The organism is Streptomyces sp. MK37H, from assembly GCF_018035285.1.
GTDB classification, from domain to species: domain Bacteria; phylum Actinomycetota; class Actinomycetes; order Streptomycetales; family Streptomycetaceae; genus Streptomyces; species Streptomyces endocoffeicus.
Genome location: NZ_JAAAYH010000015.1, coordinates 1 through 53,328, shown reverse-complemented (window position 1 = coordinate 53,328; position 53,328 = coordinate 1). Strand labels below are relative to the sequence as shown.

Annotated in this window: 45 protein-coding genes, 4 pseudogenes and 1 riboswitch; of the genes and pseudogenes, 24 read left to right on the top strand and 25 right to left on the bottom strand. The window is 71.0% G+C overall.

Annotation, left to right across the window (positions count from 1 at the left end):
- Window positions 1–44: 44 nt before the first annotated feature.
- The 4 genes and pseudogenes from GWI24_RS04310 to GWI24_RS04290 form a co-directional block, all read right to left on the bottom strand.
- Window positions 45–695 carry a hypothetical protein gene (locus GWI24_RS04310; RefSeq protein ID WP_210944564.1) on the bottom strand — a complete coding sequence of 217 codons (651 nt, stop codon included), beginning with the start codon at window positions 693–695 and terminating at the stop codon, window positions 45–47.
- A gap of 222 nt (window positions 696–917) precedes the next feature.
- Window positions 918–2,147: a glycoside hydrolase family 88 protein gene (locus tag GWI24_RS04300; protein WP_210944563.1), complete on the bottom strand. Its 1,230-nt coding sequence runs from the start codon at window positions 2,145–2,147 to the stop codon at window positions 918–920.
- Window positions 2,148–2,286: 139 nt separating this feature from the next.
- Window positions 2,287–4,155, bottom strand: coding sequence for a coagulation factor 5/8 type domain-containing protein (locus GWI24_RS04295; protein ID WP_247615856.1), 1,869 nt, complete (start codon window positions 4,153–4,155; stop codon window positions 2,287–2,289).
- Window positions 4,156–4,169: 14 nt separating this feature from the next.
- Window positions 4,170–5,045: pseudogene (locus GWI24_RS04290) on the bottom strand (chitinase); the annotation flags it as partial.
- A gap of 591 nt (window positions 5,046–5,636) precedes the next feature.
- On the opposite strand from GWI24_RS04290, the gene GWI24_RS04285 reads away from it, so the two are divergent.
- From GWI24_RS04285 to GWI24_RS04255, 7 genes are all read left to right on the top strand, one after another.
- The gene (locus tag GWI24_RS04285) at window positions 5,637–6,917 is read left to right on the top strand and encodes a glycoside hydrolase family 16 protein (protein ID WP_210944561.1); all 1,281 of its coding nucleotides are present in this window, start codon (window positions 5,637–5,639) and stop codon (window positions 6,915–6,917) included.
- Window positions 6,914–8,299: a chitinase gene (locus tag GWI24_RS04280; RefSeq protein WP_210944560.1), complete on the top strand. Its 1,386-nt coding sequence runs from the start codon at window positions 6,914–6,916 to the stop codon at window positions 8,297–8,299. Before GWI24_RS04285 ends, GWI24_RS04280 begins: the two co-directional genes overlap by 4 nt.
- Window positions 8,300–8,530: 231 nt before the next feature.
- Window positions 8,531–9,583 (top strand): substrate-binding domain-containing protein, encoded by a 1,053-nt coding sequence (locus GWI24_RS04275; protein ID WP_308343447.1) that lies wholly within the window; start codon window positions 8,531–8,533, stop codon window positions 9,581–9,583.
- A 76-nt stretch (window positions 9,584–9,659) separates the two neighbouring features.
- Window positions 9,660–10,748: a mandelate racemase/muconate lactonizing enzyme family protein gene (locus GWI24_RS04270; RefSeq protein ID WP_210944558.1), complete on the top strand. Its 1,089-nt coding sequence runs from the start codon at window positions 9,660–9,662 to the stop codon at window positions 10,746–10,748.
- Window positions 10,745–11,824 (top strand): ABC transporter permease, encoded by a 1,080-nt coding sequence (locus GWI24_RS04265; protein ID WP_210944557.1) that lies wholly within the window; start codon window positions 10,745–10,747, stop codon window positions 11,822–11,824. Before GWI24_RS04270 ends, GWI24_RS04265 begins: the two co-directional genes overlap by 4 nt.
- Entirely contained in the window at window positions 11,821–12,888 is a 1,068-nt protein-coding gene (locus GWI24_RS04260; RefSeq protein WP_210944556.1) for an ABC transporter permease, read from the top strand. The genes GWI24_RS04265 and GWI24_RS04260 overlap by 4 nt, the downstream gene beginning before the upstream one ends.
- A complete protein-coding gene (locus GWI24_RS04255; protein WP_210944555.1) occupies window positions 12,885–14,429 on the top strand; it encodes a sugar ABC transporter ATP-binding protein in 1,545 nt (514 codons plus the stop codon). Before GWI24_RS04260 ends, GWI24_RS04255 begins: the two co-directional genes overlap by 4 nt.
- A 79-nt stretch (window positions 14,430–14,508) precedes the next feature.
- Here the strand turns inward: GWI24_RS04255 and GWI24_RS04250 are convergent, their stop codons facing one another.
- The 5 genes from GWI24_RS04250 to GWI24_RS04230 all read right to left on the bottom strand — a co-directional run bounded on the left by GWI24_RS04250 (window position 14,509) and on the right by GWI24_RS04230 (window position 20,107).
- Entirely contained in the window at window positions 14,509–15,228 is a 720-nt protein-coding gene (locus GWI24_RS04250) for a GntR family transcriptional regulator (protein ID WP_210944554.1), read from the bottom strand.
- Window positions 15,229–15,294: 66 nt separating this feature from the next.
- A complete protein-coding gene (locus tag GWI24_RS04245) occupies window positions 15,295–16,389 on the bottom strand; it encodes a 2-hydroxyacid dehydrogenase (RefSeq protein ID WP_210944553.1) in 1,095 nt (364 codons plus the stop codon).
- A 22-nt stretch (window positions 16,390–16,411) separates the two neighbouring features.
- On the bottom strand, window positions 16,412–17,026 hold the full coding sequence (locus tag GWI24_RS04240; RefSeq protein ID WP_210944552.1) for a histidine phosphatase family protein: 615 nt from the start codon (window positions 17,024–17,026) through the stop codon (window positions 16,412–16,414).
- Window positions 17,023–18,510, bottom strand: coding sequence for an FGGY-family carbohydrate kinase (locus GWI24_RS04235; RefSeq protein WP_210944551.1), 1,488 nt, complete (start codon window positions 18,508–18,510; stop codon window positions 17,023–17,025). Before GWI24_RS04235 ends, GWI24_RS04240 begins: the two co-directional genes overlap by 4 nt.
- Complete coding sequence (locus GWI24_RS04230) at window positions 18,503–20,107, bottom strand: FGGY-family carbohydrate kinase (protein WP_210944550.1); 1,605 nt, start codon at window positions 20,105–20,107, stop codon at window positions 18,503–18,505. Before GWI24_RS04230 ends, GWI24_RS04235 begins: the two co-directional genes overlap by 8 nt.
- Before the next feature lie 314 nt (window positions 20,108–20,421).
- Here GWI24_RS04230 and GWI24_RS04225 point away from each other — a divergent pair, with 314 nt between their 5' ends.
- The 3 genes from GWI24_RS04225 to GWI24_RS44870 all read left to right on the top strand — a co-directional run bounded on the left by GWI24_RS04225 (window position 20,422) and on the right by GWI24_RS44870 (window position 22,281).
- The gene (locus GWI24_RS04225) at window positions 20,422–21,198 is read left to right on the top strand and encodes a DeoR/GlpR family DNA-binding transcription regulator (protein ID WP_210944549.1); all 777 of its coding nucleotides are present in this window, start codon (window positions 20,422–20,424) and stop codon (window positions 21,196–21,198) included.
- A 250-nt stretch (window positions 21,199–21,448) separates the two neighbouring features.
- Window positions 21,449–21,985 carry a hypothetical protein gene (locus GWI24_RS44875; protein WP_247615855.1) on the top strand — a complete coding sequence of 179 codons (537 nt, stop codon included), beginning with the start codon at window positions 21,449–21,451 and terminating at the stop codon, window positions 21,983–21,985.
- On the top strand, window positions 21,925–22,281 hold the full coding sequence (locus GWI24_RS44870; RefSeq protein WP_247615854.1) for an MFS transporter: 357 nt from the start codon (window positions 21,925–21,927) through the stop codon (window positions 22,279–22,281). The genes GWI24_RS44875 and GWI24_RS44870 overlap by 61 nt, the downstream gene beginning before the upstream one ends.
- A gap of 10 nt (window positions 22,282–22,291) precedes the next feature.
- Here GWI24_RS44870 and GWI24_RS04215 read toward each other — a convergent pair whose 3' ends face one another.
- The 6 genes and pseudogenes from GWI24_RS04215 to GWI24_RS04190 all read right to left on the bottom strand — a co-directional run bounded on the left by GWI24_RS04215 (window position 22,292) and on the right by GWI24_RS04190 (window position 30,935).
- Window positions 22,292–23,560, bottom strand: a complete 1,269-nt coding sequence (locus GWI24_RS04215) for an alpha-L-fucosidase (protein WP_210944548.1) — start codon at window positions 23,558–23,560, stop codon at window positions 22,292–22,294.
- Window positions 23,561–23,581: 21 nt separating this feature from the next.
- Window positions 23,582–26,598, bottom strand: a pseudogene (locus tag GWI24_RS04210) (glycoside hydrolase family 2 TIM barrel-domain containing protein).
- Complete coding sequence (locus GWI24_RS04205) at window positions 26,598–27,434, bottom strand: carbohydrate ABC transporter permease (RefSeq protein WP_210944547.1); 837 nt, start codon at window positions 27,432–27,434, stop codon at window positions 26,598–26,600. Before GWI24_RS04205 ends, GWI24_RS04210 begins: the two are co-directional and overlap by 1 nt.
- A 9-nt stretch (window positions 27,435–27,443) precedes the next feature.
- A complete protein-coding gene (locus GWI24_RS04200) occupies window positions 27,444–28,427 on the bottom strand; it encodes a carbohydrate ABC transporter permease (RefSeq protein ID WP_210944565.1) in 984 nt (327 codons plus the stop codon).
- 12 nt (window positions 28,428–28,439) lie between these two features.
- Window positions 28,440–29,720 carry an extracellular solute-binding protein gene (locus GWI24_RS04195; protein WP_210944546.1) on the bottom strand — a complete coding sequence of 427 codons (1,281 nt, stop codon included), beginning with the start codon at window positions 29,718–29,720 and terminating at the stop codon, window positions 28,440–28,442.
- A 165-nt stretch (window positions 29,721–29,885) separates the two neighbouring features.
- Window positions 29,886–30,935 (bottom strand): PfkB family carbohydrate kinase, encoded by a 1,050-nt coding sequence (locus GWI24_RS04190; protein ID WP_210944545.1) that lies wholly within the window; start codon window positions 30,933–30,935, stop codon window positions 29,886–29,888.
- 126 nt (window positions 30,936–31,061) lie between these two features.
- Between GWI24_RS04190 and GWI24_RS04185 the strand changes: the two genes are divergently transcribed.
- The 3 genes from GWI24_RS04185 to GWI24_RS04175 all read left to right on the top strand — a co-directional run bounded on the left by GWI24_RS04185 (window position 31,062) and on the right by GWI24_RS04175 (window position 36,442).
- The gene (locus tag GWI24_RS04185; RefSeq protein ID WP_210944544.1) at window positions 31,062–31,811 is read left to right on the top strand and encodes a DeoR/GlpR family DNA-binding transcription regulator; all 750 of its coding nucleotides are present in this window, start codon (window positions 31,062–31,064) and stop codon (window positions 31,809–31,811) included.
- Between the two features lie 47 nt (window positions 31,812–31,858).
- Window positions 31,859–33,205 (top strand): 6-phospho-beta-glucosidase, encoded by a 1,347-nt coding sequence (locus tag GWI24_RS04180; RefSeq protein WP_210944543.1) that lies wholly within the window; start codon window positions 31,859–31,861, stop codon window positions 33,203–33,205.
- A gap of 96 nt (window positions 33,206–33,301) precedes the next feature.
- Complete coding sequence (locus GWI24_RS04175; protein WP_210944542.1) at window positions 33,302–36,442, top strand: glycoside hydrolase family 38 C-terminal domain-containing protein; 3,141 nt, start codon at window positions 33,302–33,304, stop codon at window positions 36,440–36,442.
- Here the strand turns inward: GWI24_RS04175 and GWI24_RS04170 are convergent.
- From GWI24_RS04170 to GWI24_RS04155, 4 genes are all read right to left on the bottom strand, one after another.
- Window positions 36,437–37,384: a cobalamin-binding protein gene (locus GWI24_RS04170; RefSeq protein ID WP_210944541.1), complete on the bottom strand. Its 948-nt coding sequence runs from the start codon at window positions 37,382–37,384 to the stop codon at window positions 36,437–36,439. The two genes, GWI24_RS04175 and GWI24_RS04170, sit on opposite strands and share 6 nt — an antisense overlap.
- A 79-nt stretch (window positions 37,385–37,463) precedes the next feature.
- Window positions 37,464–37,676 carry a hypothetical protein gene (locus GWI24_RS04165; protein WP_210944540.1) on the bottom strand — a complete coding sequence of 71 codons (213 nt, stop codon included), beginning with the start codon at window positions 37,674–37,676 and terminating at the stop codon, window positions 37,464–37,466.
- A complete protein-coding gene (locus GWI24_RS04160) occupies window positions 37,673–38,260 on the bottom strand; it encodes a polysaccharide deacetylase family protein (protein WP_210944539.1) in 588 nt (195 codons plus the stop codon). The genes GWI24_RS04165 and GWI24_RS04160 overlap by 4 nt, the downstream gene beginning before the upstream one ends.
- Entirely contained in the window at window positions 38,257–38,571 is a 315-nt protein-coding gene (locus tag GWI24_RS04155) for a hypothetical protein (protein WP_210944538.1), read from the bottom strand. Before GWI24_RS04155 ends, GWI24_RS04160 begins: the two co-directional genes overlap by 4 nt.
- 72 nt (window positions 38,572–38,643) lie before the next feature.
- Window positions 38,644–38,795, top strand: a riboswitch (cobalamin riboswitch).
- A gap of 39 nt (window positions 38,796–38,834) precedes the next feature.
- Here GWI24_RS04155 and GWI24_RS04150 point away from each other — a divergent pair.
- From GWI24_RS04150 to prpB, 4 genes are all read left to right on the top strand, one after another.
- A complete protein-coding gene (locus tag GWI24_RS04150) occupies window positions 38,835–39,056 on the top strand; it encodes a CbtB-domain containing protein (RefSeq protein ID WP_210944537.1) in 222 nt (73 codons plus the stop codon).
- Window positions 39,057–39,077: 21 nt separating this feature from the next.
- On the top strand, window positions 39,078–39,845 hold the full coding sequence (locus tag GWI24_RS04145) for a CbtA family protein (RefSeq protein ID WP_210944536.1): 768 nt from the start codon (window positions 39,078–39,080) through the stop codon (window positions 39,843–39,845).
- Window positions 39,846–40,091: 246 nt separating this feature from the next.
- The gene (locus GWI24_RS04140; RefSeq protein ID WP_210944535.1) at window positions 40,092–41,600 is read left to right on the top strand and encodes an MmgE/PrpD family protein; all 1,509 of its coding nucleotides are present in this window, start codon (window positions 40,092–40,094) and stop codon (window positions 41,598–41,600) included.
- Window positions 41,600–42,505: a methylisocitrate lyase gene (prpB, locus tag GWI24_RS04135; RefSeq protein ID WP_210944534.1), complete on the top strand. Its 906-nt coding sequence runs from the start codon at window positions 41,600–41,602 to the stop codon at window positions 42,503–42,505. Before GWI24_RS04140 ends, prpB begins: the two co-directional genes overlap by 1 nt.
- A 41-nt stretch (window positions 42,506–42,546) precedes the next feature.
- Here prpB and GWI24_RS04130 read toward each other — a convergent pair whose 3' ends face one another.
- Entirely contained in the window at window positions 42,547–43,188 is a 642-nt protein-coding gene (locus GWI24_RS04130; protein WP_210944533.1) for a TetR/AcrR family transcriptional regulator, read from the bottom strand.
- Window positions 43,189–43,284: 96 nt separating this feature from the next.
- Between GWI24_RS04130 and GWI24_RS04125 the strand changes: the two genes are divergently transcribed.
- Window positions 43,285–44,793 carry an FAD-dependent monooxygenase gene (locus tag GWI24_RS04125; protein ID WP_210944532.1) on the top strand — a complete coding sequence of 503 codons (1,509 nt, stop codon included), beginning with the start codon at window positions 43,285–43,287 and terminating at the stop codon, window positions 44,791–44,793.
- A gap of 154 nt (window positions 44,794–44,947) precedes the next feature.
- Here GWI24_RS04125 and GWI24_RS04120 read toward each other — a convergent pair.
- Window positions 44,948–45,325: pseudogene (locus GWI24_RS04120) on the bottom strand (sensor histidine kinase); the annotation flags it as partial.
- A gap of 333 nt (window positions 45,326–45,658) precedes the next feature.
- Between GWI24_RS04120 and GWI24_RS04115 the strand changes: the two are divergent.
- The gene (locus tag GWI24_RS04115; RefSeq protein ID WP_210944531.1) at window positions 45,659–47,182 is read left to right on the top strand and encodes an FAD-binding oxidoreductase; all 1,524 of its coding nucleotides are present in this window, start codon (window positions 45,659–45,661) and stop codon (window positions 47,180–47,182) included.
- On the opposite strand, the gene GWI24_RS46480 is transcribed toward GWI24_RS04115, so the two are convergent.
- The gene (locus GWI24_RS46480) at window positions 47,112–47,447 is read right to left on the bottom strand and encodes an aldehyde dehydrogenase family protein (protein ID WP_308343442.1); all 336 of its coding nucleotides are present in this window, start codon (window positions 47,445–47,447) and stop codon (window positions 47,112–47,114) included. The two genes, GWI24_RS04115 and GWI24_RS46480, sit on opposite strands and share 71 nt — an antisense overlap.
- Between GWI24_RS46480 and GWI24_RS46060 the strand changes: the two are divergent.
- Window positions 47,377–47,574 (top strand): annotated as a pseudogene (locus GWI24_RS46060) (helix-turn-helix domain-containing protein); the annotation flags it as partial. The gene GWI24_RS46480 and the pseudogene GWI24_RS46060 sit on opposite strands and share 71 nt — an antisense overlap.
- A gap of 180 nt (window positions 47,575–47,754) precedes the next feature.
- Window positions 47,755–48,153 carry a RidA family protein gene (locus tag GWI24_RS44855; protein WP_247615858.1) on the top strand — a complete coding sequence of 133 codons (399 nt, stop codon included), beginning with the start codon at window positions 47,755–47,757 and terminating at the stop codon, window positions 48,151–48,153.
- Between the two features lie 25 nt (window positions 48,154–48,178).
- Here the strand turns inward: GWI24_RS44855 and GWI24_RS04100 are convergent, their stop codons facing one another.
- Entirely contained in the window at window positions 48,179–49,060 is an 882-nt protein-coding gene (locus tag GWI24_RS04100; protein ID WP_210944528.1) for an NAD(P)H-binding protein, read from the bottom strand.
- Between the two features lie 119 nt (window positions 49,061–49,179).
- Between GWI24_RS04100 and GWI24_RS04095 the strand changes: the two genes are divergently transcribed.
- Entirely contained in the window at window positions 49,180–49,863 is a 684-nt protein-coding gene (locus tag GWI24_RS04095; RefSeq protein ID WP_247615857.1) for a YafY family protein, read from the top strand.
- On the opposite strand, the gene GWI24_RS04090 is transcribed toward GWI24_RS04095, so the two are convergent.
- Window positions 49,848–50,819, bottom strand: a complete 972-nt coding sequence (locus GWI24_RS04090) for a GlxA family transcriptional regulator (RefSeq protein ID WP_210944526.1) — start codon at window positions 50,817–50,819, stop codon at window positions 49,848–49,850. The genes GWI24_RS04095 and GWI24_RS04090 overlap by 16 nt on opposite strands.
- Before the next feature lie 149 nt (window positions 50,820–50,968).
- On the opposite strand from GWI24_RS04090, the gene GWI24_RS04085 reads away from it, so the two are divergent.
- On the top strand, window positions 50,969–51,838 hold the full coding sequence (locus tag GWI24_RS04085; RefSeq protein ID WP_210944525.1) for an alpha/beta fold hydrolase: 870 nt from the start codon (window positions 50,969–50,971) through the stop codon (window positions 51,836–51,838).
- Window positions 51,839–51,990: 152 nt separating this feature from the next.
- Complete coding sequence (locus tag GWI24_RS04080) at window positions 51,991–52,992, top strand: threonine/serine dehydratase (protein WP_247615852.1); 1,002 nt, start codon at window positions 51,991–51,993, stop codon at window positions 52,990–52,992.
- 132 nt (window positions 52,993–53,124) lie between these two features.
- Here GWI24_RS04080 and GWI24_RS04075 read toward each other — a convergent pair.
- Window positions 53,125–53,328, bottom strand: a 204-nt coding sequence (locus GWI24_RS04075) for a DUF5133 domain-containing protein (RefSeq protein ID WP_210944524.1), incomplete at its 5' end; no start/stop codon positions are given.

Here is a 53,328-nt window from a genome sequence, read left to right as displayed (position 1 = left end):
TGCGTTGCCGTGGCGTTTGCTCCACGGCTGGTCGGCCGTATGTGTTATGAGCGGGCGGTGGCCGCGGCCGGATGTGACGCGGGTGGGATCGGCGGTCGGCCGAACACCTCGGTGAGCACGTCGAGTTGGGCGTCGATCGCGGCAAGAGCCCCCGAGGTCACGGCCGCCTCCGGCCCGGTGGGGCGGGCCTTCGCCGGTGGAGCCGGGGCGGGGGCACCGGGCGGTGCCGGGCGGCGGCCGATGGCGCGGCGTACGGCGAGTGTGTGCGCCGCCACCTCACCGCGCCGCCCGCGCAGGCTCGGGTCACCAGCGAGCGCGTCCGGCGCGGACGTGACGGCGGTGGCGAGGTCACCGACCGGTTCGACGCAGTGCCGCAAGGCCGCCACGGCACGCAGCGCGTCGACGCTCCGCCGTCGCCGCACGGACAGCGCGCGGGGGAGGGGCAGCGCGGCCAGGGTCCGCAGCGGTGCGGTGGTCACACCCAGTTGCTCGACGCGGTGGCAGAAGCGGGCTCGGGCCATGCGGACGGCCCGGTGGTCGCACCAGTCGGCTTCCAGCAGTCCGGTCAGGGCGGCCAGCGCGGCGGCGGTGCGGGCCCGCACCGCCGAGGAGGTGCGGATCGGCAGCACCAGCCACGACGCCGCGATGCCGAGGACCGCGCCGACCGCGATTCCCGCCAGCCGCGTGTGCAGCAAGCCCCCGGCCGTTCTGCCCGACCGCGGAGAATGACCTCCCGGGTGCCCCTGACCTCCCGGGAGGCGGCGGTGGCTCGCGACGCCGGCACCGCGGCCGGGGTACTGACCCAGCACCTGCCCCAGACCGCGGCCGCCCTGACCGGCTCTCCCTCCAACGATCCCGCGAGGGAGGGCTGATACGCCGCGCCGTCCCGGCCGGACGGGTGCCGCGAGGTGTGAGCGTCAGACCGTGGACAGGTCGATGGCCCGGTCGATGTCATCGGGGCGCAGAACCCGCAGAATGCCTTCGAGCAGGTAGTAGTCGGCGTAGGGGAGTGAGATCTCGACGCCGTCCTCGCTCGGGCGGTTGCGGGTGCAGCGCGCCACGATCGCCTCGGCGCGGGTCGACTTCGTGGTCAGGCAGGTCTGCGAGAGCGCGGTGAGCAGCCGCAGCGCCGCCTCGTGGTAGCGCGGTTCGCCGGTGACCCTGGACAGGTCGAGCAGGCCGCAGGCCATGACCGCGCCCGCGGAGGCGTCCTTGATGTCGTGGGGTGCTTGTGGCGCGAGGTAGTCCCACACGGGGACGTTGTCCGGGGTGAGCGCGCCCAGGGCGAAGTCGGCGAGCTTCCGCGCGGTGGTGAGGAATTCCCGGTGGCCGGTCCGGCGGTAGACGGTGGTGAATCCGTAGATCCCCCATGCCTGTCCGCGTGACCAGCAGGAGGCCGGGCTGTAGCCCTGCACGGTGGCCGGGCCGAGGGGAGCGCCGGAGGAGGGGTCGAAGTCGTAGACGTGCGGGGTGGATCCGTCCGGGCGGGGGAAGTGCCGCTGGGTGGTTCTCGCGTGCTCCACGGCGATGTCGAGGTATTTGCTGTCCCCGCTCTGGCTGCTCGCGAACGCCAGCAGATCGAGGTTCATCATCGTGTCCATGATGACCCGGCCCGCGTTCGCCTGCTCGTCCAGCGCTCCCCAGGCCCGGATGAAGCGGCCGCGCGGGTTGTACCGCCGGATCAGCGAGGAGGCCGCCCGCAGTGCGCCCGCCCGCCAGGTGTCCTCACCGGTGAGCCGCCACGCGGTGACCCACGAGGGGGAGAAGAGGAATCCGAGGTCGTGGGTGCCGGTGTCGTTCTGGCGGGGGGCGAGCTTCTCCGCGGAGGCGAGGGCCAGGGTGCGGAACCGTTCCTCGCCGCTGTGCAGCCACGCCATCCACAGGGTGCCGGGCCAGAACCCGCCGACCCAGTCGCCGTTCTGGGAGTACGTCCACTTCTCGAACTTCGTACCGACCGGAAAGCCACTCACCCCCGGTGCGACCGTGCGCAGCTTCGCCACCGCGTAGTCCGCCGTCTCGCGGAAGGTGCGGAGCGTGGCGGCATGGCCGGGGGCCTCCTCCGCCGCCTGGGCCGGGGGAGCGATCGAAGTGGCCGCCACCGCGGTACCGGCCGCGGTGGTCAGCAGTGCTCGCCGGGAAACGCTCATCAGTGTCCGCCCTTCACGAGGGTGAATCCGACAACGACATGACGACATGCGGTCCGTGCGCTCAGCCGCCTGTGGGGCGCGGGCGGCGTACCCGCGCCCCACAGGCGGACTGGTGGAGCTGGTGGAGCGTGTTACGGGATCAGGGGTACTCGGTCACGTTCGCCACGTTGCTGTTGGCGTCCGAGGGACCTCCCGTGCCATTGATGACATGGTTGATGGTGCCGGTGCCACCGAGCGAGACGGTGACCATGTCGTGGAACTTCACATCCGGGCTCTGGGGAACCTCGAAGGCGTGCTCGGCGGTGACGGACTTGTTGGTGTTGAAGAAGCAGTAGCTGCCCAGGCCCCATGCCTCATGGCGTTTCACCGAGTCGGCCACCTTGTAGGCGGCGTATCCCTTGGTGGAGCCGTTCATCCAGGCGTCCTGGTCGGGCGGGTCGTAGGGCATCTCGTTCTGGTAGAAGTACGTGCGGCCGCCCTCGCCGTTCCAGGTCGTCTGGTGTTTCTGGTAGTGCTCGACGAACAGGCCGTACATGGTCACGTCGTCGCCGTTGACGACGAGTCCGTTGTCGGCCGTGTTGCTGTCCCAGCCCACGCCGTCGCCGTGGTCGGCGCGCCAGATCCACGTGTGGTCGCCGATCACGTTGGAGCTGTTGACTACCAGGCTGGTGGACGCCTTGCCCACGCCCGCGCCGCCGACCCGGAAGAACACATCGTGCAGCGAGGTGGGGTTGTCGGCGTGGTTCGCGGACGAGTCCTTGGGGCCGACCTCCATCAGCGTGTCGGAGTTCTCGGTGCCCGCGTCGATGAGCAGGCCCGCGAGCTTGACACCGTCCACGTCGGCCACGTTCATCGCCGAGACCCCGTTGTCGGGAACCAGCGTGGCCAGCCCCAGGCCCAGCACGACGGTGTCGGGACGGGTCACCTTCAGCGGTGCGTCGAGGTGGTAGACCCCCGGGGTGATGAGCAGGTGCTTGCCCGCGTCGAGCGCCGCGTTCATCTCCTCGGCCGTGGCATCCGGCTTGGCGATGAAGAAGTCGCTCAGCGGGAGCGACTCGCCCTTCGGCGTACCGGAGGACCAGGACGTGCCCGTCGAGTCCTTGCGCACGTCCGGCACGAACACCTTGTACGCGCCGTCGTCGTCGACGTACAGGAACGGCTTCTCACGGGTGACGGGTGACTTGTCGACACGGGTGTACGGCGGATTGGGGAAATCCCCGGCCGGGGCGTTCCGCGCGCCGACGAACACCATGTTCCAGTTGGAGCCGGTCCAGCCGCCCCATTCGGTGTTGCGGGAGAGCCACTGCTGCTGCGATCCGGACTTCACCTGCCCGTCGACCTTGGTGTCGGCCAGCAGACCGCCGCTGGACCAGCCGCCGTCGTCCAGCTGCAGATCGCCCTTCAGATGCATACGGCGGTACGGGGCGGCCTGCGAGACGGCCCAACGGTCCGCGCCGCCGTCCGGGTTGACGGCGAGGTTCTCGGCGTCGCGCCAGAAGTTCTGCGTCGCGTTGCCGTCGAACCAGTCGGCCTCGGCGTGCACCTGGCCGTTGATGGTGGTGTCGTCGGGCGACAGGCCGAGGCCCGCCACCTGGGTGTAGAAGCCGACGTTGGCCTTGACGTCGTACGAGCCGGGCTTGAACAGCAGGGCGTGCCGGGCCTGGCCGAACTGGTTCTTCTCCTGCTCGCCGAAGACCGAGTCGAGCTTGCCCTGGATCTCCTGCGCGGACATCGACGGGTCGAAGATCTGCACATTGGGACCCAGGTCCGGCTCGGCGTCCGCGCCGTGCGCGGCCGGTACGGTCAGCGCCGCGGCGACGGCGCCGGCCAGCACGGCGAACGCGGCGGTGGCGCGGGCGACGCGACGACGTCGGCGGTGTCCGGGCCGGGTGGTGTCCGTCCCGGCGGTGTCCGTCCCGGTGGTGCCGGTCTTCCCGGTGGTGCCGGTCGTCCCGGTGGTGCCGGTCGTCCCGGCGGTGCCAGTCGTCCCGGTGGTGTCGTTCGTCATGGTGATGTGCCCCCTCAGCCCTTGTACCGGGCGAATATCCCGGTGAACTGCCAGGGCTCCTGGGCGACTCCGGAGCAGGTGTCGTCGTTCGGGTAGTCGCCGGGGCAGGGGCGGTCGCGGTTGACGGACCAGAAGGAGAGCCGCGACAGGTGGTGCTCGGAGGCGTAGGCCAGGATCGACTCGAAGTCGTCCGTGGTGACGGTCTCCTTGACGTCGGTGATGCCGTTCATCGAGGACAGGCCGCTGTGCCGGTAGGCGTCCTCGTCGCTGTAGCCGTAGGCGCCCTTGACGGCGTTCTTCAGCCCGTCGGTGGCCTGCTTGGTCAGCTCGGCCATGTTCTGGCCCTCGCCGCCGAAGTCGAACGGCATGATGGTCCAGCTGTCGGCCTCGAAGCCGGATTCGGCGGCCCGGCGGATCATGCCGTCGTCGGGGCCGCTCTGATCGCTGGGGAAGGTGACATAGGTGAGCAGCCCCGGGTTGTCGGCCTTCACCTGCTTCAGGGCGTCGATCGTCTTCTGCTGGACGGCCGGGTCGTTGTAGGCGTCGCCCTCGATGTCGATGTCGATGGCCTTGAGACCGTAGGCGTCGATGACCTTCTGGTAGGCCCCGGCGAGGGCCTTCGCGTCGGCACAGGACTGCTCCAGCTTGTTGCCGCTCGCGCCACCGAAGGACGGCACCACATCGCCGCCCTTGGCCCGTATGGCCTTCACGGTCTGCTCGTCGGCACCGCCGGCCAGCGGGCGGCCGCCGTCCCACCGCGGGTCGCAGTTGCCCGCGTCGAGGACGAAGGCGAGGGTGAACCAGCCGACGCCGGTGGCGTCCATCACGTCGCCCGGGTCCGGGGGATTGCCCCATCCGTTGTAGAGGTAGGGGGCCACGGCGGCGGGCGCGGCGGATGCCGAGGCGCGGTCCTGGCCGGTGTTGTCCGCCCAGGCGGCCGCGGTCGTGCTCGCGGCGGTGGCCGCGAGGGCCGCGGCCACGGCCAGGACGGTCCGCCGACGGCGGCGCTGCGCGCGGTCCCGGGCGGAGGGGTCTTCGCTGTTATTCATGTGGGGGGATGCCTTCCTGACACGCGGACGGACCCCGGCAGTGGGCATGTCCGTCGGACAGGCGCCGCCGCGGCCCGCGACATGCGGTGTCCGGCCGGAAGGTCACGGCCGGACTCTCGGGCCCATATATTTCGGGAGTTGAACGTGTCTCGTCAATAGGTCCGCACCAATGAATGACATGCCTTCAAAGGGCGAACCCGCAGGACGTGTCGCCGACGTCCTCGGCGGCGAACAGCCCTCCGCGCGGTGACTTGTTGGCATATCCGGTCCATACCAAACCCTTGACAGGCCTTTCCTTCACTTCTTAACTCACGTAATGAACTAAGTACCGCTCGGATCGCTCACGCACCCGGTCGGCGCCGTAACCACTTGGTTCGCATGCGCCTCATGCCTCTCCGCACCTGTCATTCACTGCTTCTGGAAGGGAGAGTCATGGACTCCCCGCGCTTACCCCGGCGACTGCTGCTGTCCCTGGTCTCGGTCCTCGCCCTCGCGTCGCTGTCCACCGGCCTGGCACAGGGCACCTCGGCCTCCGCGGCGAGCCCCGCCGCGAAGTCCACCGCGAGACCCGCCACGGCGGCCGCCGTCACGTTCTCCGACGAGTTCGACGGGCCCGCCGGCTCCGCCGTCAATGGCGGCAAGTGGCAGATCGAGACGGGGGACAACGTCAACAACCACGAGCGGCAGTACTACACGGCGGGCAACAGCAACGCCGCCCTCGACGGCCAGGGCCACCTGGTCATCACCGCCCGCCGCGAGAACCCGGGCAACTACCAGTGCTGGTACGGACGGTGTGAGTACACCTCCGCCCGGCTGAACACCTCCGGCAAGTTCACCACCACCTACGGCCGGGTCGAGGCCCGGATGAAGATTCCGCGCGGGCAGGGCATGTGGCCCGCGTTCTGGATGCTGGGCAACGACATCGGACAGGTCGGCTGGCCCAACTCCGGTGAGATCGACATCATGGAGAACGTGGGCTTCGAGCCCTCCACGGTCCACGGCACCCTCCACGGCCCCGGGTACTCGGGCTCCGGTGGCATCGGCGCCGGGTACTCCCTGCCCGGTGGCCAGGCGTTCGCCGACGCGTACCACACCTTCGCCATCGACTGGAGCCCGAACGCGATCAGTTGGTCCGTCGACGGCACCGTGTACCAGCGGCGCACCCCGGCCGACCTCGGTGGCCGGCAGTGGGTGTTCAACAAGCCCTTCTTCGTGATCCTCAACCTCGCGGTCGGCGGCTACTGGCCCGGGGACCCCGACGGCAGCACCTCCTTCCCCCAGCAGCTCCTCGTCGACTACGTCCGGGTCAGCACCGACAGCGGACAGCCGAGCGGCGGTGCCATCACCGGTGTCGGTGGCAAGTGTGTGGACGTGGCGGGCGCCAACAACGCCAACGGCACACCGGTGCAGCTCTACGACTGCAACGGAACTTCCGCGCAGCAGTGGACGGTTGGTTCCGATGGCACGATTCGTGCGTTGGGGAAGTGTCTGGATGTGGCGTCGGGTGGTACGGCCGATGGCACCGCGGTTCAGTTGTGGGACTGCAATGGGAGTGCGGCTCAGCAGTGGGCGGTTCCGGCGGCGGGTGACATTGTGAATCCGCAGGCCAACAAGTGTCTGGATGCCGCGGGCGGGAGTTCGGCCAATGGCACGCGGCTGCAGATATGGACCTGCACCGGAGCCGCCAACCAGAAGTGGACGGTGACCAGATGAACGGCGGACTCCTGCGCGGACCCGGGATACGCGGTGTGCTCGGTGCCGCGGCCGCCGCTGCCCTCGTCACCGGCCTGACCAGCCTCCCCGCGAGTGGCGCCGCGGCGGCCACCGGCCAGATCACCGGTGTCGGTGGCAAGTGTGTGGACGTGGCGGGCGCCAACAACGCCAACGGCACGGCCGTGCAGCTCTATGACTGCAACGGAACTTCCGCGCAGCAGTGGACGGTTGGCTCCGACGGCACGATTCGTGCGTTGGGGAAGTGTCTGGATGTGGCGTCGGGTGGTACGGCCGATGGCACCGCGGTTCAGTTGTGGGACTGCAATGGGAGTGCGGCTCAGCAGTGGGCGGTTCCGGCGGCGGGTGACATTGTGAATCCGCAGGCCAACAAGTGTCTGGATGCCACCGGCGGAAGTTCGGCGAACGGCACGCGGCTGCAGATATGGACCTGCACCGGAGCCGCCAACCAGAAGTGGACGGCGCCGGGCGGTGACACCACACCGCCGGGACCGGGTGCCATGGCCGTGGCCCCGTACCTCTACAACGGCTGGGGCAGCCCGCCGAGCCCCACCACCGTGATGAACGCGACCGGCGTCAAGTGGTTCACCCTCGCCTTCGTCCTCAGCAACGGCTACTGCAACCCGCAGTGGGACGGTGGCCGTCCGCTCACCGGAGGGGTCGACCAGCAGACCATCAACACCGTGCGGTCGGCCGGTGGCGATGTCATCCCGTCCTTCGGCGGCTGGAGCGGCAACAAGCTGGAGAGCTCCTGCGGCAGCGCGGGCGAGCTGGCCGCCGCGTACCAGAAGGTCATCAACGCCTATGGGCTCAAGGCGATCGACATCGACATCGAGGCCGCGGCGTACGACAGCCCGACCGTCCAGCAGCGCACGGTCGACGCGCTGAAGACGGTCAAGGCCAACAACCCCGGCATCAAGGTGTATGTGACCTTCGGCACCGGCCAGAACGGGCCCGACAACAGCCTGATCAGCAAGGCCGCCGCCACCGGGCTGACCGTGGACAGCTGGACCATCATGCCGTTCGACTTCGGGGGCGCGGGCCAGAACATGGGCCAGCTCACCATCCGCGCCGCCGAGGGGCTCAAGAACACGGTCAAGAGCGCCTACGGGTACTCGGACGACCAGGCGTACCGGCACTCCGGCATCTCATCGATGAACGGCATCACCGACAACGGCGAGACGGTGACCGTGGCCGACTTCCGCACCATCCTCGGCTACGCCCAGCAGAAGCACCTCGCGCGGCTGACCTTCTGGTCGGTCAACCGTGACCGGCCCTGCACCGGTGGCGGAGCCGACACCTGCTCGGGGGTCTCCCAGCAGCCGTGGGACTTCACACGCGTCTTCGCCCAGTACAGCGGCTGACTCACCGTCCGACCCATCCATTTCCTATAGGAACCTGAGAGACGAGATCCGGCGCCTGACTCGCAGCGGCGCCGGATCTCGCGTTCACCAGGCGCCTTGCAGGGGGTTTTGTCGAGAGTCTTGACGGCGCGGCCCGACTGGCACACCATCGCGGCATCAATTTCCTATTTGATTCGTGGGGGTGAGGAGGTGCGTCTCCGGACCAGATCCCTTCTGCCGGGAGTTGTCGCCGTGGCGTTGCTGGCCACGGGTTCGACAGCCTGCACACTCAAGAACTCGGGCGAGCCGACGGGCGGGCAGGCCCCCGCGTCCGCGCGGGCGGGTGGTGGCTCGGCCGTGCTCGCGGACGGATCGGCCACCAAGGTCGCGCTCGTCCCCGGCGGCGCCCACCCCTACTTCCAGCCCTGGAAGACCGCCGGCGCCAAGGCCAAGAAGACCTACCGGCTCGGGGATGTGAGGTTCGACGAGACGGCGGAGTGGGACCAGCAGAAGCAGAATAATCTGCTGTCCACGCTCGCCGCGCGCGGCTACAACGCCTTCGGTGTCTTCGGGGTCTCGCCGACCGACATCAACACCACGTTCGCCGACCTGAAGTCGCAGGGCCTCGCCGTGGCATCGCTCGGCTCCTGCCCGGCGGGGCAGAAGAACGAGGCCGACTTCTGTCTCTCCACGGACGTCGAACTCGCCGCCTACAAGGCGGCCAGGGCCGCCATCGACGCCATGGGCGGCAAGGGCAGGCTCGTCCATCTGACGGGCAACAACGTGGACGCCAACACCCAGCTGCGGATCAAGGGCGTGGCCAGGGCAGTCAAGGAGTCGGGCGGCAAGGTGCGGCTGCTGCAGACCGTCACCGACATCGACAAGGACCTCCAGACCGCGCAGAAGGCGGTGTCCGACCTGCTGACGGCCAAGGGCAAGCAGATCCAGGGCATCGTCTCCACCGCCTACAACCCGGCCGTCGCCGCCGCCGACGCCGTCAAGAGTTCCGGTTCGCGGGCGAAGGTCGTCGCCATCGACGACGACGCCAAGATCCTGAGCTCGATCAGGCAGGGCACGGTCACCGCCACTGTCGTGCAGAACCCGGTGGGGCAGGCCGAGGTCGGGGCGTGGGCCCTCGCGCTGCTCCAGACGAAGCAGTGCGCCATGCGCAGCCCCGGCCAGTCCGTCGACTCGGGCTCGTTCGTCGTCACCAAGAAGAACCTCACGACCTACGACCGTGCGCGGAAGGCGAAGACCGCCCAGCTGAAGAAGCGGTTCGCCGACGACGTCCTGGCATGCGGCTGATCCCCGCCGTCGCCGCACCACAGAGAGTCGCCGCACCACAGAGAGTCGCCGCACCACAGAAAGCGGACATCACCGGATGAGCATCATCACGACCGCCACGGCCAAGCTGGCCGACATCGCCGTGGAGACCGACCGCACCGACGCGGTGCAGTCCTTCGTCAAGCAGGAGACCGTACTCGTCGACCTCACCACGGCCGACGGCAGCGCGGGCACCGGCTACGCCTACACCATCGGCACCGGCGGCACCTCCGTACTGGCCCTGCTGCGGGATCACCTGCTGCCCGCCCTCATCGGGCAGGACGCGCGCAACATCGAGGCGCTGTGGCAGCGGCTGTTCGCCCTGACCCGCGCGACCACCACCGGAGCCATCACCTCGCTCGCGCTCGCCGCCGTCGACACCGCGCTGTGGGACGTTCGCTGCAAGCGCGCGGGCGAGCCGCTGTGGCGGCTGGCCGGCGGCCACCGCCAGGAGGTTCCGGTCTACGACACCGAGGGCGGCTGGCTCCATCTGACCACCGACGACCTGGTGAAGGGGGCGCTGCGGGCCCAGAAGGCCGGGTGGGCCGGTATCAAGATCAAGGTGGGGAGGCCGCACCCCGCCGAGGACGCCGAGCGGCTGCGCGCGGTGCGTGAGGCGGTCGGCCCCTCGCTGCACATCATGACGGACGCCAACCAGTCGCAGACGATGTCCTCCGCCCTCCGGCTGGCGGCCGCGCTGGAGCCGTACGACCCGTACTGGATCGAGGAGCCCCTTCCGGCGGACGACATCAGCGGCCATGCCCGGCTGGCGCGGGCGACACGGATTCCCGTCGCCGTCGGCGAGTCCCTCTACGCGCCCCCGCAGTTCCGCACCTACCTCGAGACGGGCGCCGCATCCGTCGTGCAGGTCGACGCCGCCCGGGTCGGCGGGATCACACCCTGGCTCAAGGTCGCCCACACCGCGGAGAGCCACAACGTCATGGTGTGCCCGCACTTCCTGATGGAACTGCATGTCAGCCTCGTGGCCGCGGTGCCCAACGGCAGGTACGTCGAGCACATCCCGCAGTTGCGGGCCGTGACCCGCGGCGAGTTGACGATGCGCGACGGGATGGCCGTGGCGCCCGACGTTCCGGGCATCGGCATCGACTGGGACATGGACGCCATCGACGACCGGAGGGTGGCATGACGACGCCGGTCATCCCGCCGGGCAGTGACACCCGCTCCGCCCGGGCCACGCCATCGCGCCCCGCGCACCGGCTGCCGTTCTGGGTCAACCAGCGGCTCGGCCTGCTGGTGCTCGTCGTCGGCCTCAGCGCCCTGTTCGGTGTGGTGCAGCCGACCTTCCTCGATGAGCGGCTCGTGCTGTTCCCGCTGGTCCGGGACATCTCGACGCTAACCGTGGTGGCGCTCGCCCAGATGGTCGTCCTGTCGGTGGGGCATATGAACCTGGCCGTCGGACGGATGGCCGCCTTCGGAGCGCTGTTCGCGGGGCTCGGATACGACCGGCTGGGTCTGCCGCTGCCCCTCGGCCTGCTGCTGTGTCTGTGCGCCGGAGCCGCCATCGGCGCGCTGACCGGCTGGATCATCACCCGTACCGGGGTGAGCTCCTTCGTCGTGACCCTCGCGATGGACTTCGCGCTGCTGGGACTCGTCTCCCTGCTCTACTCGGCCCTGACCGAGAACGCGGCGTTCACCACCAAGCCGTCGGGGCTCGCGGAACTGCGCTCGTACTCGCTCGCCGACATCTGCGTCGGGCCCGTGTGCGGATCCCCGGTGATCCCGCAGCTGGCACAGTTCACCGTCCTGGCCCTGCTCGGCCTCGGTTTCCTGTACGGCGCCACCCGGATCGGCCGGGAGTTGCTGCTCACCGGCGCCAACCCCGCGGCGGCGGAGCTGTCCGGCATTCCCACCGGCCGCCGCGTCATCCTGGCGCACACGCTCTCGGGGCTGCTCGCCGCGCTCGCCGGATTCATGGCCGCCGTCAGCACCGGAACGTTCCGCGCCTCCATCGGGGACGACTTCATGCTGCCCTCGTTCCTCGGCTCGGTGCTCGGTGGCACCCTGCTCACCGGTGGCGTCGTCTCCGTCGTGGGAGCGCTGTTGGGCACGGCCCTGGTCGGTGTCATCCGCAAGGGGCTCGATCTGCTCGGTGTGGGTCTGGAAAGCCTGAACATCTACCTCGGTTGCGTTCTGCTCCTGGCCCTCTCGGCCGACCGGGTGCGCACCGTGGTGTCCCATCGCAAGGTGGTGCGTTCGACATGATGACGATCCGCGATCGGGGTGCCGCGGCCCTGCGCCGCTTCTCCCGCTCCACGACGATGACCCTGCTGTGCGTGGTGCTCATCGGCTACCTCGCCCTGGGCATGGCCTCCTCCGGCTCGTTCTTCGAGGGTCCGTCGGTGCGCACCTTCCTGCGGTACCTGGCCACCCCCGTGCTCATCGGGCTGGCCCAGATGGTGGCGCTGTGCGTCGGACAGCTCAATCTGGCGGTCGGCGCGCTCGGTGGCTTCACCGCCTGCTTGATGGGTGTCCTCATGGCGGACCAGGGCGTGCCCGCCGGGGTCGCGGTGGTGGCCGGGGTACTGGCGGCCACGGCCGTCGGCCTGGTGACGGGCCTGTTCATCGTGGTGACGAAGATCAACGGCTTTATCGTCACCCTCGGGACGATGACGATCCTCCAGGGGGCGCAGTACGGGCTGACCGGTACGCGCACCGTCGACGGATACTCCGCCGCCCTGAGGGACTTCGGCCGCGCGGCCCCGCTGAACGTGCCGTTGGTGTTCGTCACCGCGCTGGCCGCCGCGGCCCTGCTCGCCGCCTTCCTGTACCGCGCCACCGCCGGTCGGCGGCTGCTCGCGGCAGGTGGCAATCCGCTGGCGGCCAGGCTGTCGGGCATCTCCACCGACCGGCAGATCGTGCTCGCCCACACCCTGTCGGGCCTCCTGATCGGCGTGGCCGCCCTGACCGCCACGGCGTCACTGCCCGGAGTCAACCGCAGTGTCGGCGGCGACTGGCTGCTGCCCAGCTTCGCGGCTCCCATCATCGGCGGCGTCGCGCTCACCGGAGGTTCGGTCGCGGTGCTCGGTACGGTGCTGGCGGCTTTTGTGATGCGGCTCATCGACGCCGCACGCGCCCAGTTCTCGCTCGATCCGAGCTGGGTGAACTTCCTCATCGGCGTGGTCGTGCTCGGCACGGTGGTGGGCGGCCGTATCCACCAGAGCCATTTGGACAAGAGGGGTGGTTCGCGCGGGAGCGCGCCGCCCGCACCACCGCGAAGTCATGCGCGGCCCGCCGCCGTTCTGCCGCACACAGGGGGTTCCGGATGAGCGACGTCCTTCTCGAATGCCAGGCCATCGGCAAGGTGTTTCCCGGCGTACGGGCCCTGGACGGCGTCGGACTGCGCCTCACCGCCGGGTCCGTCCACGCGCTGCTCGGCGAGAACGGCGCGGGAAAGTCCACCCTCATCAAGGTCCTGACCGGGGTGCACACTCCCGACAGCGGCCGTCTCGTCTGGTGCGGCCGCGAGGTGCGTCTGCGCTCGCCCTTGGAGGCCACCCGCACCGGCATCGGCGTGGTGCACCAGGAGCGCAATCTGATTCCCGGCTTCTCGGTGGCCGAGAACATCACGCTGCAGAGCCCTCCCTCGCACCGGGGTCTCATCGACCGCGCGGCCATGACCGACCCCGCTCTGCGGTGCCTCGGAGAGCTGGGGCTGGACCTCGACCCGGACCGGCCGGTCCGTGAACTGTCCGTGGCGCAGCAGCAGTTGGTGGAGATCGCCAAGGCCCTGTACACCGAGAGCCGGGTGCTGCTCCTCGACGAGCCGACCGCTTCCCTCTCCCCGCAGGAGGCGGAGCGCCTGTTCGAGGTCGTGCGGCGGCTGAAGGCCCGGGGGACGTGTGTCGTCTTCGTCAGCCACAAGCTGGAGGAGGTATTCGCCATCTGCGACACCGTCACCGTGCTGCGCGACGGCGCCTCCGTGCTCGAGTCCTCGCCGCTCGCCGAGCACACGCAGGACGACGTGGTCGGTCTCATGGTGGGCCGTGCCCACGCGGCGACCGAGATGCGTCCTCGGGAAGTGGACGCCTCCGCCCCACCGGTGCTCTCGTTCGACGGAGTGTCCACCGCCGCCGGGCACCGGGACATCAGCCTGGATGTCCGGCCCGGCGAGATCGTCGGGCTGTACGGACTGGTCGGCGCGGGGCGCAGCGAGCTGGTCAAGGCCGTGCTCGGCCTCGACCGCGTCACCGGCGGCGAGATCCGGGTGCACGGCGAGCCGGTGCGCATCGCCTCTCCCCGGCAGGCGCTGCACCGCTTCGGCATCGGCTATCTCACCGAGAACCGCAAGGAGGAAGGGGTCTTCCTGGAGCAGCCCATCGCCCGGAACATCACGGTGACGGTGTGGAAGAGGCTGGCGAAGGCGCTCGGGTTCGTCTCCCCGCGCGAGGAGCGGGACGTGGCGCACGACCTCGTCGAACGTCTCGGCATCCGCATCGCCGGGCTCGGACAGAACGCCGGTGAGCTGTCCGGTGGCAACCAGCAGAAAGTGAGCCTGGCGAAGTGGCTGGCGGCCGACACCCGGCTGCTCATCGTGGACGAGCCGACCGTGGGTGTCGATGTGCGCACCAAGCACGCCTTCCACGAACTCATCTGGGAGCTGGCCCGCGATGGGCTGCCCATTCTGCTGATCAGCAGCGATCTCGCGGAGATGATCACGCTCGCGGACCGGGTGGTGGTGATGGCCGACCACCGGATCCGCGGCGAGGTGGACAACGACCGCGACTACGAGCGGATGAGCGGCCGGATCATCCGCATCATCCACGACCGCGCGACCTCGGCCGTGCGACCGCGGGCGGTGGAGGCGTAACGCACGTGGCGCGGGTCAGGACGCATGTGGCGCGGGTCAGGACGCATGTGGCGCGGGGCACTGACCCACATGGCGCGGGTCAGGACTCCTCGTCCCGGCTGAGCTGACGCCCGAGGCTGCGGGCGAGGTGCTCCGCCATCGCTTCGGCCGCGCGGTCGGCATTGCGGCGCAATATCGCGTGCACCACGCGCTGGTGCTCCGCGAGGGTCGGGTCATCGGCGCCGAGTTGGCTGCTCAGCCGGAAGATGTGCAGATGGGAGTGGAGCCGCTCCACCGCGTCCGCGAGCAGCGGCCGCCCGGATGCCTGGGCGATCGCGTCGTGGAGGCGCTGGTCGAGGGCGGCGAAGCCGCGGTACGCCGCATAGCGCCCGGCGGCCGTCCCCGGGTGGGTGTGCATTTCCTCCGCGATCCGCTCGATGGCGTCGAGCTGGTCCTCACCGGCGTTGACCGCGGCGAGCGCGGCCGCCCTCGGCTCCAGCAGCTGCCGCATCTCGAAGAGCTCCTCGAGCCCCTGCCGGGTCAGCAGCTCGGTGGTGCGGTACCCCGACAGCGGCCTCTTCACCACCAGTCCGTCCGCCTCCAGCCTGGCCAGCGCCTCCCGGATGGGGGTCGGGGAGACACTGAGGGAGCGGGACAGGGCCTCGATGCTGACGCGCGCGCCGGGGGTGATCTCATGGTCCATGACCATGGCCTTGATGTTCTCGTAGACGCTGTCCGAGAGCGCCTGACGGGCGGGTGGCACATCCCGCCCCTGCCCTTCCCGCGGTGCCCCGGTCGCGGAGGTGTCCTGCGGCGGCATCCGGCCTCCTGCTGCTGATCGGGGCGTATCGGGGCAGCAACAGTTTACCCAGGTGAGGGACGCCGTTCAGGGGCGAGCCGAGCCGGGCCCGGCCATCGCGGGCCCTGATCGGCAGAGTGGCGTCACCGGTGCGAGGGCGTTGGCGCAGTGGGCGAGCGGTTCGCCGCGCAGAAAGCGGGCCACTTCCGCCGCCACGATCCGGGCGGCCTTGTGGGCGACCTCGCGGCTGGCACCGGCGATGTGGGGGGTCAGCATGATGCCGGGTGTGGTCAGCAGCCGGGATTCGGCCGGGACGGGTTCGGTGGGGTAGACGTCGAATCCCGCGCCGCCCAGGTGCCCTGCGTCCAGGGCGTCGCACACCGCGTCGTAGTCGACCAGCGCGCCCCGCGCGCAGTTGACCAGCACCGCTCCGCGTGGCATGGACGCGATCCGGTCGTGGCCGATCATTCCGCGGGTCTCGTCCGTCACCCGGGCGTGGAGGGAGACGATCCGGGAGCGGGTGAGCAGTTCCTCCAGGGAGACCAGCCGGGCCACGCCCGCCACCGCGTCGGGCCGCACATAGGGGTCGTGGACGAGGACGGTGGCACCCATGGCGGCCAGGGCCCGTGCGACACGGGAGCCGATGGCGCCGAAGCCCACCAGGCCGATGGTCGAGCCGTCGATCTCGATGCCGCAGTTGTCGTAGTCGTAGGTGTCGCCCCGCCAGGTGCCCCGCTTGAGGTCGGTGTGGACATCGCCGACACCGCGGGCGGCGGCCAGGATGAGGGCGAGGGTGTGTTCGGCGGTGGCCACGGCGTTGCGGCCGGGCGCGTAGCACACGGCCACACCGTGGCGGGTGGCCGCTTCCAGGTTGGCGTTGACCGGGCCGCCGCGGCTGACGCAGAACAGCTCGAGTTCGGGGCAGGCCCGCAGGACGCGTTCGGTGAGCGGGGCCATCTGGGTCACACAGATCCGGCTCCCGCGCAGCGCCTCGATGAGCTCCTCTTCGGTGCCGGACGCCTCGTCGACCTCGGCGACCTTGCCGAACGGTGTGTGCGGCCAGGGCAGCCGCAGCTCGCGGATGTCGAGCGCGCCGTGCTCGGGAACGGCGTTCCGCAGCTCCTCGGTGAGCAGTCGGGGCAGTACGAAGTGGTCGCCGGCGGCGAGGACGGTGGTGGGCACGGTGGCACTCCGGAGGAAGAGGTCAGTCGGTGGTCAGGGCCGGGGCGTTGAGCCGCAGAAGCGATGCCCGGCCGTCCCGCAGGCGCAGTTCGGTCAGGGCGCCGTTCTCCAGCCGGGGAAACACCTGGCGGTAGCGGGCGAGCGGAATGCCGAGCAACTGGCACAGGACCAGGCGGACGAGGGTGGAGTGGGCGACGACCAGGACCCGTCCCTCGGGCACCTCATGGGCGATGTCCGTCAGACAGGCGATCGCGCGGCCGGCGGCCGCCGCCGGGTCCTCACCGCCTGGCAGGTGGTGGGCGACCGGATCGGCCAGGAACGCGCCCAGCTCCGCCGGGAACCGCTCCCGCATCTCCGCCCGGGTCAGCCCCTCGCCGCGCCCGAAGTCCACCTCGTACAGCCGCTCGTCGACGCGCGGAGTGAGGCCGAGCGCGGCGGCGGCGGGCCCGGCGGTGAGCCGGGCGCGGGACAGCGGTGAGCTGAGCACCGCGTCCAGCCGCCGGCCCGCGGCCCAGGCGCCGAGCTCGGCGGCCTGCTTGTGCCCGTGTTCGGTCAGTGGCACGTCGGTGCGGCCGGCGTAGCGGTTCTCCGCGTGCCACACGGTCTCCCCGTGCCGTACGAGGACGAAGTCGGTCACAGGTCGGCCTTTCTGTGGGCGTGAGCGGCCACCTCCGGCTCCAGCCAGCCCCGGCGGACCAGTTCGTCCACGAAGCCGAGGTAGACGGGCAGCAGCCGTGCGGTGCGGGCGGAATCGGGGTGCAGCTCGACTCCGTCGCGCACCATGGAGGCGGCGGCCCGCTCCAGCGTGACGCCCGAGGCGGTGGCGGCGAGCACCGCCATGCCGACGGCGCTCTCGGCCTGCTCGGGCAGGGTCACGCTCCGGCCGAGGAGGTCGGCGCGCAGCTGCGACCAGTAGCGGTTGCGGGCGCCGCCGCCGGTCAGGCTCAGCGGGCCGTCCACGGGAGCGCCGATGTGATCCAGGTGGTCGAGGCAGAGCCGCTCCACACAGGCCACGCCGAGCAGACAGGCATGGAACTCCTCGGCGGCGCCGGAGGGTTCGCCCAGGACGAAGGGGTGCGCGTCGGGCGCGCGGAACGGGAAGCGTTCGCCCCGCTCGCCGACGAGCGGGTAGACGACCGCGGTGGAACCGGTCGCGGCGGCCGCTTCGGTGAGGGCGTCGAGGCCGGCGCCGGGGAAGCGGCGGGTCAGCACGCCCGCGCCACTGCTGGAGGCACCGCCGGGCAGCCAGCTGCCGCCGGGCCCGCGGTGGCAGTAGACCACCCCGGCGGGATCGTTCACCGGACGGGGACTGGCGCCCTTGAGGACCAGGGTGGTGCCCAGCACCGAGTTCCAGGCGCCCGGGCCGAGCGCGCCCGCCCCGATCTGGGCCGCGCAGCCGTCGGTCATTCCGGCGACGACGGGGGTGCCGACGGGGATTCCGGTGGCGGCGGCGGCCCGCGCGCAGACCGTGCCGATCACCGTGCCGGGCCGTACGACCTCCGGCAGCAGGCCATCGGGGACGCCGAGGGCGGCCAGCTCCTCGGCGGGCCAGCGGTCGGCGAGCAGGTCGTAGCCGGTCTTCAGGGCGTGGCTGGCGTCGCCGGGGGTCTGCTGTCCGGCCAGCCGCCAGGTGATCAGGTCGGCCTGGTGCAGCAGCCGGGCCCCCGGCGGGACATCGGTGTGCTGGAGCAGCCACAGGAGTTTGGGCAGGGCCCAGGACGGCTGCATGGTGCGGTAGCCGAGCCTCTCCCACACCTCCGCGCCGACGGTGTTGACGCGGTCGGCGTGGCCCGCGGCGCGCCCGTCGTCGTACATCAGGGCCGGGGTGAGGGGCGTTCCGGACGGGTCGGCGAGGAGGATGGTCCCGGAGGTGGCGTCCACCGCCACACCCCGCACCCGCCCGTCGTCGATGCCGCTCAGGGCCTCGCGGCAGGCGGCACCGGCGGCGGACCACCACTGCTCGGGGTCCTGTTCGTGCCGTACGCCGTCGCGGTGGCTGGTCAGGGGGCGGGAGGCCGCGGCGAGCAGCTTCCCGGTGCCGTCCACGGCGACCGCGCGCACGCTTTGCGTACCGAGATCCAGGCCGAGATGGACGGCGTCGGGGGAGAGAGCGTCAGACATGCGAGGTTTCCGGACGGGGGTCGTGGGAGCGCTGAGCGGGGGTGTCGGTGGGTGGCCGGCCCGGCCCCCGGGACGGCGACGAGCCCGGTGCCCGGGTCGGCGAAGAGCCCGGTCCCCGGGACGGCGACCAGCCCAGGGACCGGGCCGTGTCCCGCCAGGCCAGGTGTGCCGCGGACAGCTCGTCGTAGAGCGCGGCCCGGTCCGGGTCCGGTGCCCAACTGGAGCCCATACGGACGCACTTGGCAGCGGCCTCCTCCATGCTCCGCTCGGCGCCGGTGAGCACCAGACCGGTGAGGAAGGCACCCTTCGCGCCCAGCTCGGTGTCGGTGCCGCGCGCCGTCGGGACGCCGGTGGCGTCGGCGATGAGCTGACACCAGCGGTCGCTGCCCGCGCCTCCGCCGCACAGCCGCAGCTCGTGCACCTCGGTTCCGGAGGCTCGCAGGCAGTCCCGTACGACGAGGGACAGGCCCTCGAAGACCGCACGGGCCAGGTCGGCGCGGGTGTGGTCCAGTGACAGGCCCCAGAAGGTGCCGCGGGCCCGCCCGTCGAGGAACGGCGCGCGCTCCCCGGCGGGTGAGAGGTAGGGGAGGAAGCCCAGCCCGGCGGCGCCGGGTTCGGACGTGGCCGCGAGGTCACCGAGCGCGGCGGGGCTCTCGACTGCCAGCGTCCGGCACGCCCAGTCCAGCACCTCGGTGCCCGAGAGGGTGGGAAGGGCGCGCAGCAGGCGGTCGTGGCGGCCGAAGGCGATGGTGATGCCGCACGGCTCGCCCGAGGTGTCCACGCTCCGGCGCACCACCTCGGTGCACAGGGTGGTGCCGAGGATGGCGCACGCCTGTCCGGGATCGACGACCCCGCCGCCGCGGGCGGTGGCGGCGATGTCGTAGGGCGCCATCACGACGGGAAGGCCGGTGGGGAGGCCCAGTTCGGCTGCCGCGTGGTGGGTGAGCTCGGCGACGCACTCGTCGTGTCCGAGGACGCGCGGCAGCAGCCGGCGGGCCCACGCCAGGCCGAACAGGTCCACGATCGCGGGGTCGTACGCGCCCGTGGCGTGGTCGAGGAAGGGGGCCGACGCGTCGGAGGCGTCGATCGCCGTGACGCCGGTGAGCCTCAGGAACAGCCAGCCCGCCGCGGTCAGCGCGGTGTGCGAGCGCTCCAGGCGCGCCGGGTCGTGCCCGGCGAGCCAGGTGAGCACCGCGTTGGGCATACCCGCGCAGGTCAGGGAGCCGTTGCGGCGGTACGCCTCCGTCAGGACGCCATCGGCCTGCCAGCGCGCGAGCAGCTCACCGGCGCGCCCGTCGGACCACAGGATCGCCGGTCCGGTGGGGCGGCCGTCGCCGTCGACCAGCCAGCAGCCGTCCCCCTGGGCCGTGAACGCGATCAGCCGCACCGCGTCATGCCCGGGCCCCAGCTGGGCCAGAGCGCCGCGCACGGTGGAGATGACCCCGCGCCACACCGCGTCCATGTCCTGCTCGGCCCACCCGGGGTGAGGCCGCAGCACCTCCGTACCGATGCGGGAGACCGCCACTTCCCTTCCCCCGGCGTCGAACACGACGGACTTGATGACCGACGTGCCGACGTCGACAGTGAGAACCGTCATGACCGAAATACCTGCCCCTTCATCACGGCTGGAGCAGCGGCGTACCAGTGAATCGCCACCGCTCCGGGGAACCGATGCCGTCGGCGGAATTCTGTGCCGACAAACCCAGAGAATCGCCGCCGGGAAGCCACGTCAATCGGGGCGCGGGATTATCCCGCGGCCGGCCCACGGCACCGTGCGATGTCCTGGGCCACCGGCCCTGCACACGGGGGAGGCGACGGTCCGCCCGCGTGTTACCTTCGCGTGAGTTTCACATCAGGTCGTCTCACACCGGTCCGCCGGGGTGGTGCGGAAGGGATAAGGAGCCGCAGGCCATGACCCGGACGGATGGGCAGGAGGAGCGGCGGCGCCGGCTGCGTGAACTGGTCACGACCAAGGGCTTCGTCCGCACCTCGGACCTGGCGGCCGAGTTCGCCGTCAGTGTGATGACCATCCACCGCGACCTGGACGCCCTCCAGGCGCAGGGCTGGCTGCGCAAGGTGCGCGGCGGCGCGAGCTGTCTGCCGTCCACGCAGTTCCACGGCAGTGTCGGCGAGCGCATGACGACGATGAGGCAGACCAAACAGCGGCTGGCGCGGGCGGCGGCCGAGGAACTGGCTCCCGGCCAGATCGTGGTGATCGACGACTCCACCACCTGTCTGGGCCTGACCCAGCACCTGCCCCACCACACACCGATCACGGTGATCACCAACTCGCTGCCCGCCATCACGGCTCTGGCCAAGGAGCCCGGGGCGGCGCTGGTGGCGCTCGGCGGCACCTACTTCCCGGCGTACGACGCGTTCATGGGACCGCACACCGCGCAGAGCATGTCCGCCTTCCGCGCCGATGTGCTGTTCATGTCCACCACCGCCGTCACCGCGGGCCGCTGCTACCACATGTCACCCGAGACGGTGCAGGTCAAGCAGGCGATGATGGCCGCCGCGGCACGCCGCGTACTCCTCGTCGACCATACGAAGTTCGCCAACCAGGGCCTGTACGCCCTGGCTCCGCTCACCGACTTCGACCTGCTCGTGGTGGACGACGCGGCACCGGCCGGGGAGGTGCGCGGGCTGCGTGAGCGCGGCGTCAATGTGCGCATCGTCCCTCGGTGATGTCACGTGAACATCACGTCAATTTCACCCGAGAGCGGGGTCGGCCACGGGCCCCGTTCACCCCTGTGACCTGGTGAGACAGCCCTCCTCCCATCGCATGGCCGAAAACAGGGCCTGCCGACTTCACACGGCGACCAGCCGGACCCGCGAGGTCTTCCCACCGACGGATTGACCGCCTTCCGGTTTGGACTTTTCATCGTGACGCCTTACGGAACTCCGCTCCCCGAGATCGCCGAGAAGGTGGTTCGCCGTGACCGTCCCCCCAAACGCATCCACTCCGGAAAACGAAATCCAGCCGCGCCATTTCCTGGAACGCCTCGGCATTCCCAAAGTGCTCGTCTGGGGGTTTGTGGGCGTACTGCTCTTCATGATCGGTGACGGTGTGGAGTCCGGGTACCTCTCGCCCTACCTCATCGACGAAGGGGTCGCCAAGGACCAGGTGGCGCTGCTGTTCACCGTCTACGGCGTGACGGCGAGCATCGCCGCCTGGTTCTCCGGAGCGCTGTCCGACCTCTGGGTGACCGCGGTGACCCCCGAGCACCGGCTCGGCTCGGCGGTCGGCTGGTTCTGGTTCGCCTTCACCGGTGGACTGCCCACGCTCGGCTCCCTCTTCGCCAGCCTCACCATCCCGTGGATCGGCGCCTACTCCACGCTGTGGAGTTCGCTGGCCCTGGTCGTGGCCGGCGGTCTGATCGCGCTGCCGCGGGCCACAACTATCCGCTCGCCATGCTCCTGGTCAGCCTCTTCGGCGCCACGCTCGCCGGCTATGTGCCGCTGTCCGCCCTGATGCCCTCGCTCGCGCCCCGCCACAAGGGCCAGGCCATGTCCGCGCTCAACCTCGGCGCCGGTGCCAGCACCTTTCTCGGCCCCGCCGTGGTCGGCCTCTTCCTCGGCCCGCTCGGTGTCCAGGGCGTGATGTGGGCCTTCGCCGTGCTGTACCTCGCGAGCGCTCTGATGTCGGCGTTCCTCACCCTCCCGCGCCCCGAGCCGGACACGGCCTCTTCATCACCCACGCCGATGACATCAACCAGGACCTGCTCGACTTCATCGGCGCCACCTCACGCTGAGCCCTTGAGCCCTTGAGCCCCTGGGCTCAGAAGCGGCCCGCGCCCCGGTACAGGTCCAGTTCCCCGTCCAGCTCGACGGCGAGGACCGTCGCGTGTTCGTCCAGGTCCGCGGTGGCGGGCCGGTCGATCCACAGCACGCCGGGGACCTCGTGCAGGCCGCCGATGACCTGGTGGCCCAGCTCGGTGCCGGTGCCGAGAACGCTGACCCGCCGCACCGGGGTGCGCAGGCCGCGCACGCCGATGGGGCCGCGGGGGATGTCGAACACGGTGAGGTAGAGCGTGCGCCGGTCGGCGGAGAGCGTGCTGGGGCCGTAGTGGTGGCCGGCGGGCAGGCCGCGGACCGTGCCGTAGACGGCCTCGGCGTGGCGGGCGATCCACGCGCCCATGCCCTCGAGGCGTTCGACCTGCTCGGCCGGGATGGTGCCGTCCTCCTTGGGGCCCACGGACAGCAGCAGGTTTCCGCCGCCGCCGATGGTCTCCGTGAAGTACCGGATGAGCTGGCCGGTCGACTTGTAGTTGTGGTCGTGGTGGCGGTAGCCCCATGAGTCGTTGAAGGTCAGGCACAACTCCCAGGGACCGGCGGGCGGTTCGATCGGCACGCCCTGCTCGGGGGTGGCGTAGTCGCCCTCGCTGAGCATGCGCGCGTTGAGCACACACCGCGGCACCTCGGAGCGGATCAGCCGGGCCAGGTCCTTGATCCGCCACTGCTCCTCGGTGCGCTCCCACTCGCCGTCGAACCACAGCAGGTCGGGACGGAACCGGGTGGTCAGCTCCCGCACCTGGCCGTCGCGGTAGGCGAGGTAGCGGGCCCACGCCGCCAGATCCTCCTCTTCCTTCGGCGCCTCGGCGTAGGGGTTGTTCTCCTGCTCTGGCGGACGGCCCTCGTAGCGGGTGGAGGCGTAGTCGGGGTGGTTCCAGTCGTTGTGGGCGTAGTAGAGGCCGACCTTGATGCCACGTTCCCGCATCGCCGCCGCGTACGGGCCGACCAGATCGCGTCCGGCGGGGGTGTGCCGCACCACGTCGAGGTCGCCCTCTGCGGTGTCCCACAGGGAGACGCCGTCGTGGTGGCGTGAGGTGAGCACGGCGTACCGGGCGCCGGCCCGGGCGAAGAGGTCCGCCCAGTCCTCCGGGGCGTAGTGGCGGGCGGTGAAGCCGTGTCGCTGCGCCATGTACTGGTCGTGGGGGATGTCGCCCTCGAAGAACGACCAGGACTCCTGGACGCCGTCGACGGCGTAGATGCCCCAGTGGATGAAGATGCCGAACTTGGCGTCGGGGAACCAGGGTTGCATGGCCATGGTGGGGTGAGCTCCCGTTTCCTAGAGGGCGGACAGCGTCCAGGACCAGCGGTACGTGCCGGGGCCGACGCGGTAGCGGGCAAGGGTGTCGGGGCCGCACGAGGCGGTGCCGACACCGCGGTGCGCGGCGTCGATGTGCACCACGCAGATGTCGCGCGGGACCAGTTCGTCGTGGTGCGCTGCGGCGGCCAGGTCGGCGGCGCGGTGGCGGGTGACGGAGATCTGGCGCGGCGCGTCGAGGGCGACGCGCCATCGGTCGTCGAGCGTGAAGTGGCGCACCGCGTGCCGCCCGCCGCTCTCCTGCGGGCGCAGATACGGCGTGAACAGCTCGTCCACGGCGGCCTGGTGGTGGCCGACGGCCCCGCCCGCGCACCGGTCGGGGTAGGTCTCCCAGGGGCCCGGCCCGTACCAGGCGAGGCGGTCGTGCCGGGCGGCCGTCTCGAAGACCGTGCCCACGCGGGGCACATCGGTGAGCCCGGCGGGCAGCTCGGCCGTCTCCTCCACGTGGATCCCGGCGCGGCTCCCGGCGCGGGTCCCGGCGCCGCTCCCGGCGTGGATCCCGGCGCCGCTCCCGGCGTGGATCCCGTCCGGCACCGGTCGCAGCACCTGCCGGTGGCGCACCGGACCAGCGGTGGTGTCGTACTCCGCGAGGACGGTGACCGCTCCGGCGGCGTCCCGTTCGACGGACACCAGTCGTCGGCGCGGGGCATCGAGACCCCAGGCCCGCCACCGCTCGCCGAGCCCGCCCAGCTCGTCGTTGTCCGTCGGCGCCCGCCACAGCGAGAGCACCGGCGGCGCGGACAGCGCCGGATGCGCCAGCAGCCCGTCCTCGTCGACCTCCACCGGCGGCAGGCCGTGGTTGTCGACCGGCGCGGTGGACGCGGTCCGCTCCCGCAGCCGCACCCGTGGCGTGCACACTTCCGTACCGGCCGGCGCCCACGCCTCCTCCTCCGCCGTACGGACCCGCAGCGTCAGCCATGCCTCGCCCGGGGCGGACGGCAGCCCGGCGAGCAGGTCCGGCGGCAGCTCGACCGGGGCGCTCGCACCCGGCGGGAGGTGCGGCAGCTCCGCCGGGACCGGCGGGTGGTCGGCGCCGTGCCCGTCGAGGGACAGCACCCACTCGGCCGCCAGCCACGACAGATCGCGGAAGTGCTGGCGGTTGTGGACGCGCACCCCCTCCTCGTCGTGGGTCAGCCGCACCGGCGCGGCGATCTCCCGGTGCTCGTACAGGACGGGCTTGGGTGTGCGGTCCGGGAAGACGACGCCGTCCGCGATGAACGCGCCGTCGTTCGGCGTGTCACCGAAGTCGCCGCCGTACGCCCAGCGCGTCCCCGGTCCGGCGACCCCGCCGCCGTACCCGCCCACGCCCGCGAGCCCCGCCGGGCGGCCGTCGGAGAGCCGCTGGAGGATGCCGTGGTCCCAGAACTCCCAGATGAATCCGCCCTGGAGACCGGGCGTGGCCTCGATGGCCGCCCAGTAGTCGGCGAGGCTGCCGTTGCTGTTGCCCATGGCGTGCGAGTACTCGCAGAGGATGAGCGGCCTGGTCTGCTCGCCGGAGCGCGCGTGTGCGGTGATCTCGTCGATGGAGGCGTACATCGGGCAGATGATGTCGGTGACGGTGTCCGGACGGGTCCAGCCGCGGTTCAGCGCCCCCTCGTACTGCACGGGGCGGCTCGGGTCGTGGCGGCGCACCCACCCGGCCGCGGCGTCGTGGTTGGCGCCGTAGTCGGACTCGTTGCCCAGCGACCACACGATGACCGACGGATGGTTCTTGTCGCGCAGCACCATCCGCGAGACGCGGTCGGTGAACGCGGCGAGGTAGCGCGGGTCGTCGGCGATCTCGTGGGCGTGGTCATGCGCCTCGATGTTCGCCTCGTCGACGACGTACAGGCCCAGCTCGTCACAGAGACCGAGGAAGGCCGGGTCGTTGGGGTAGTGGGAGGTGCGCACGGCGTTGAAGCCGAAGCGCTTCATGGTGACGAGGTCGGCGCGCATGTCGTCGTACGACACCACGCGGCCGGTCAGCGGATGGAAGTCATGGCGGTTGACCCCGCGGATGAACACCCGCTCGCCGTTGACCAGCAGGTCCCGCCCGCGCACCGCGACATCGCGGAAGCCGACGCGGTGGTACGAGGTGTCCGCGACCGAACCGTCCGCGCGGTGCAGCCGGATCACGCAGTCGTAGAGGTGCGGGGTCTCCGCGGACCAGGTCCGCACCTCCGGCACGGTGGTGTGCAGCCGGGCCTCGCCGAGGAAGTCCGACACCCGCTCCTCGGCGGCGCACCACGCGGCGTACTCCGCGTCGAACCGCAGTTCGCCGACGCCCTCCAGCGACCCGGTGACATACCACCCGGGGGGAGGGCGCCGTGTGCCGAGCGGATCAGCACCTCGGCCCGCAGCCGCCCGTCCGCCGGTGCGGTGATCCGCACATCGGCCAGGTGCAGCGGGTCGATGGCATAGAGGTACACGGATCGTGTGATCCCGCCGTGCCACCACTGGTCCTGGTCCTCGATGTGCGAGGCGTCGGACCACTTGACCACCGTGAGCCGTACGGTCGTGCGCTCGCCCGGCCGCACGGCGTCGGTGATGTCGAACTCACTGGCCAGGTGGGAGTCCTTGCCCATGCCCACGGGGCGGCCGCCGGCCTCGGCCAGCAGCACGCTCTCGAAGGCCCCGACGTGGAGCACGATCCGCTTGCCCGCCCATTCCGCGGGGATGTCGATCTCGCGCTCGTACACGCCCGTCGGGTTCTTCGCCGGGGAGGCCGGGGGGAACTCCGGCCACGGCATCGTGACATTCGTGTAGTGCGGGAGGTCGTCGGTGCCCTGCACGGTCCAGCAGCCGGGCACCCGGGCGGTTCCCCACCGCTCGGCGAGGGGCTCGTCGGGCGACGCCAGCAGCTGGAACCGCCAGTCGCCGTCGAGCGCCGTCCGGCCGGTGTCCGTGGTGCCGCGCACCACCGCGTGCAGCGGCAGCCGGCGCCAGGACGTGAGCTCGGGCGTCTCCCAGGGGCGGACGTACGGGGGCGGGTGGTGCATCAGCGGATGGCTCCCTTGGCCAGGTCGGCGATGAAGTGGCGGGCCGCGAAGATGAACATGATCAGCAGCGGGATCAGGGCCAGCAGGGCACCGGCCATGACCATGCCGTAGTCCGTCATGCTGTGCACGCTGTTGAGCTGGGACAGCGCCACCTGGAGGGTGACATGGTCGGGGTTGGTCAGGGCGATCAGCGGCCAGGCGTAGTCGTTCCACTGGCCCATGAAGGTGAAGATGCCGAGGAACGCCAGGCCCGGCCGGACCACGGGCAGCGCCACATGCCAGTACTGGCGCAGGAAGCTGCAGCCGTCGAGCCGTGAGGCGTCCATCAGCTCGTCGTGGATGGCGCCCGTCATGTACTGGCGCATCCAGAAGATGCCGAACGCGTTGGCCGCCGCCGGGACGATCAGCGCGGTGAGCGAGCCGATCCAGCCCAGCTTCGCCATGATCACGAACTGCGGGATGGCGGAGAGCTGCGCGGGCAGCATGAAGATGCCCATCATCAGCCCGAACAGCAGCTTGCGGCCCGGGAAGTCGTACTTGGCGAAGACGAACGCCGCGAGCGAGTCGAAGAAGAGCACGAGCACGGTGACGGTGCCCGCGACGATCAGCGAGTTCAGCATCGACCCGAAGAAGTCGATGGTGTCGAAGAGGTGGCCGACGTTCTCCCGGAAGTGCGACCCGGGCCAGAGCTTCGGCGGGTACGAGAAGATCTCGCTGGAGGTCCGGGTGGCCATCACGACGGCCAGGTAGAACGGGAAGATGGACAGCAGCACCCCCGCGATCAGCGCGGTGTGCAGCGAGACACCGCGGGCCATGGCCCCTTTGGTCCTGCTCATGACGGCCTCCTAGTCCTTTTCCCGGCGGTTGACCAGGCGCCAGTTGATGAGCGAGAAGACCACCACGATCATGAAGATCGCCCAGGCGATGGCCGCTCCGTAGCCGAAGTCGTTGTTGTCGAAGGTCTGCTGGAAGAAGTAGAGGACCACCGTCTGGCCGGCGTGTTCGGGCCCGCCCGCGAAGGTCGACAGGCCGTCGTTGCGGCCGAGCAGCACCTGGGACTCGGAGAACGACTGCAGGCCGGTGATCGTGGAGACCACCACGGTGAAGAGGATGACCGGGCGCATCATCGGCATGGTGACCGAGAAGAAGGTCCGGACCGGCCCGGCCCCGTCGACCCTCGCGGCCTCGTAGAGTTCGGTCGGGATGGTCTGCAGACCGGCCAGGAAGATGATCGCGTTGTACCCGGTCCACTGCCACGTCATCAGCGCGGCGACGGCCACCTTGATGCCCCAGGGCTCGTTCAGCCAGGCCACCTCGCTGATGCCGACGGTCTTCAGCACGGCGTTCATCAGGCCGAAGCTGGTGGAGAAGATGGAGCCGAAGATGACGGCGACGGCGACGACCGAGGTGACGGACGGCACGAAGTAGACGAAGCGGTACACCCCCTTGAAGCGCACCGCGGAGTTCAGCATCACGGCGCTGACCAGGGCGATGAACAGCATGGGCAGGGTGCCCATGGCCCAGATCTCCAGCGTGTTGAGCACCGCGTCCCAGAACTGGGTGTCGGCGAGCAGATAGCGGAACTGCGACAGCCCCGCGTACTCCATGTCCCCCAGACCGTCCCAGCGCTGGAAGGCGAGGAAGAGGGAGAAGCCGGCCGGGATCAGGCCGAAGCAGAGGAACAGCAGATAGAACGGTGAGATCGCCGCGTACAGCCGCCAGTGGCGGCGGATGCCGCCCTTGCGGCCGGACGGCGCCGCGCCCGCTCTTCCCGCCGTTCCCGCCGGGCTCGGCGCGGCCGCGACCGCCGCGGCAGGTGCGGTCTTCATATCGGCCATGGCTCAGCTCACCCCCAGGTGGTCCGCGATGCGTCGGCATGTGCTCATGGCGTCCCGCCAGGCTCGCTCGGGGTTCTTGCCGGAGATGTGCACGGAGGTCAGCTCGTCCATGATCGGCTGCTTGAGGGCCACGTCGTAGGGGCTGTTGTAGGCGACCTGGATCCGCTGAGCGGCCCGGGCGAAGATGTCGTTGGTGATCTGGCCGCCGAAGAAGGGGTCGTGCTCGCGCATCGCGGCCATCTCGTAGGACGCCGGGGTGGAGGGGAAGAGCGACGCCTCCACGAAGCCGCGGGTCTGGTTCTTGGGGCCGAGCAGCCAGGTGATGATCTCGAAGGCCACCTCAGGTCTGCGGCAGTACTTGGTGATCCCGAGGAACGAGCCGCCGTCGTTGGCCGGCCGCTCGGGCATCGCGGCCACCCGCCACTTGCCGGCGGACTTCGTCAGCTGCGACTTGAAGTCGCCGGCCGCCCAGGAGGCGCCGAGCTGGCTGGGCAACCTGCCGTCCTCCAGTGCCGCGGTCTGGTCGACCGTGCCGGACTTGAAGGGGGAGACGAGACCGCGCTTCTTGCACTCCAGCGCCAGATCCCAGGCGCGGACGATGTGTTCCTGGTCGCCGATGAAATGGCGGTCCTTGTCGACGAAGCGCTTCGCCGACTGGCCGATGCCCATATTGAGCACGGCCAACAGGTCATTGACCAGGTAGGCACCCTTGACCCGCTTCACCAGCCGCTCGCCCGCGGTGAAGTAGTCCTCCCAGGTGCTCATGGCCGCGGACACCTCGGCGGGCTCGGTGGGCAGGCCCGCCTTGGCGAAGACATCGGGGCGGTAGTAGTGCACACAGGGGCCGGTGTCGATGGGAAAGCCGATCTGACGGCCGTCGTCGGCGGTGCCCTGGGCCCACTTCCAGTCCAGGTACTGGCTCTTGAGCCGGTCCGCGCCAAGGGTGTTGAGGTCGATGAACTGGTCGGCGTTGGACAGCAGCGAGGCGATGTCCTCGCCCTTCAGGCCGGTGATGTCGGGCGCGTAGGCGCGGGCGGTCAGTGTCGTCAGCAGCTTGGAGCGGAAGTATCCGCCGATCTGGGTGGCCTTGAGGTCGACCTGGGTGAAGCGCTTGGCGGCGTCCTCCACCAGCTTGTCGCTCAGTCCACCGCCCCAGTACCAGAGTGTCATGTTCCGGCCGGTCGACCCGGCCGGGACCGCACAGCCCGCGGCCGCGCCGCCCAGCACGGCGGCCGAGGTGGTCGCCAGGCCCGCGCGAAGCAGTCCTCTGCGTGAGGGGTGCACTGCTTCACCGCCTTTCGGTGTCTCGTCGTTGAGGTGTCGGGGTGTTGCCGTGGGGGGTGTCCTTGGGAAGGGGCTTCTGCGAAAAGGTGTGGCGCCGCATCAGAACGGCGTGGCCGGTCACAACGGTGGCGGTCACAAGGGTGGCGGTCACCACGGCGCGGCCGGTCACAACGGTGTGGCCGGCGCTTCCGGCGGGGGCGGGCCGACGCCGGCGGGGATCCGGTCGGCGAGGAAGCCGTACGCCCGGCGGAGTTCCTCGGCGCCGGGGTCGGCCACGACCTCGTGCCACCACTCCGCGACGCCGCCCCAGCCGGGCGCCGCCAGCGCTCCGCCGTGGCGACGGGTGGACAGCCCGGAGGCGAGCACCGCGAAGCGCAGCCGTTCGGCGAGTGGCCAGCCGGCCAGGGTGGCGGCGACGAAGCTCGCGCCGAAGACATCGCCGGCGCCCGTGGCGTCCAGGACATCGATGTCGAGCGCGTCGGCCTCGGCGTACTCCCCGGTGTCCTGGTCCACGGCGATCGCCCCGTCCCGGCCGCGTGTGACCACGGCGACCGGCACCAGGTCGGTGAGCGCGCGCAGGGCCGCCCGCGGGGTGGCGGTGCGGGTGTACGCCATGGCCTCGGCCTCGTTGGGCAGGAAGGCGTGGCACAGGGAGAGCTGATCGAGCAGATCCGTGGACCACCGCTGGGAGGGATCCCAGCCGACGTCGGCGAAGACCCGGGTGCCGGAGGCGGCGGCCTTGGCGATCCAGTCCTGTGGTTCGGGGCCGATGTGCACGAGCGCGGAGCGGGCGGCCGGGGGGTCGCCGATCAGCTCGTCCTGACCGTACGGGGGCTCCGCGCCGCCGGTGACCAGCGCCCGGTCCGCGCCCAGCGCCAGCGAGACGGTGACCGGCGTGTGCCAGCCGGTGGGTGCCGTACGGGACGGCGAGAGGTCGATGCCCTCCTGCCCGGCGAGCACCTCACGGCAGTAGCGGCCGTAGAGGTCGTCGCCGAACACGGTGGCCAGCGAGGTGCGCAGCCCGAAGCGGGCGGCGGCCACCGCGAGATTCGCGATGCCGCCGGGGCCGCTGCCCATGCCCCTGGCCCAGATCTCCTCGCCCGGCACGGGTCCCCGGCCGAGGCCGGTGAAGACCAGGTCGTAGAAGAGCAGTCCGGTGAGCAGGACGTCGGGAGCGGTATCGCCCGGTGACCCGTCGGGGAGCGGCTCGCTCACGAGCGCGTCCTCTCGTCAAGGGTGTGCAAGTTCTGACGTGGATCGTGAGCCACCTGAGCAAACTTTTCAAGACCTAATCAAAAACAAGCATGGAGTTGATTGAAATTGCAGGGTAGTGTGCGCCGCATGCTGGCAGAGCGACGACACCAACTCATCCTGCGGGCATTGCGCTCCGGTGGCCCCGCATCCGTGACCGACCTCTCCTCCGAGCTGGGGGTGAGCGCCGCCACCGTGCGCCGCGACCTGATCAGACTGGAGGAGGACGGCCTGCTCACCCGGGTGCACGGGGGTGCGGTGGCGGAGGACGGCGATCAGCCGTTCGCCGAGGTCGCCGAGGTCCGGGTCACCGACAAGGACGCCGTGGCGGAGCGCGCCGCCGCGATGGTCCAGGACGGCCAGACGGTGCTGCTCGACATCGGCACCACCGCCTACCGCCTGGCCCGGCAGTTGCACGGCCGCCGCCTCACCGTGATCACCAGCAATCTGGTGGTGTACGAGGAGCTGGCGGAGGACGCCGGGATAGAGCTGGTGCTGCCCGGGGGCGTGGTGCGCCGTGAGTACCGCTCGCTGGTGGGCTTCCTCACCGAGGACAGCCTGCGCCAGTTGCACGCCGACTGGCTGTTCCTGGGCACGAGTGGCATCCGGCCCGGCGGCCATGTGATGGACACGACCGTGGTCGAGGTCCCGGTGAAGCGGGCCATGATGGCCGCCGCCGAGAAGACGGTGCTGCTCGCGGACGCCGGGAAGTTCCCCGGCCGGGGGATCGCCAAGGTGTGCGGTCCGCAGGACATCGACATCGTGGTGACCAACGCGTCCGCGGATCAGGCCACATGTGCCGTCCTGTCCGAGGCCGGCGTCGAAGTGATCAAGGTCTGACCGCTCCCGGAGCGGACAGGGAGTCGGGACATCTCGGAGGTTCTTCAGTGAGACTGACCATTCTCGGCGGCGGGGGATTCCGGGTGCCGCTGGTGTACGGGGCGCTCCTCGCCGATCGCGGGGAGGGCCGGGTCACCGGCGTGACCCTGCACGACCTGGACGCCGGCCGGCTCTCCGCCATCGCCCGGGTGCTGGCCGAGCAGGCCGCGGACCATCCGGACGCGCCGACCGTGACCGTCACCACGGACCTGGACGAGGCGCTCAAGGGCGCCGACTTCGTGTTCTCGGCGATCCGCGTCGGCGGCCTGGAGGGGCGGGCGGCCGATGAGCGGGTGGCGCTGGCCGAGGGCGTGCTGGGGCAGGAGACGGTCGGCGCCGGGGGCATCGCGTACGGGCTGCGCACACTGCCGGTGGTGGACCACATCGCCCGGCGGGTGGCCGCGCTGGCCCCGGACGCCTGGTTCATCAACTTCACCAACCCGGCCGGCCTTGTCACCGAGGCCATGTCCCGCCACCTGGGCGACCGGGTGATCGGCATCTGCGACTCGCCCGTGGGCCTGGGCCGCCGGGTGGCCCGCGCGCTCGGTGCCGAGCGCCCGCGGGACGCGTGGATCGACTACGTCGGGCTCAACCATCTGGGCTGGCTGCGCGGTCTGCACATCGACGGCCGCGACCAGTTGCCGCGGCTGCTCGCCGACCAGGAGCTGCTGGGCTCCTTCGAAGAGGGCAAGCTCTTCGGCCCGGAGTGGATCCAGTCGCTCGGCGCCGTCCCCAACGAGTATCTGCACTACTACTACTTCAACCGCGAGGCGGTGACGGCATACCGGGAGGCCCGGCAGACCCGCGGCGCCTTCCTGTGCCAGCAGCAGGCCCGGTTCTACGACTCCCTGCGCGACCCGGCCGCGCCCGCGCTGAGGACGTGGGACAACACCAGGGCCGAGCGCGAGGCCACGTACATGGCGGAGAACCGCGAGGCGGCGGGCGCGGGGGAGCGGGACGAGGAGTCGCTGACCGAGTCCGGCGGCTACGAGAAGGTGGCCCTGGCCCTGATGCGGGCCATCGCCCGCGACGAGCGCACGACGCTGATCCTCAACGTGCGCAACCGCACCACACTGTCCGCCCTGGACGAGGACGCGGTCATCGAGGTCCCCTGCCTGGTCGACGGCAACGGCGCCCATCCCGTTGCCGTTTCCCCGCTCCCCGCGCACGCCACCGGCCTGGTCTGCTCCGTCAAGGCGGTGGAGCGCGAGGCCCTCGCGGCGGCCGCCTCCGGCTCCCGCGCCACGGCCGTCAAGGCGTTCGCCCTGCACCCCCTCATCGATTCGGTCGAGGTGGCCCGCCGCCTGGTGGACGGCTACCGCCAGGCACATCCCGGGCTCGCGTACCTCACCTAGCGCCGGCCCCGGGCGAGCGCCCGGCGACCGGTGCCCCCGAGCAACGCGGCCGCGGCCGACCCCACGCCGTCACCCCAACCCGGAAAAGAGTTCCCCGTGCACGACGAACGCCGCCGCATCGAGGAGCGCGTCGAGCGCGTCCACGACCAGCGCATCAAGCCCGCCGTCTACTCCGCCACCACCCCGCTGACCGTCGAAGCCTGGCAGGCCCCCGGCGAGCCGGTGCCCTTCGCCGAGGCCGAGCAGGCCCCGTACGAGCCGTTCGCGATGGACACGCCCTGGGGTCCGCCGTGGGGCACCACCTGGTTCCGCATGCGCGGACAGGTGCCCGCGGAGTGGGCGGGCAAGCGCGTCGAGACGTTGATCGACCTCGGCTTCGTCGGCGACTGGCCCGGCAACCAGGCCGAGGCCCTCGTCCATCTGCCGGACGGCCGGCCCCTGAAGGCCGTCAACCCGCAGAACCAGTACGTGCCCGTGGCCCGTGCGGCCGTCGGTGGCGAGGAGATCCACTACCTGGTGGAGGCCGCCTCCAACCCGGACATCCTGGCCAATGAATTCATCGGCCCCACCCCGCTCGGCGACCGGCTCACCGCGGGCGACAAGCCGCTGTACACATTCAAGCGCGCCGACCTCGCCGTCCTCGACGAGGAGGTCTGGCACCTCTCCCTGGATGTGCAGGTCCTGCGCGAGCTGATGCTGGAGCTGGACACCCACGATCCGCGCCGGCACGAGATCATGACCTGTCTGGACCGGGCCCTGGACGCCCTGGACCTGGACGACATCTCCGGCACCGCCGCCGACGCCCGAGCCGTGCTGAGGACGGCGCTGGACCGGCCCGCGCACGCCAGCGCGCACATCATGTCGGCGGTCGGCCACGCGCATATCGACTCGGCGTGGCTGTGGCCGATCCGCGAGACCAAACGCAAGACATCCCGCACCTTCTCCAACGTCACCGCGCTGGCGGAGGAGTACGAGGAGTTCGTCTTCGCCTGCTCGCAGGCGCAGCAGTACGCGTGGGTGCGCGACCACTACCCGCATGTGTGGGCCCGTATCCAGCAGGCCGTCAGATGCGGCCAGTGGGCGCCGGTCGGTGGCATGTGGGTGGAGTCGGACGGCAACCTCCCCGGCGGTGAGGCGATAGCCCGGCAACTGGTCCACGGCAAGCGCTTCTTCATCGAGCACTTCGGCATCGAGACCAAGGGTGTGTGGCTGCCGGACTCCTTCGGCTACAACGCCGCCTACCCGCAGCTGGCGAAGCTCGCCGGGAACGAGTGGTTCCTCACCCAGAAGCTCTCGTGGAACCAGACCAACAAGCTCCCCCACCACTCCTTCTGGTGGGAGGGCATCGACGGCACCCGCATCTTCACCCACTTCCCGCCGGTGGACACCTACAACGCCGAGTTCTCCGGCAAGGAGATGGCGCACGCGGTGCGCAACTACCAGGACAAGGGCGTGGGCACCCGCTCGCTCGCCCCGTTCGGCCACGGCGACGGCGGTGGCGGCCCCACCCGCGAGATGATGGAGCGCGCCCGCCGCCTCGCCGACCTGGAGGGCTCGGCGAGGGTGCGGGTCGAGCACCCGGACACCTTCTTCGCCGATGCGAGCAAGGAGGTCCCCAAGGACCAGGTGTGGTCCGGCGAGCTGTATCTGGAGCTGCACCGCGCCACGTACACCTCGCAGGCCCGCACCAAGCAGGGCAACCGGCGCAGCGAACACCTGCTGCGCGAGGCCGAGTTGTGGGCGACGACGGCCGCGCTGCACGCGCCGGGCTACCGCTATCCGCTGCCGGAGCTGGACCGGCTGTGGAAGACGGTGCTGCTGCACCAGTTCCACGACATCCTGCCCGGTTCGTCGATCGCCTGGGTGCACCGGGAGGCCGAGGCCGAGTACGCGCGGGTGGCGGCCGAGGTGCGGGAGCTCACCGAGCGGGCACTCGACGCCCTCGCCACGACCGGTGACGGGTCGGCCGCCGTGTTCAACACCAGCCCGCGCGACCGCGCCGAGGTCGTCACGGTGCCGGCGGATCTCGCCGCCGATGAGCAAGGGCTCACGGACGGGCAGCGGCTCGCGGACGGTTCGGTGGCCGTGTGGACGCGGGTCCCGGCGAACGGCAGCGCACCGCTCGTCCCGCGGGGGACGCCCCCGCGGCCGGTCACCGTCGACGGCCGGGTGCTGGACAACGGCCTGGTGCGGGTGGAGCTCGCGGAGGACGGCACCATCGCGTCCGTACGCGACCTGGCGGCCGACCGCGAGGTGCTCGCGCCGGACGCGGCGGGCAACCTGCTCCGCCTCCACAGCGACCTGCCCAACTACTGGGACGCCTGGGACATCGACAAGCACTACCGGAACCGCTACACGGACCTCACCGACGCCGAGTCCATCACGGTGGCCGAGGACGGCCCGCTGCTGGGGGCGCTGCGCGTGGAGCGCCACTTCGGCAAGGGCTCGCGGATCGCGCAGACCATCGTGGTGCGAGCGGGCAGCCGCCGTATCGACATCGAGACGGAGATCGACTGGCACGAGGCGGAGAAGATCCTCAAGGCCGCCTTCCCGGTCGATGTGCGGGCCGACCACTCCCGCGCCGAGATCCAGTTCGGCCATGTGCAGCGCCCCACCCACACCAACACCAGCTGGGAGGCGGCCCGTTTCGAGGTGTACGGCCACCGCTGGGTGCACATCGGGGAGCCGGGCTACGGGGTCGCGGTGCTCAACGACGCCACGTACGGCCACGATGTCTCGCGCACCACGCGGGAGTCGGACGGCGGGACGACCACGACGGTCCGCCTCTCCCTGGTCCGGGCGCCGCGCGTGCCCGACCCGGAAGCGGACCAGGGCAAGCACCGCTTCACCTACGCGCTGCTGCCCGGCGCCACGGTCGAGGACGCCATCGCGGAGGGGTACGCGCTGAACCTGCCGCTGCGCATCGGCTCCGCGGCCCCGGCGGCCCCCGTGATCACCAGCGACCATCCGGCGGTCACGGTCGAGGCGGTCAAGCTGGCCGACGACGGATCGGGCGATGTGGTGGTGCGGCTCTACGAGTCGCTGGGCGGCCGGGCGCGGGCGGTGCTGCGCACGGGATTCCCGCTCGGCGGGGTCCAGGTCACGGACCTGCTGGAGCGCCCGCTGGCCGAGCGGCCCGCGGAGGTCTCGGCGGCCGGCGAGGACCAACTGGCCGTGGCACTACGCCCGTTCCAAATCCTCACGGTGCGGCTGACCCCCGCGGCACATGCGTCATGACGTGGTGTCCGGGTCACCGGTCGGGGCGGCCGGGAACGGGAGCGCCTCGGCCGCCGTCACCTCGTCCCCGGCCCGTACGCCGTGCAGGACGTGGGCCAGCACCTCGGCTCCGCGCACCACGCGCGGGCCGGGGCGGTTGAAGTAGGCCGGGCCGTCCAGCACCCAGACCCTCCCGGTCCGTACGGCGGGCAGGTCCGTCCAGCCCGGCAGGCGGGTGAGCAGGTCCGTCTCCCGCAGAGTGCGCTCGGGCGGGAAGCCGCACGGCAGGACCAGCACCACCTCCGGCCGTGCGGCGCGCACCGCCTCCCAGGTCATCGGGCTGGTGTGCGCACCGGACGCGGCGAGCAGCGGTTCGCCTCCGGCGGTGGCGATCTGGTCGGGGACCCAGTGTCCGGCGGGCCACAGCGGGTCGAGCCATTCGATCGCCACGACCCGGGGCCGGGCCCGGCCCGCCACCGCCTGGCGGATGCCTTCGAGGCGGTCGCGCAGGTCGGCCCGGCGCCGCTCGGCGCGCTCGCGCACGCCGAGCAGCTCACCCACCGTCACCAGGCAGTCCAGTACGTCGTCGAGCGTGTGTGGCTCAAGGCTGAGGACGCGGGTGTCGGCGTCCAGCAGCCGGACGGCCCGGCTCACCTTCTGATACGACACGGCGCACACCTCGCACAGGTCCTGGGTGAGCACCACATCGGGGCGCAGGGCCGCCAGCGCCTCGGTGTCGAGGGTGTAGAGCGACGACCCGGAGTGTGTCGCGCCGCCGACCGCGTCGGAGATCTCCCGGCTGGTGAGGGCGTCCTGGTCGAGGCCGGTGGCGGTCACCACGGGGATGTCCGCCACCGCTTCCGGCGGCCAGTCGCATTCGTGGGTCCGGCCGGCCAGATGCTCGGCGAGTCCGAGCTCGGCGACGATGTCGGTCGCGGCGGGCAGCAGGGAGACGATGCGCATACCGCGACTGTAGGTGGGATGTCCGGGGCATTGGTGACAGGCGACGCGCGGTCGGCGGTGTGCCGGTGGTGTGACGCCGTCAGATGGCCGCGGCGCGCCGCGGGTCGGTGCGGTGACGTACTTCCTCCGAGGACCCGGGGTCATTCGGGCGGTCCAGGGAGCGCCACCACCGCGCCACCTCGGCGCCGGTGGCGAACCACACGTCCCGGCGCCGCCGCGTATACGCCACGAACTCCTCCAGCACCCCGATCCGGCCCGGATTGCCGATGCAGGACGGCTCCAGGGTGATCACACAGCACAGCCCGTAGCCGTGGTACGCGTCGAACTCGGCGCACCAGTCGTCCAGGGTCTGCCGGTATCCGGCGATCCGCACCGGTCGTCGCCCTGGGCCAGGGAGGTCCAGGTGAACCCCAGTTCGCTCAGCACACCGGCGGTGTCGTCGCTGATCTCCGCGGAGGGCGGCCGGAAGCCGGTGGGCCGCCGCCCGGAGATGTCCTCCAGCACCCGCGCGGAACGCTCGATGGCGCGGCGCTGCCCCTCGGCGTCGAGGGTCGCGTAGTCCTCCAGGCCGTCGCCGCGGGAGCCGATCTCATGGCCGCGGGCGGCCACGTCCCGCACCGTCCCGGGGTAGCGCTCGGCCACCGTCGTCGGGATCATCCAGCTGGCGCGGACATCGGCCGCCTCGAGGGCGTCGAGCATCCGGGGCGCACCGCGCTTCGGGCCGTACTCGCCCATGGACGGGGTCTTGGGCCGCTCATGGCAGGACTCGTCCAGCCGCAGCCAGAACAGCTCCGCGTCGAGGTTCACCGTCACCACGACCGCGCACCGGGCGCCGTCCGGCCAGGGCGGGTTCTGTGGCGAACCACACATCGTCATGGGAGCGGATGTGCTCGATCAGCCGGCGCAGCAGCAGCACCCGGCTCGGCTTGCCCATGACTTCCGGGTGCATCATCACGACGTAGCAGAGCCCGTAGCGCGTAGTAGCCGTCGAACTCCCGCCGCCAGTTGTCGAGGGTGAGGTCGGTGCCGGCGATGCGGTCCTGGCCGCGCGGCTCCGCCGGGATGTCGTTGTAGGCGAACTGGGGGAAGTCGTCCAGCTCCCACTGCGCGGGGATCTCGATGAGGCCGGTGTCGCGCCCGAGCTCCGAACTGCTGACCCGGCTCCGCGGCCATTTCCTGCCGCCCAACAGCCCCCATTACGGCGCCGACGAGTGAGGACGTGCGCGTCCTGGTGGCGTCTCACCAGGTGGCCGGTCTTGGCCAGGCATCCGACACGCGGTACCGTCGGTGCGATATCGACGATGGTCTGACGGAAGCCGGTGGGAATCCGGCACGGTCGCGCCACTGTGAACGGGACGTATCCGAAGGGGACGTTCCGTGAGTCAGACCCGCAGCCATCGTCCTGTGCACCACCGAGATGGGACGCGAACTCCCTTAGGAGGCCACTGTCATGGCGCAGCATGTCGCCCAGCCGACAGCCACCACTCCCGCCCTCCCCGCCACGCTGCCGCTGAAGGCGATAGCTCCCTGGGGCGTTTTCTTCGGCATCCTGATGCTGGTTCTGCTGTTCTTCGTCGGCGCCGAGCAGGGCGCCACCGCGGTCGTCTCCGGCTCGGGTGTCCACGAGTGGGTGCATGACGCCCGCCATCTGCTCGGCTTCCCCTGCCACTGAGGCGAGGGACGCCGCACTCCCATGAACTCCGCAACAGTAAGAAACCTGCTGGTGCGGGGCATGCTCGCCGGTCTTGGTGCCGGTGTGCTCGCCCTGATCGCCGCCTATTTCCTCGGTGAGCCGAACGTCGACCGCGCGATCGGCTTCGAGGAGGCCCACGCCCCCGCGCATGACCACGAGGTCGAGATCGTCTCCCGTAGTCTGCAGTCCACCGCCGGCCTGGCCACCGGTGTGCTGATCTACGGGATCGCGTTCGGCGGCATCGCCGCCCTCGCCTACTGCGTCGCCCTCGGGCGCGTCGGCCGCTTCAGCCCGCGGGCCACCGCGCTGCTGCTGTCCGGCTGCGCGCTGTTCGCGGTCTATGTCGTGCCGTTCCTGAAGTACCCGGCCAACCCGCCCGCCGTCGGCAACGGCGACACCATCGGCAAGCGGACGACCCTGTACTTCCTGATGATGGTGCTCAGCGTGCTCCTGGCGATCGCCGCCACCATCCTCGGCAAGCGGCTCGCCCCGAAGCTGGGCACCTGGTACGCCACCGTCGCCGCGGTGGCCGCCTTCGCCGTCGTCATCGGGCCGGCGTTCGCCTTCCTGCCCGTCATCAACGAGGTCCCGGCGGACTTCCCGGCCACCGTCCTGTGGCGGTTCCGGCTGTCCGCCCTCGCCATGCAGGTGATCCTGTGGGGTGGCTTCGGCCTCCTCTTCGGTGAGCTCGCCGAGCGGATGCTGAACCCCAAGCCCGCGAAGGGGGAAGAGAGCCGGGCGATGGCGGCTGCCCCGAACTGGCCCTGACCACACCGAGACGCACGAGGGCCCCCGGAGCCATCCGAGGGCCCTCTGGCGTTGTGAGGGCACGTCCGATCCCCTGAACCGCCGTCATGCTCGCTCCTCCTGCCGGTGTCATGGGGTGCGGGGGGCCACCGGATACGGCACCTGCCCGGACATGTACGAATCCACGCCCTGGAGTGGTGGCCCCGCGGCCGGTCGGTGGGAAGGCTCAGTCACGTCACCGGTACCAACCGACGTACGAGGAGCCCCGTGATCGAGCACCACGTCCATGTCCACCCCAGCGCCGACCGGCTGCCCCGCGAGCACCAGCTCGCCTGGAAGCTCGCGTCCGTGGCCACCGACACCGCGGAACCGGACGCCGAGAGCGCCGCGATGGCCGTCAACCGGGTGATCGACAACGTCGCGGTCGCCATCGCCTCGCTGCTGCGCCGCCCGGTCGCCGTCGCCCGCGCCCAGGCCACCGCCCACCCGGCCACCGCGCCCGGGGCCTCGGTCTTCGGCGTGCGCGGCCGGGTCTCCCCGGAGTGGGCCGCATGGGCGAACGGCACCGCCGTGCGCGAGTTGGACTTCCACGACACCTACCTCGCCGCCGACTACTCCCACCCCGGCGACAACATCCCGCCCCTGCTCGCCGTCGCCCAGCACACCGGCCGCACCGGCGCCGACCTGCTGCGCGGCATCGTCGCCGCGTACGAGGTCCAGGTCGCCCTGGTCAAGGGCATCTGCCTGCACCGGCACCGCGTCGACCACGTGGCCCACCTCGGCGCGGCCACCGCCTGCGGCCTGGGCGCCCTGCTGCGGCTGCCCACCGAGACCGTGTACCAGGCCGTCCAGCAGACGGTGCACACCACGACCGCCACCCGGCAGTCCCGCAAGGGCGAGATCTCCAGCTGGAAGGCGTACGCGCCCGCCTTCGCGGGGAAGGCCGCGATCGAGGCGGTGGACCGGGCAATGCGCGGCGAGACCTCCCCGTCCCCGATCTACGAGGGCGAGGACGGCGTCCTGGCCTGGATGCTGGACGGCCCGGACGCCGACTACACCGTCCCGCTCCCCGAGCCCGGCGAGCCGCGCCGCGCGATCCTCGACACGTACACCAAGGAGCACTCCGCCGAGTACCAGGCCCAGGCGATCATCGATCTGGCGCGGCGGCTGCGCGAGAAGACCGGCCCGCTGGAAGGGGTGCGCTCGGTGGTCCTGCACACCAGCCACCACACTCACCATGTGATCGGCTCCGGTGCGAACGATCCGCAGAAGTACGACCCGGCGGCCGGCCGCGAGACCCTCGACCACTCGGTGCCGTACATCCTCGCCGTCGCCCTGGAGGACGGCACCTGGCACCATGAGCGCTCGTACGCACCCGAGCGCGCCCGCCGCCCACGGACCGTCGAGCTGTGGCGGAGGATCACCACGGTCGAGGACCCGGAGTGGACCCGGCGCTACCACGACCCCGACCCGGACCGCCGGGCCTTCGGCGGACGTGCGGTGATCACCCTGGAGGACGGTTCGGTGATCGAGGACGAGCTCGCGGTCGCCGACGCCCACCCGGCCGGGGCCCGGCCGTTCGACCGCCCGGCCTACGCGGGCAAGTTCCGCACCCTCGCCGAGGGCGTCGTCACCCCCGCCGACCAGGACCGCTTCCTGGCCGCCGCCGAGCGGCTCGCCGAGGCCACCGCCCCCGAGCTGGACGGCCTGTTCCCGGCCGTCGACACGGAGGCCGTCGCCGCGTACGACACGACCCTGCCGAAGGGGCTGTTCTGATGCTGCACACCCGCACCACCCCGGCCGAGCGCCGCCGCGCCCTGCGCGAGCGGCTGGCCACCGGCCGGCTGCTGCTCATGCCCGGCGCCCTCAACCCGCTCTCCGCCCGTCTCATCCAGGACACCGGATTCGAGGCCGCCTACCTCTCCGGCGCCGTCCTCGCCGCCGACCTGGGCCTGCCCGACATCGGGCTGACCACCTCCACCGAGGTCGCCGCCCGTGCCCAGCAGACCACCAGGGCGACCGATCTGCCGGTCCTCATCGACGCCGACACCGGCTTCGGCGAGCCGATGAACGCCGCCCGTACGGTACAGCTGATGGAGGACGCGGGCCTGGCCGGACTGCATCTGGAGGATCAGGTCAACCCCAAGCGGTGCGGCCATCTCGAGGGCAAGTCGGTCGTGCCCCGCGAGGACATGACCCGCCGGATCCGGGCCGCGGTCGACGCCCGCCGTGACCCGGACTTCCTGCTCATGGCCCGCACCGACGCCCGCGCCGTCGAGGGACTGGCCGCGGCGATCGACAGGGCGAAGGCGTACCTCGACGCCGGCGCCGACGCGATCTTCCCCGAGGCTCTCGCCGACGAGGCCGAGTTCGAGGCGTTCCGTAAGGCGATTCCCGTCCCCCTGCTCGCCAACATGACCGAGTTCGGCAAGAGCCGCCCGCTGGACGCGCGCACGCTGGGGAACCTCGGCTACGACATCGCGCTCTACCCGGTCACCCTGCTGCGCCTGGCCATGGGCGCCGTGGAGGACGGCCTGCGCACGCTCGCCGCCGAAGGCAGCCAGGAGTCCCTGCTGCCCCGCATGCAGACCCGCTCCCGCCTGTACGAACTCCTCGACTACGAGGACTACTCGGCCTTCGACTCGGCCGTCTTCGACTTCACTCTCCCGCCCGGCACCTGACGGCCTGACGCCCGGGAGGCACCCGTGCGGGGCGCCTGGAGTCACTTCCGCGGGGGCAGGTGCCGCAGTCCGTTCTCCAGCAGCGCGAACGCGTGCTCCGCGTCGGCCACCGCACCCGCGTAGCGCTCGTCGGCGGGCTCCCCGTACGTCACGCGTGCGGTGTTGTCCTGCGCCAGTGACCACTGGACCGCGACGATTTGGACGGCGGCCAGCCGCGCGGTGAGCTCCGGAATGTCCGCCGTCTCCCGCAACGCCTGCGCGAGCTCGCGTTCGGCACCGGCCTTGAACCGCTCCATCCGGGCCACCAGCGAGGGTGTGTCGAGGATCATCCGGGTGAGCTTGAGGATCTGGGGATGGTCGTTGAGCCCGGTGATCGGGTCCCGTTCGCGCAGGCCCTTGAGGAAGTGCTCGCGCAGTGCGGTCAGCGGTGCGGTGCGGGGCGGGCGGGCCCGTACGACGCGGGCGCTTTCGGCCTCGTGGTCGGCGAGGCGGTGCACCACGAGGTCTTCCTTCGCCGGGAAGTAGGCGAAGAGCGTGCGCTTGGACACCTCGGCCGCCTCGGCCACCTGGGCCACCGAGACCTGGTTGAAGCCGTGTTCGAGGAAGAGCGTGATCGCCGCCTCGGAGATCGCCGCGTGGGTCCGCTGCTTCTTCCGCTCCCGTAGCCCTGGCTTGCCGTCCACGACGCCCACCGTAGCAGAGCAATTACCCCCAGGAGATTTCTGCACCTGGTATACATGTAGCCCGAGGCAAGAAATCGAGGAGGAGTGGCCGTGTCCATGGAGAAGACGGAGACGACGGAGAGCACGACGGGCGTCGTCATCGCGGGAGCCGGCCCGACCGGGCTGATGCTGGCGTACGAGCTGGCGCTGGCCGGGGCCGAGACCCTGGTGCTGGAGAAGCTGGACCAGCGCATCGAGCAGGTGAAGGGCGGCGCGATCCAGCCCCGTACGGCCGAATTGCTGGAGTCGCGCGGGCTGTTGGAGCCGATGCTGCGGCGGGCCACCCCGCGTGACCCGGTGGGCGGGCACTTCGCGATGCTGCCCGTGCCCTTGGACTGCACCCCCTGGCAGACCAGGCACAACGGCCCGATCGCCATCCCCCAGTGGAAGATCGAGGAGGTGCTCGAGGAGCGGGCGATCGCCGCGGGCGCCCGGGTTCTGCGGGGCGCCGCCGTCTCGAAGGTCGAGTCGGACGAGGACGGCGTGGTCGTGACGGCGGACGGCCTGGAGGTGCGGGCGCGCTATCTGGTGGCCTGCGACGGCGGCCACAGCACGGTGCGCAAACTGCTGGAGCTGCCGTTTCCCGGGCGGGCCGGGACCCATCAGGCGGTGCTGACCGACATCCGGCTGACCGCGGTGTCGTCGCTGGTGCCGAAGCGGATGGGGCACATCAGCACCATGACCCGTCATGTGGGCGGCTACTGGGCCATGCTGGTACCGGTCGGCGGCGACCGGTACCGCTTCACCTTCGGGCACGAGGACCAGGTGGACACCGCTCGCGACATCCCCGTCACCCATGAGGAGATCGCCACCGCGCTGCGGGAGGTGTACGGCGAGGAGACCACCCTCGGGGCCGTCGACAACTCCTCGCGCTTCAGCGATGCCACGCGACAGCTGGAGCAGTACCGCGTGGGCCGCGTGCTGTTCGCCGGAGACGCCGCCCATGTCCATTCGCCGCTGGGCGGCCAGGGGCTCAACCTCGGTATGCAGGACGCGATCAACCTCGGCTGGAAACTGGCCGCGGTCATCCAGGACCGGGCGCCGAGCGGCCTCCTGGACAGCTACCACGCCGAACGGCACCCGGCAGCGGCCCGGGTCCTGCATCACACGGCGGCCCAGCGGGTCCTGGCGGACACGAACCCGAGCGAGGATGTGACCGCCCTGCGCGACATCTTCGTCGACCTGCTGCGCCTGCCCGACGCCAACCGCCACCTCGCGGGACTGATGTCAGGCCTCTCGCTGCGCTACGACCTGCCCGGCGAGCATCCCCTCACCGGGCAGCGCGTACCGGACGCCGACCTGGTCACCGAGGCCGGTGCCACCCGGCTGTCGGCGCTGTTCGGCTCCGGCCACGCCGTTCTGCTCGATCTGGCCGGAGCCGTCCCGGACGGCCTCCGGCTCCCGCCACGCGTCGACCTCGTCCGGGCCACCTGCGCCGACGACCTGGGCGCCGCCGCCCTGCTCATCCGCCCCGACGGCTATGTGTGCTGGGCGGCGGACACCCCGGCCGCCTGCGACGAGACCCTGCTCGCCACGATCGAAGGCGGGCTGACAAAGGTGCACTGAACCGGGCGCGTCAGGCCCGGCGGCGGTCTCCGGTGGCCAGAGCGGGGTCGGTGCGCTGGACGCGGCCAGCAGGCCGATGAGCATGGAAGCGTGCAGTGCGAAGGCCGTGTCTCATGCAAATCCTTAGCTTTTGAGCCGGGAGGAGGTGCGGTGCTCAGTCGTCCAAGGGGAGCAGGATGCGGAATGTGGCGCCCTCGTCCGGGGCCGTGTGCACCTCCACCCGGCCGTGGTGGGCCGTCACCAGGGAGTGGACGATCGCGAGGCCGAGCCCCGCGCCTCCGCTCTTGGTGCGGCCGCGGGCGTCATCCGCGCGGTAGAAACGGTCGAAGGCGCGGGCGGCCTGCTCCTCGGACATCCCCGGACCCTCGTCGTGCAGCTCCAGAACCGCCAGACCGTCCTGCGTCCCGACGCCGATCCGGACCGGAGTGCCGGGCGGGGTGTGGGCCACCGCGTTGCCGACGAGGTTGGAGGTCACCTGGCGCAGTCTCGCCTCGTCGCCGAGCACCGGCGCACCACCCGGCGGCCCGCCGCCGCACAGTGATCCGCTGTTCTGGGACAGCTCTGCACGAGTCTGGGTGTGGCATGTGAACCGGGAGCCCCGTCCCCGGGAAACCGGCAGGCCGCGGCATCCGGCCGACCTGTGGCTCACAGAAACTCACAGAGAACGGCCCCGGCATGACCACATGCCTATTCATCCTTTGGAAAGCGGCCCCCATTCCCGGTTAGCGTGTCGGGCAACACCGTCACGGCCCCCCTGTTAATCTGCGGGCCGCAGGAATAGGCCATACAGGGGCGTACACGCCAGCCGGCACACACTGTTTTCCTTGCCCATTACTGGCGTATCCCCATCGAGAGGATACGGACCATGCACGACTATTCTCGTCGCAGACTACTGAAAACAACGGCGGCCGCCGGTGTCGGCTCGGTCGTTCTCCCGGGCGTGGCGACCGCCGGTGCCTCGGCCGCGAGTGCCGCGAGTGCCGCGAGTGCCGCGAGTGCCGCGAGCAAGGCGACCGGGAGCGGAAAGAGCCGGCCGGCGAAGCTCACCGGCCGTATCGTCACCCCCAATGACCCCGGGTACGCGGAAGCGAGCCTCGGCTGGGACGAGCTCTTCGTTCACTATCCGCTGGTCATCGTCTACGCCCAGCACACCGAGGACGTGGTCAACGCCCTCACTTGGGCGCGTCAGCACGATGTCGCGCTCCGGGTGCGAAGCGGCGGCCACAGCCTTGAGGGCTGGTCGAACGTGGACAACGGCATCGTGATCGACGTGAGTGAGTTGAAGTCGGTCCACATCGACACCGCCTCTCGTACCGCGAGGGTCGGCGCCGGGCTCAACCAACTGGAAGCGGTGACCACGCTCGCGGAGAAGAACCTCGCGGTCACCACCGGAACGGAGGGCAGCGTAGGTCTGTCCGGTGCCACGCTCGGCGGCGGCTTCGGCTTCCTCAACCGCTACCTCGGCATGGCGTGCGACAGCCTGACGGCGGCTGAGATCGTCGTGGCGTCGGACCCCGACCGTGCCAAGGTGATCACGGCGGACTTGAAGCACCACTCGGATCTGCTGTGGGCGCTCCGCGGGGCGGGAAACGGCAACTTCGGGATCGTCACCTCCCTCACCTACCAGGCGTCTCCGCTCAACAGCGTCGCCTATGTGCAGGCGACCTGGGACGGCATCGGGGACCTGCAGGGGGTCTTCGAGGCATGGCAGCGTACGGGGCCGACCGCCGACAACCGCCTCGGAACCCAGCTCGAGATCCACCGGAACCAGATCCTGCTGTTCGGGGTTCTCGCGGAAGGGACGGCGGTGGAGGCGAGGAAGCTGCTGGCCCCGATTCTGTCGGTCGGCACGCCCGAAGTCTCGGTGGAGATCGGCAACTGGGGTGACGTATACGCGGGATTCCAAATTCCGACCGAGGAGGAGCCCGCGAACTGGAAGTTCTTCTCGCAGTTCACCACCGAGCCGTTCCCGAAGAAGGCGATCAGTGTGATTGCCTCGTTCATGCGGGACGCCCCCACGGATGACAGCAACTTCTTCACCCAGGCCTTCGGCGGGGCGGTGCGGAGAGAGCCCCGCGGCGGCACGGCATTCCCGCATCGAAACGCGCTCTTCTATTCCGAGCCCGGCGCGGGCTGGGGGACTCGTGGAGTGCCGGGCAGCGGCGATGAGCTCACCCCGGTGGCCCAGGCGTGGATCGCCGAGTTCAGCCAGGCGCTGCGGCCCTTTGTGCATGGCGCCTACGTCAATGTGCCGAACATCGGAATGCAGGATTGGGAAACCGCCTACTGGGGGCCCAACGTCGACCGGCTGCGCAAGATCAAGGCGAAGTACGACCCGCACAACATCTTCCAGTACGAGCAGAGCATCCCGCCCGCGACGCACCACTGACCCGTGGCCGAGCCCCGAAGGTGACCGTTCGCGGGCCCCGGCCGTGTGGCGGGGCCCGCGAATGGCAGTTGAGCCATACGTAGCCGAAGTCCAGCTCCGCCCCGACCCGGGTCGCCCGACCCAGGTCGGTGGTCCACACGCTCGCGGCCAGGCCGTAGTCGGCACCGTTCGCGAGCCGCAGGGCCTCCTCCTCGGTGTCGAAGGGCTGGACGGTGACGACCGGGCCGGAGGCCGGCGACGCCGAACGGGACCGGCCGCTGCACACCGTACGGGCCCACCTCGCCGGAAACGGCGCGATAGCGGACACGGCCGCCGCCGTCTACTGCCACCGGAACACCGTGCAGCACCGCTTCAACCGCTTCAACCGCTTCCACGAGCTCACCGGCCACGATGTGCGCCCCCCGAGGCCGCCGCCCTCATCGCCCTGGCCCTGCGCGGCCGCGACCGGCGGTCCACGGCGCAGGACCCGGGCTGACGAGGCGGAGGCGGCGCTGAACGGTCTCCGATTCGCGCCCGATCACGGCCTCCCTGACCCGCGCCTGGCCGGCCCCCCACATGATTACGCTGCACCCATGAGTCAGCTGATCAGAATCCCCGCCCCGGACGGGGTCGCGCCCGCCGCCCAGTACTCCCATGTCGTCCAGGGCACCGGGCACTTCGTGGCCATCTCCGGCCAGATCGCCCTGGACGAGGCGGGCAATATCGTCGGCGAGGGCGACCCGGCGGCCCAGGCCCGCCAGGTCTTCGAGAACCTGCGGCGCTGCCTCGCCGCCGCCGGTGCCACCTTCGACGATGTGATCAAGCTGACGTTCTTCGTCACGGACATGGCCCATATGCCGGCCATCCGCGAGGCCCGCGCCGCCCGCATACCCGACGACCGGCTGCCCGCCGCCTCGGCGGTGCAGGTCGTCTCGCTGGTGCGGCCGGAGTTCCTGATGGAGATCGAGGCATTCGCGGTGGTGGCCGGGTAACCACCGGGGACGACACGCGGATCGCTTATGAGACGTCGTCGATCCGGTGTCGCAGATGGCCGTAGGCCCAGGCGGCGAGGGTGGTCGGGGTGGTGGTCCGGAGGGTGCGGGGCTGTTCGGGCACGAAGTCTTCGCGCAGTCCGGTCGACATGCCGAGCACGGCCTCGACCAGGCTCTCGGTCATCCCCGCCCGGCGGAGTTGAGCCCGCATGGCGTCGTCGGTGATCCGCTCGACGCCGATCCGCCGACCGGTGGCGGCGGTGAGGATGTCGCCGACCTGTCGCCAGGTGAGGTCGGCGGGCCCGTGAACGGCCTGTACGCACCGGCCGGACCAGGTGGGGGACAGCAGACGGGTGGCGGCGACCTCGGCGATGTCGCGCGGCGCCACCCACGCCATGGGCTGGTCGAGCGGCAGGATCACCTGGAGGGTTCCGGCGCGTAGGGCCTCGAGCTCGAATTCGAGATTGGTGAAGAAGTAGCCGCAGCGGAGATGGGTGACATCGACGCCCGTACCGTCCAAGGTGATTTCGGTCTGTGCCAGGCCGTCGATCTCACCGGCACCGTGGCGCTTCTCGGCGCCGACGCTGCTTTGGAACACCACGCGGCCGATCCGGTTCTCGGTGACGGCGCGGACCACGCTGCTGGTGGCGCTGGCGTATTCGGCGAGGGGATCCCCGTGGCCGCTGGTCGGGTTCACCCAGAACAGTGCGTCCACATCGCGGGTGGCGGCCACCACCGCGTCGGCGTCGTACTGGTCGACCGGCACCGCGTCCACCTCGTCCCGGACGTCGGGCGCCAGCCGCTCGGGGTCGCGCAGCAGGACGCGCGGCCGGACCCCGGCGCGGACGAGTGTGGCGACGACATGGCGGCCGACGTTTCCGGTCGGGGTGGTGACGGCGATCCGCATGGTTGCTTCCTCTCATCGATGGCTCGACCGCACCCTAGGAACCGAGGCGGCCTGAAGCTGTCCTCCTCTCCTGGGAGGCTGAGGGAATGGAGCTCGATCCGACGATCAGGACCTTGACCATGCTGACGCTGCTGCAGTCAGGGGGCGAGTGGACGGCCGCCGAACTGGCCGAACGGCTCGGCACGAGCGTCCGCACCGTGCGACGCGACGCCCAGCGGCTGCGCCGTCTCGGGTACACCGTCGAGGCCCGCCCGGGACCGGGCAGCGCCTATCGACTGAGCCCCGGGACCAGGATTCCGCCCCTGCTGTTCACCGCCGACGAGATCACCGCGCTGGTGGCCGGGCTGCATCTGATCCGCGCCTTCCTCCCCGAGGAGGCGGTCGCGCCAAGCGCGTTGCTCAAGCTGGACCAAGTGCTGCCCCGCCCACTGCGACGCCGCGCGGCCGCCACCGACCTGGCCACCGAGGTGCTGCAGCAGCCCGGTGCCGTGGTCTCGGCGGCGACCGTCGGTGTGATCGCCGACGCGGTGGCCGAGGACGGCAGACTCCGCTTCCACTACACCGACCAGCACGGCCGCGCCGCCACCCGCCTGGCCGAGCCGTACCGCCACTTCCTGCGCGCCGGACACTGGTACCTCGTGGCATTCGACGTCGACCGGGACGACTGGCGCACCTTCCGCCTCGACCGGATCACCGACATCTCCCGGGTGGCGGGCACCTACCGGCCGCACACGTTCCCCGATGAGTCCATCGAGCACTGGCTGACCACCGACTTCGGCCGCGCCACTCACGGCGTGGCGTGACGTTCCGGGACATCCGAGCCCCGCTGGAAGGTCCGCCGGTAGGCGGATGGCGTGGTGCCGAGGGCGTCACGGAAGCGGGCACGGAGGTTGGTGCTGGTGCCGAGGCCGCTCTGGGCGGCGATCCGCTCGATGCCGAGGTCGGTGACTTCGAGGAGTTCGCGGGCGTGGTTGACACGGGCGGTGAGCAGCCACTGGTGCGGGGTGATGCCGGTTTCCTGGCGCCACATGCGGACCAGGGTGCGGGTGGAGACGCGGGCGTGGTGGGCGAGAACCTCCAGCGTGAGGGGTTCGTCGAGGTGGCCCAGGGCCCAGTCGCGGGTGTCGGCGAGGGTGCGCGCGGTGGGCTCGGGCAGCGACTGGGCGATGTACTGGGCCTGGCCGCCGTCGCGGTGCGGCGCGGCCACCAGTTCCCGGGCGATGTCGTTGGCGACGGCGGCGCCGAGGTCCTTGCGGACGATGTGCAGACACAGATCGATGCCCGCGGTCACACCCGCGGAGGTCAGCAGCGGATCGTCGTCGATGTAGAGGACACCGCGGTCCACCCGGACCCGGGGGTAGAGCTCTTCGAGCTCGTCGGCGCTCGCCCAGTGAGTGGTCACCGTACGGCCGTCGAGCAGCCCGGCCGCGGCGAGTGCGAAGGCGCCGGTGCAGATGGAGGCGATACGGGCGCCTCGGCTGAAGGCGAGCTTCAGGGCCGCCGCCACCTCGGGCGCCGGTGGCCGCTGATACTCCCAGTAGCCGGGCACGATGATCGTGTCCGCCTGGGCCAGGGCCGGCAGCCCGGCGGTGTCCCCGACCGTGAACCCGGTGCTGGTCATGACGCTGCCACGGGCTCCGCCGCACACCGTGAGTTCGTACGGCGTGTTGGGCCGTGCGTTGAAGATCTGCGTCGGGATGCCGAGGTCTATGGGGAGGACCCGGGGCAGCACCAGGACCGCGACGCGATGAGAAGCCATGGCTCCAATGTTACGGACGTAACTTTCCTGCCAGGCCGGACAGCCGGGCGGAGACCCGCGGGCGGCCACCGGTGACCGTGTCCCGAAAGTTGCGAAGGGTGGCATACGAGCGTGTGGTTGATCGAGAAGCGCTGGACGACGATCGAGCCATGAGCAGCGTGACCACCACCAAAACCCCGATCGGCCGGTACTTCGACGTGACGGGCGGCCGGGTCTACGGCCACGTCCGTGAGGGCGACGGGCCGGCCCTGGTCTTCCTCCACTACTGGGGCGGCTCCCACCGCACCTGGCGGCCGGTCATCGAACGCCTCAGCCCCACGCGGGCGTTCGTCTCGTACGACCACCGCGGCTGGGGCGAGTCCACCGAGGTTCCCGGCCCCTACGGCATTGAGCAGCTCGCCGACGACGCCGAGCGCGTCATCGAGGAACTGGGCTACGGCGCATGCGTCGTGGTGGGCCACTCGATGGGCGGCAAGGTGGCCCAGGTGCTGGCCTCCCGGCGCTCTGCCGGGCTGAAGGGCGTGGTGCTCGTCGCGCCCGCTCCGCCGGCGCCGGTCGGTGTGACCCGGGAGTTCCAGGAGGCGCTGGCGCATGCCTACGACAACGACGAGACCATCGACCGCAGCATCGATCTCGTCCTGACCAGCGGCGAGCTGTCCGCCGAGGCGCGCCGCCAGGTGCACGAGGACAGCTCCCGGGCGGGCGAGGCGGCGCGTATGGCGTGGCCGCGGGAGGCGCTGGTCGAGGACTTCGCGGACCGGGTCGGTGCGATCGACGTTCCGGTACTGGTGCTGGCCGGGAGCGACGACAAGGTGGACCCGCCGCATGTCCTGCGCGACCACCTGCTTCCGCTGATCCCCACGGCCACCCTCACCGAACTCGGCGGCACCGGCCACCTGTCGCCACTGGAGGTGCCCGACCAGATCGCCTCCCACATCAGCGCGTTCGTCGCCCGGCTCCAGAGAGGTGGCCCGGCTCCAGCGGCTCAGGGGGACCGGTCGCAGAGGCCGTCGACGTAGGTGTGGGCGTCCACCAGCATTCGCCGCCCTCGGGCTGTTCGCGCGGCACCGCGTCCCCGCACGCCACGCCACGGCTGACGCGCCGCGTTGACCGCGGCCGTGCCGTTCGGCTATCCACGGGTCAAGGACCTTTATCGAGAGGACACCCACCGTTGTCAGACATCCACGCCGACGACGCCGTGCCCGGCTTCGGCATCGACGCCATCCACGAGGCCGCGCGGCGCCTGACCGGCCATGTGGTCCGGACGCCGCTGCTCAACTCCCCGATGCTGGACGACCTCGTGGGCGCCCGCGTCCTGGTCAAGGCCGAATGTCTGCAGCTGACCGGCTCGTTCAAGGTGCGCGGGGCGCTCAACGCGCTGCTCGCCCTGGACGAGGACGCCCGCCGCGCCGGGATCGTGGCCTACTCCGCCGGTAACCACGGGCAGGGGGTGGCCGCCGCGGCGCGGCTCGCCGGGTGTCCCGCGGTCATCGTCATGCCGAGCACCGCCCCCCGTATCAAGGTCGACAACGGCCGCTGGTGGGGCGCCGAGACGGTCCTGTACGACCCGCGGACCGAGGACCGGGAGGAGGTCGCCCGGAAGATCCTTGAGGAGCGCGGGATGACGCTGGTCCCGCCCTTCGACGACCCCCGCGTCATGGCCGGGCAGGGCACCGTCGGCCTGGAGATCGCCGAGCAGGCGCGCGAGCTGGGCCTGACCCCGGACACGGTCCTGGTGAACTGCAGTGGCGGCGGGCTGGCCGCCGGTGTGATCACCGCGCTCGACGACGCGTTCCCCGGCCTCGCGAACCACATCGTCGAACCGGCCGGCTTCGACAAGATGGCCCGGTCCCTCGCCACCGGCCGCGTGTGCGCCAACCCCCACCCGCCCGGCGGCCTCATGGACGCCATCTCCGGCCCGGTGGCCGGTGCCCACCCCCTGGCCGTCCTCCGCCACTACGACGTCACCGGCCTGACCGCCACCGACGAGGAGGCCCTGGCCGCCATGGAAACGGCCCACCGCCTCCTCAAGATCGTGGTGGAACCGGGCGCCGCCGCGTCCCTGGCGGCCCTGCTGTCCGGGAAGTTGGACGTCAGGGGCAAGGTCGTGGTGCTCGTGGCCTCGGGCGGCAACGTCGATCCGGCGGTCTACCGCAAGGCACTGGCGGACTGAAACCGTTCCACCGAGAAGCACTACGCCGGCTGACGAACGGACGGACGGGCGTGCCGCGTGCCCCGGACGTCGATGTCCGTCCATGGCCGTCCATGTCCGTCGATGCCCGGGGCGCGCGGGGGGTGTCCTGCCTCAGGCGCTGGGGACGAGGGAGTCGTCCTCGGGGTGGGCGCCGGGGAGCTGGTGCCGGGCGGCGATCAGGGCGGCGTCGACGTCCCGGGTGCCGGTGACGACGCACAGCGTGTACGCGACGTCGGCGAGCCGCTGCTGCGCCTCGGGGCTGCCGTTCTCGGCGTGCAGCATGCGGAGGGTCTCGTACTGCTGGATGAGGTCGGT

Coding starts and splice junctions, on each gene's coding strand:
- GWI24_RS04300 (WP_210944563.1), bottom strand. CDS start 2,147: ATGAGCGTTTCCCGGCGAGCACTGCTGACCACCGCGGCCGGTACCGCG.
- GWI24_RS04295 (WP_247615856.1), bottom strand. CDS start 4,155: ATGACGAACGACACCACCGGGACGACTGGCACCGCCGGGACGACCGGC.
- GWI24_RS04285 (WP_210944561.1), top strand. CDS start 5,637: ATGGACTCCCCGCGCTTACCCCGGCGACTGCTGCTGTCCCTGGTCTCG.
- GWI24_RS04280 (WP_210944560.1), top strand. CDS start 6,914: ATGAACGGCGGACTCCTGCGCGGACCCGGGATACGCGGTGTGCTCGGT.
- GWI24_RS04270 (WP_210944558.1), top strand. CDS start 9,660: ATGAGCATCATCACGACCGCCACGGCCAAGCTGGCCGACATCGCCGTG.
- GWI24_RS04265 (WP_210944557.1), top strand. CDS start 10,745: ATGACGACGCCGGTCATCCCGCCGGGCAGTGACACCCGCTCCGCCCGG.
- GWI24_RS04260 (WP_210944556.1), top strand. CDS start 11,821: ATGATGACGATCCGCGATCGGGGTGCCGCGGCCCTGCGCCGCTTCTCC.
- GWI24_RS04255 (WP_210944555.1), top strand. CDS start 12,885: ATGAGCGACGTCCTTCTCGAATGCCAGGCCATCGGCAAGGTGTTTCCC.
- GWI24_RS04250 (WP_210944554.1), bottom strand. CDS start 15,228: ATGCCGCCGCAGGACACCTCCGCGACCGGGGCACCGCGGGAAGGGCAG.
- GWI24_RS04235 (WP_210944551.1), bottom strand. CDS start 18,510: ATGTCTGACGCTCTCTCCCCCGACGCCGTCCATCTCGGCCTGGATCTC.
- GWI24_RS04230 (WP_210944550.1), bottom strand. CDS start 20,107: ATGACGGTTCTCACTGTCGACGTCGGCACGTCGGTCATCAAGTCCGTC.
- GWI24_RS04225 (WP_210944549.1), top strand. CDS start 20,422: ATGACCCGGACGGATGGGCAGGAGGAGCGGCGGCGCCGGCTGCGTGAA.
- GWI24_RS44870 (WP_247615854.1), top strand. CDS start 21,925: ATGCTCCTGGTCAGCCTCTTCGGCGCCACGCTCGCCGGCTATGTGCCG.
- GWI24_RS04215 (WP_210944548.1), bottom strand. CDS start 23,560: ATGGCCATGCAACCCTGGTTCCCCGACGCCAAGTTCGGCATCTTCATC.
- GWI24_RS04205 (WP_210944547.1), bottom strand. CDS start 27,434: ATGAGCAGGACCAAAGGGGCCATGGCCCGCGGTGTCTCGCTGCACACC.
- GWI24_RS04200 (WP_210944565.1), bottom strand. CDS start 28,427: ATGAAGACCGCACCTGCCGCGGCGGTCGCGGCCGCGCCGAGCCCGGCG.
- GWI24_RS04185 (WP_210944544.1), top strand. CDS start 31,062: ATGCTGGCAGAGCGACGACACCAACTCATCCTGCGGGCATTGCGCTCC.
- GWI24_RS04170 (WP_210944541.1), bottom strand. CDS start 37,384: ATGCGCATCGTCTCCCTGCTGCCCGCCGCGACCGACATCGTCGCCGAG.
- GWI24_RS04160 (WP_210944539.1), bottom strand. CDS start 38,260: ATGACGATGTGTGGTTCGCCACAGAACCCGCCCTGGCCGGACGGCGCC.
- GWI24_RS04150 (WP_210944537.1), top strand. CDS start 38,835: ATGGCGCAGCATGTCGCCCAGCCGACAGCCACCACTCCCGCCCTCCCC.
- GWI24_RS04145 (WP_210944536.1), top strand. CDS start 39,078: ATGAACTCCGCAACAGTAAGAAACCTGCTGGTGCGGGGCATGCTCGCC.
- prpB (WP_210944534.1), top strand. CDS start 41,600: ATGCTGCACACCCGCACCACCCCGGCCGAGCGCCGCCGCGCCCTGCGC.
- GWI24_RS04125 (WP_210944532.1), top strand. CDS start 43,285: ATGGAGAAGACGGAGACGACGGAGAGCACGACGGGCGTCGTCATCGCG.
- GWI24_RS04115 (WP_210944531.1), top strand. CDS start 45,659: ATGCACGACTATTCTCGTCGCAGACTACTGAAAACAACGGCGGCCGCC.
- GWI24_RS44855 (WP_247615858.1), top strand. CDS start 47,755: ATGAGTCAGCTGATCAGAATCCCCGCCCCGGACGGGGTCGCGCCCGCC.
- GWI24_RS04100 (WP_210944528.1), bottom strand. CDS start 49,060: ATGCGGATCGCCGTCACCACCCCGACCGGAAACGTCGGCCGCCATGTC.
- GWI24_RS04095 (WP_247615857.1), top strand. CDS start 49,180: ATGCTGACGCTGCTGCAGTCAGGGGGCGAGTGGACGGCCGCCGAACTG.
- GWI24_RS04090 (WP_210944526.1), bottom strand. CDS start 50,819: ATGGCTTCTCATCGCGTCGCGGTCCTGGTGCTGCCCCGGGTCCTCCCC.
- GWI24_RS04085 (WP_210944525.1), top strand. CDS start 50,969: ATGAGCAGCGTGACCACCACCAAAACCCCGATCGGCCGGTACTTCGAC.